We start from the raw sequence: 57,246 nt of genomic DNA on the forward strand, positions 1-57,246 counted from the left end.
CGACCGTGCCGGTGCTCACCGCGAAGGTGGTGTGCGGCGCGGCCAACAACCAGCTCGCGCACCCAGGCGTGGAGAAGGACCTGGCCGACCGGTCGGTTCTCTACGCCCCCGACTACGTGGTCAACGCCGGTGGCGTGATCCAGGTGGCCGACGAGCTGCACGGCTTCGACTTCGACCGGTGCAAGGCGAAGGCTACGAGGATCTTCGACACCACGCTGGAAATATTCGCACGTGCGAAGGCTGACGGGATTCCGCCGGCCGCGGCGGCCGACCGGCTCGCCGAGCAGCGCATGGCGGAGGCCCGGACCCGCTGACCGGGCGCGCGAGCGGCCCGCCGGGCGACGAGACAAGACTCACGTCGGTCGGCGGGTCGTACCTCCACAAGAGGTTAAAATCGCGTTTGACCAGCGAGGACAGGGCTCCTCGATGGCCCTGTGCCGGGTCCGGGACGCAAGCGGCGTACCGTATGGCCACGGAAGCAGGTACCGTTAAAGCCCTACGGGCACGGTCTCTCTCCGGAGAGTCCGTCCTGAAACATGAACGCGTGTCAAGACTCTGGGGCCGTCGAGCCCCGTCACCGAGGGGGTCGAGCCATGGGGCGCGGCCGGGCAAAGGCCAAGCAGACCAAGGTCGCCCGCCAGCTGAAGTACAGCAGCGGCGGGACTGACCTGTCGCGTCTGGCCAATGAGCTGGGCGCATCGCCTTCGAGTCAGCCACCGAACGCAGAGCCGTTCGAGGACGACGACGAGGAAGATGACCCGTACGCACAGTACGCGGATCGCTACAACCAGGACGATGACGACGATCAGGACGGTCCTTCCGGCCCGTCGTCGTCACAGCGCCGCGGCGCTTGACCTCGCGCTGACACATCAACCCGGTCCGGGCCTGCCCCGGGCCGGGTTCTGTGTGTCCCGGTCCGGTCGGCCCCGCGCCGCCGGTCCGGCCTCGGCGGTGCGGGGTGCGCCGGGTGGACCACCCGGCGCTCCCTCGCGTACGGCCGCCGCTCAGCGCGCGTAGTCGCCGGTCAGCTCGGCGCCCGTGGCGTGGTCGCCGCGGGCGGTGATCTCGCCGGCGACCCAGGAGTCGACCCCGCGGTCGGCCAGCGTCGTCAGCGCGACGTCCACCGAGTCGGCCGGGACGATCGCGATCATGCCGACGCCCATGTTGAGCGTCTTCTCCAGCTCCAGGCGCTCCACGTTCCCGGCCTTGCCGACCAGGTCGAAGACCGCGCCGGGCGTCCAGGTGGAGCGGTCCACGGTGGCGTGCAGGCCGTCCGGGATCACCCGGGCCAGGTTGTTCGCCAGGCCGCCGCCGGTGACGTGGCTGAAGCCGTGCACGTCGGTCGTCCGGGTGAGCGCCAGGCAGTCCAGGGAGTAGATCCTGGTCGGCTCCAGCAGCTCCTCGCCCAGCGTGCGGCCGAACTCCTCGACCTCGCGGTCCAGGGACCAGCCGGCCCGGTCGAAGAACACGTGGCGGACGAGCGAGTACCCGTTGGAGTGAAGACCCGAGGACGCCATGGCGATCACCGCGTCGCCCTCGCGGATGCGGTCGGGGCCGAGCAGGCGGTCGGCCTCGACCACGCCCGTACCGGCCCCGGCGACGTCGAAGTCGTCCGGGCCCAGCAGGCCGGGGTGCTCGGCCGTCTCGCCGCCGACCAGGGCGCAGCCGGCCAGGACGCAGCCCTCGGCGATGCCCTTGACGATGGCGGCGACCCGCTCGGGGTGCACCTTGCCGACGCAGATGTAGTCGGTCATGAACAGCGGCTCGGCGCCGCAGACGACGAGGTCGTCCACGACCATGCCGACGAGGTCGTGGCCGATGGTGTCGTACACGCCCATCCGGCGGGCCAGGTCCACCTTGGTGCCCACGCCGTCGGTGGCGGAGGCCAGCAGCGGGCGCTCGTAGCGCTTCAGCGCGGAGGCGTCGAAGAGGCCGGCGAAGCCGCCCAGGCCGCCGAGGCCCGCGACCTCGGGGCGCTGGGTCTTCTTCACCCACTCCTTCATCAGCTCGACGGCGCGGTCGCCGGCTTCGATGTCGACGCCGGCCGCCGCGTAGGAGGCACCTGTTGTCTCAGACATGGCCTGGGATCTTTCGTGTGGAGATACGGGGCTGGTGGGGGACGCGGCGGCGCGTCCGGGTCACGGACGACGCAGCGCGTCGGCCGCCGCGGTCGCCGCGGGGCCCGCCGCCAGCTCGGTCTCCAGCAGCTGCTTGCCGAGCAGCTCCGGGTCGGGCAGCTCCATCGGGTACTCACCGTCGAAGCAGGCGCGGCAGAGGTTCGGCTTGTCGATCGTCGTCGCCTCGATCATGGAGTCGATCGAGATGTACGCGAGCGAGTCGGCGCCCATGGAGGTGCAGATCTCGTCGACGGTCATGCCGTTGGCGATCAGCTCGGCGCGGGTGGCGAAGTCGATCCCGAAGAAGCAGGGCCACTTCACCGGCGGCGAGGAGATCCGGATGTGGATCTCGGCGGCGCCGGCCTCGCGGAGCATCCGGACCAGGGCGCGCTGGGTGTTGCCGCGGACGATCGAGTCGTCGACGACCACCAGGCGCTTGCCCTTGATGACTTCCTTGAGCGGGTTCAGCTTGAGCCGGATGCCGAGCTGGCGGATGGTCTGCGAAGGCTGGATGAAGGTCCGGCCGACGTAGGCGTTCTTCACGAGGCCGGCCCCGAACGGGATGCCGCTGGCCTCCGCGTACCCGATCGCGGCGGGGGTGCCGGATTCCGGGGTCGCTATGACGAGGTCCGCCTCGACGGGGGCCTCGGCGGCCAGCTTGCGGCCCATCTCCACCCGGGAGAGGTAGACGTTCCGGCCGGCGATGTCGGTGTCGGGCCGGGCCAGGTAGACGTACTCGAAGACGCAGCCCTTGGGCTTCGCTTCCGCGAATCGCGAGGTGCGCAGACCGTTCTCGTCGATGGCGACGAGCTCGCCCGGCTCGATCTCGCGTACGTAGCTGGCGCCGCAGATGTCGAGCGCCGCGGACTCCGAGGCGACGACCCAGCCGCGCTCCAGGCGGCCGAGGACCAGCGGGCGGATGCCCTGCGGGTCGCGGGCGGCGTAGAGGGTGTGCTCGTCCATGAAGACGAGCGAGAACGCGCCCTTCACGTCGGGGAGCACCTTGGCGGCGGCTTCCTCGATGGTGAGCGGCTTGTCGTCCTCGTCGCGCTGCCCGGCGAGCAGCGCGGTCACCAGGTCGGTGTCGTTGGTCGCGGCGACCTGGGTGGCGCGGCCGTCCTTGCGCGGGAGGTCGGCGACCATCTCCGCGAGCTGGGCGGTGTTGACCAGGTTCCCGTTGTGGCCGAGGGCGATCGAGCCGTGCGCGGTGGCACGGAACGTCGGCTGCGCGTTCTCCCACACCGAGGCGCCGGTGGTGGAGTAGCGGGCATGTCCGACCGCGATATGGCCCTGGAGGGAACCCAGAGACGTTTCGTCGAAGACCTGCGAGACCAGTCCCATGTCCTTGAAGACCAGGATCTGGGACCCGTTGCTCACTGCGATGCCCGCGGATTCCTGTCCGCGGTGCTGCAGGGCATACAGTCCGAAATAGGTGAGCTTGGCGACCTCTTCACCCGGAGCCCAGACACCGAAGACGCCACAAGCGTCCTGGGGGCCTTTCTCTCCGGGGAGCAGGTCGTGGTTGAGTCGTCCATCACCACGGGGCACGGCACCGAGTGTAGGGGAGATCGACCACTGGTCCGAATTGAGGACCGGTGGGCAAACGCGCGAGGGCCCGCGCGGGGCGGGCCCGGCCGCCGCCCGGCGCGGGGGTTTCGCGGGACTTCGCGCGGTGACCCTGCGTGACGGCCGAACCGGTGGCGTCGTCGGCGCGAGGCGGCTGCGGCGCTTTCCTGCGGGCCGGACGGCTGGTTACCGAACGGTAGATCGCGGCGGGGGAGAACGGGCGTCCGTGGCGCTCGGTGAAGCCGCCCGGACTCCGCAGCGGCCGCTGGCCGAACGCTCGTTTCGTGGCGAGCCTCACACCTCCGGGCTCCGGGCGGCCGGGCGTCGAGCGCCGGGCGGCCGGGCTCCGGGCTTCGGGCTTCGTGCGCGGGGCGGGTCGCGCGTCCGGGTCCGGGCTTTGTGCGCGGGGCGGGTCGTGCGTCCGGGCTTCATGCGTCCGGGCTTCATGCGTCCGGGCTTCATGCGTCGAGGGTGTGTGCGGCCGGGGTGCGTGACGCCGGGATGCGTGCGGCCGGGGTGCGTCCGCTTGCGTGCGGCCGGGTTGCGTCCGCGTGCGTGCGGCCGGGGTGCGTCCGCTTGCGTGCCTCGGGTTGCGTGCGGCCTCGCTCCGGGCTTCGCGCTCGGGGCGGACGGCGCGGGTCGCGGGCCGCCTCGGGGCCGCTGTCCGTACTTCGAGCAGACCGTTGACAGGCCCATGCCCTGTTGGCAGGCTCCTCCCCCATGCAGCCCCTCGGTGATCTCTCGATCACGCTCGTGGAGCGCCGGCACGTCGATCTGGGACGTGTAGCGAGCGCCATCTGTCGCCACGCCTGAGGCAGCCGCACCCCCGAAATCCCCGCAGGGCCTCCGCCCCGGGCTTCGGCCTGCGCGCACGCTTTCCTCCCTCTCTTTCTTCGCCCCCGGCGGGCGGGTGCGCCCGTTCCCGGGCCGCCGCCCGCCGGGACGCCGCGCGCCCACCGCCTCGTGCCCCGCCGTCCTGTGACCGGCGCCCGAGGCCCTCCCAGGAGCCCCCATGACCTCTCACGACGCCCACGCACGTCCGGACGTACACACCGGTACGCCGCTGAGCCGGCGCGCCTTCACCACCGCTGTCGGCGCGACCGCGGCCGCCGCTACCGGGCTGGCGGCAGCCGCCCCGGCAGCCGCGGCCGGGTCCGCCGCCGACGACATCCCGCGGGAACGCCCGTTCCGTGCCGCCCGCGGCCGGCACGCGCGCCGGCCCAACATCCTCTTCATCCTCGGCGACGACCTCGGCTGGGCGGACCTCTCCTCCTACGGGTCCCCGCACATCCGCACCCCCCACCTGGACGGGCTGGCGCGGCAGGGGGTGCGCTTCACCGACGCGTACGCGGGGTCGGCGACCTGCTCCCCGACCCGGTTCAGCCTCTACACGGGGCGCTACCCGGGACGGACGAAGGGCGGGCTCGCCGAGCCGATCGCCGACCGGTCGGTGGGGCTGGAGCCCACCCATCCGACGCTGGCCTCGCTGCTGCGCGGCGCCGGCTACGCGACCGCGCTGATCGGCAAGTGGCACTGCGGATACCTGCCGGACTACAGCCCGACGAAGTCGGGGTACGACGAGTTCTTCGGCAACTTCGGCGGGGCCCTGGAGTACTACTCCAAGCTCGGTCTGGCGGGCGAGTACGACCTGTACGAGGGCGACGCGACGTACAAGGACCTGCGCTACTACACCCGGATCCTCACGGAACGCGCGAGCGAGTACGTACGGCGCGACCACGGCGACAGGCCGTGGCTGCTCAATCTGAACTTCACCACCCCGCACTGGCCCTGGATCGCCGACGGCGACACCGGGGCGAGTGCCGAGATCGTCCGCCGGATCAAGGCCGGCGACCGGTCCGCCCTCTGGCACGCCGACGGCGGCTCGGTCGAGAAGTACACGGAGATGGTCGAGGACCTGGACCGCTCGGTCGGCGAGGTGCTCAAGGCGCTGAAGCGGTCGGGGCAGGAGAAGGACACCCTGGTCTTCTTCGCCAGCGACAACGGCGGAGAGCGGTTCTCCTACAACTGGCCGCTCGCCGGCAGCAAGGGCTCCCTCCAGGAGGGCGGCATCCGCGTCCCCTCGGTGCTGCGCTGGCCCGCGCGCATCGACGGGCGGCAGGTCAGCGACCTGCCGGTGTTCTCCCCCGACTGGACGGCCACCCTGCTGGAGCTGGGCGGGGCGCGGCCGGACCCCGCCCATCCGCTGGACGGCGTCAGCCTCGCGGGGTACCTGCTGCGGGGCGAGACGCCGAGAGAACGCGACCTGTTCTGGCGGGTGCGCGGCGAACGGGCCCTGCGGCGCGGCGACTGGAAGTACTACCGGGGCAGGAGCGGGACCGACCAGCTGTTCAACCTGGCCGAGGACCGGCGCGAGCAGGCCGACCGCGCGAAGGCCGACCCGGGGCGGCTCGCCGAGTTGCGGGCGTCGTGGGAGCGGACGGACTCCGGCCTGCTCCCCTACCCGACGGGTTCCTGACCCGCCGCCCGGCGGGCTCCCGCCCCGGGTCCCGGTCGCTTCGTCCGGGTCACCCGTGCTGGGAGGCGGACTCGGGGGCCTCGGCGGTGGCGCCGAGGCCCTTGCCGTCCTTGGCGGTGAGGGTGAGCGTGCTGCCCTTGATCGTGTACGTCGCCGGGCCGTCGAGGGCCGCGAGCACGGCGCGCTCCACCTCCATCTCGGCCTCCGGACACATCTTCTTGGTGCCCGCGATCGCGCCGAAGTCGATCGTGGAGCCCTTCACGGTGGCCTGGCCGCTGAAGGAGTTGCAGCCGGAGTTGCCCCGTACGGTGCCGTCGTCGGCGAAGGTCAGGTAGGGCGTCCACTCCTTCGGCAGGTCCGCCGGGACGGTGGTGGCCGTCTCGCCGGCGAGCAGCGTGTTCACCGTCCACCGGGTGCCGACCAGGTCGGCCGCCTTCTCCTCGCTGAGCTCCATGGTCGTGCCGCCTTCCTTGGTCAGGGTCAGCTTCTTCCCGGAGAGTTCGGCGGTCAGCTCGCCGCCCATGGCCTCGATGGCGGCCTTCTCGAACTTCTCGATGTCCTCGTCGCAGACCATCTGCGTGGTGACGGGCTTGCCGAGGGTGACCCGGTCGCCCTTCACCCGGGCGTCGACGCCGATGTGGTTGCAGCCGAAGTCGGCCGTGGCGCGGCCCTTCGGGTCGATCTGCATGCGGGCCCCCTCCGGGGCCTCGGTCTTCTTCCCGTCGACGGTCACGGAGTCGACGCTCCACGCGACCCCGGTGACGGGGACGTCGCTCTGCACGGTGTCGCCGCCGCCGGAGCCGGAACCCGACTCCGTACCGCAGGCGGCGAGGGTGAGGAGGGCCAGGACACTGACGCTGAGGGTCATCCGTTGTGTGCGCATGGCGATGTGACGGAACGGGACCCCGATCCGGTTCCGTACGCTCCGCTTCCAGTCGCGCGGACGGTCAGGGGGACGTTCAGGGCGACGTTCGGGGGGGACGTTCGGGGGGCGGGCCGGCGGGCGGGGCTGATGATGGGCGAGCAGGCGGGCGCGCGGGCGGCGCGCAAGGGGCTCACTTCAGCAGGGGCAGCAGCGCGGCCAGGTCGGCCCGCTCCCCACTGGCGCTGACCTCGGCGTCCGCCAGGGCCCGCGCCCACTCCGTACGCCCGGTGGCAAGCCGGATCCAGGTCAGCGGGGCGGTCTCCACGACGTTGGGCGGGGTGCCCCGGGTGTGCTTGGGGCCGCCGATGCACTGGACCACCGCGAACGGCGGGACGCGCACCTCGACCGAGCCGCCCGGCGCCCGGTCCGCGAGCGTGTCCGCCAGCAGCCGGGTGCAGGCGGCCAGCGCCTGCCGGTCGTACGGGATCTCCAGCCCGAGCGCCGCGTTCAGGTCGTCGGTGTGGACGGCCAGCTCGACGGTCCGGGTGACCAGGTAGTCCGTCAGCCGCATGGAGCCGACGCGGGTGGGCAGCAGCCGCTCCCCCGTGCCGGAGGCGGGGACGTCGGCGAGGAAGGCCGCCTCCACCTCGCCGTACAGCGCGAGGAGGTCGGGGTGGGCGGCCCCCGGGGCCGGGGCATCGGGGTCCCGGACGGCCGCCGCGACGGCGGGCGGCCACTCCAGGAGGGCGGTCGCGGGCTTGGGGCCGGGCGGCTCCGGCAGGGCCAGGTCCCGGCTGACCGAGCCGAGCCCCAGCGCGATGTGCGCGACCAGATCGCGCACCGTCCAGGCGCCCAGCCGGGTCGGCGCGGCGAGCTGCTCGGGCGTCAACGCGCCTACGGCGTCGCGCACATGGCCGAACTGGGCGAGGACCGCCGTACGGGTCCTGGTGTGGTCGTAGACGCGCGGGCGCTTCTTGGCCGGGGGCATGGGGCCGAGCGTAACCGGCCCCACCGACAACGCCGGTCAGCTCCCCGCCGCCCGCCCCTCGACCGGCCGCCCGGCCTGCTGCTCAGTCGGCCGCCCTGCCTGCTTCTCGGCCCGCTCCTCTGTCGGCTGCCCGCCCCGCTCCTCCGGCTCCACGACCGTGAACGTCTCGCCGTTGGCGGGGACCCCGACGCCCCGCCAGGTGAAGGGGACGCCCCGGGCGGCGTCGGGGTCCGGGCCGTCCATCAGGTGGAAGTGGAGGTGCGGTTCGGTGGTGTTGCCGGAGTTGCCCACGCGCCCGATCCCCTGCCCGGCGCGGACCCGGTCCCCGGCCCTCACCCGGAGCGAGCCGCGCCGGAGGTGGGCGTACACGGCGTACGTGCCGCCGCCGAGGTCCAGGATCACGTGGTTGCCGATGATCCGGTGCGCGCCGACGATCGAGCGGACGGGGGCCTCCGCGAGCATCAGATAAGCGAGGGCCGGCAGCGAGTTCCGGCTCAGGTGGTCGCGCTGGCCGTCGCTCGCCACGACGACCGTCGCGTCGGCCACCGCGAGCAGCGGGGCGCCGAAGGCCGGGAAGGCGCGGTTGCGGCGGACGACCGGCCAGAACAGGCGGAACGCCGGGCGGGCCACCGGGCCGACCTCCGGACGGGTCGCCGGGCCGGCCGCCGGGCGGGCCACCGGGCGGGTCGCCGGGTCAGCCGCCGGACGGGGCGCCGGGGCGGCCCCCGGGCGACCGGGCGCCTCGCCCTCCGCCGTCTCCGGCTGGGCCACGATGTCGATCGCGTACGTCTGCCCGTACGCGTGCGTCCCATGGCTCGGCACCTTGTCCGCCGGGCTGTTGAGGGCCTTCCAGCGGCCGGTCACCGGCGGCGCGACCTCCACCGGGGGCCCCGGCTCGCCCCGGGGCGCGGCGGTCCTGGCCTGGAGCGACATCGTCGCCACCATGAGGGCGAGGACGACCAGGGCGGGCAGGAGCGTGGTGGCCCACCAGGGACCGGGCAGATCGGTGACGAACTCACCGATCGCCAGCGCGATCAGGACCAGCCAGGACAGCCTCATGGCGATCGGGACGACTCTGCGGACGGACATGAACGTCTCCCCCTGTTGTCTGCGTTGTCTGCGTTCGGTCCGCGGTTGCCGGGGAGCGTTCGACGCCCCCTTACGGCCGCGCCGCCGTCAGCACCACCAGCAGCGGTACGACCCGGGCGGGCGGGACCTCGTAGCGGCCCCGTCCCGCGGCCTGGAGCCAGCCGGTACCGGTCAGTTGGCGCAGGTGGTGGTAGATCTGGCCGGTGGTGCCCGCCCCGTCGAGCGCGGCCAGTTCGGCGGCCGTGCTCAGGCCGCCGAGGATTTCGCGGAGCAGGCGCAGCCGGACCGGGTGGCCCAGCGCGGCGAACGAGTCGGCGGCGTCCGCCCAGTCCCCGTCGAGCAGAGCCTCGGTGAGGGCGCCGTACTGCCATCCGTACTGCTCGCCGGTGGGCAGCCGTACCGAGCCCGCGTAGAGCACTCCCCCGTCCGCCCCGGCCTCCCCGACGTCGGTGAGCTGCTGTCTCAGCCCCTCCAACGCCCAGAAGTCGCCGTCGCCCAGCCGTGGGGAGGCGGAGTCGGAGTCCCGCCCCTCCAGCGCCGTGAGCCGCCGCTCCAGCTCGGCGACCCGCTGCTCCAGATCCAGCTCCATGAATCCATCCTTACGTAATTACGTAATTTCTACAAGAGGGGGTGCGGGAAGGCAGAAGCCCCCGCCCGGACAGTCCGGGCGGGGGCTTCGGGGAACGCCGGTCGGCGCGCGGCTCAGGCGAGCAGCGCCGGGATCGTCGCCTCGTGCGCCGTGCGCAGTTCGCTCAGCGGGATGGAGAACTCGCCCTGGACCTCGATCTCCTCGCCGTCCACGACACCGATGCGGGTGACGGGCAGACCGCGCGCCCCGCACATGTCGGTGAAGCGGAGCTCCTCGCTGCGCGGGACCGCGACGACCGCGCGCCCCGCCGACTCGGAGAAGAGGAACGTGAACGCGTCCAGGCCGTCCGGCACGACCAGCCGGGCGCCGTTCCCGCCGCGCAGGCAGGACTCGGTGACGGCCTGGACCAGGCCGCCGTCGCTCAGGTCGTGCGCGGCGTCGATCATGCCGTCGCGCGAGCCCGAGATGAGGATCTCGGCGAGCAGCTTCTCGCGGGCCAGGTCCACCTTGGGCGGCAGGCCGCCGAGGTGCTGGTGGACGACCTCGGACCAGGCCGAGCCGCCGAACTCCTCGGCCGTGTCGCCCAGCAGGTAGAGGAGCTGGCCCTCTTCCGCGAAGGCGACGGGCGTACGCCGGTTCACGTCGTCGATCACACCGAGCACGGCCACGACCGGCGTCGGGTGGATCGCCGTCTCACCGGTCTGGTTGTACAGCGAGACGTTGCCGCCGGTGACCGGGGTGCCCAGCTCCAGGCAGCCGTCCGCGAGACCGCGGGTGGCCTCGGCGAACTGCCACATGACGTCCGGGTCCTCGGGCGAACCGAAGTTCAGGCAGTCCGAGATCGCCAGCGGCTTGGCGCCGGAGGCGGCCACGTTGCGGTACGACTCCGCCAGCGCGAGCTGCGCGCCGGTGTACGGGTCGAGCTTGGCGTACCGGCCGTTGCCGTCGGTCGCCAGCGCCACGCCCAGGTTCGACTCGGCGTCGATGCGGACCATGCCCGCGTCCTCGGGCATCGCCAGGACGGTGTTGCCCTGCACGAAACGGTCGTACTGGTCGGTGATCCACGCCTTGGACGCCTGGTTCGGGGAGGCGACCAGCTTGAGGACCTGCTCGCGCAGCTCGGCCGCGTTCGCCGGGCGGGCCAGCTTGCCGGCGTCGTCCGCCTGGAGCGCGTCCTGCCAGGACGGGCGGGCGTACGGGCGCTGGTAGACCGGTCCGTCGTGGGCGACCGAGCGCGGCGGAACGTCCACGATCTGCTCGCCGTGCCAGAAGATCTCCAGCTGGGAGCCGTCGGTCACCTCACCGATGACGGTGGCGATGACGTCCCACTTCTCGCAGATCTCCAGGAAGCGGTCGACGTGCCGCGGCTCGACGATCGCGCACATGCGTTCCTGCGACTCGCTCATGAGGATCTCCTCGGGCGAGAGCGAGGAGTCGCGCAGCGGCACGGTGTCCAGCTCGACGCGCATGCCGCCGGAGCCGGCCGAGGCCAGCTCGCTGGTGGCGCAGGAGAGCCCGGCGCCGCCGAGGTCCTGGATGCCCGCGACGAGCTTCTCCCGGAAGATCTCCAGGGTGCACTCGATGAGGAGCTTCTCCTGGAACGGGTCGCCGACCTGGACCGCGGGACGCTTGGCGGGCCCCGTCGACTCGAAGGTCTCGCTCGCCAGCACGGAGACGCCGCCGATGCCGTCGCCGCCGGTGCGGGCGCCGTACAGGATGACCTTGTTGCCGGGGCCGGACGCCTGCGCGAGGTGGATGTCCTCGTGCTTCATCACGCCGATGCAGCCGGCGTTGACCAGCGGGTTGCCCTGGTAGCAGGCGTCGAAGACGACCTCGCCGCCGATGTTGGGCAGGCCCAGGCAGTTGCCGTAGCCGCCGATGCCCGCGACGACGCCCGGCAGGACGCGCTTGGTGTCGGGGTGGTCGGCGGCGCCGAAGCGCAGCGGGTCCACGACCGCGACCGGGCGGGCGCCCATCGCGAGGATGTCGCGGACGATGCCGCCGATGCCGGTGGCCGCGCCCTGGTAGGGCTCGATGTACGAGGGGTGGTTGTGCGACTCGACCTTGAAGGTGACCGCGTACCCCTGGCCGACGTCGACGACGCCCGCGTTCTCACCGATGCCGACGAGCATCGCGTCGTTGGCGGGGACCTTCTCGCCGAACTGCTTGAGGTGGACCTTGCTGCTCTTGTACGAGCAGTGCTCCGACCACATCACCGAGTACATGGCGAGCTCGGCGCCGGTGGGACGGCGGCCCAGGATCTCGCGGATCCGGGCGTACTCGTCCTCCTTGAGGCCCAGTTCCTTCCAGGGCTGCTCGGCGTCCGGGGTCTCGGCCGCGTGCTTGACCGTATCCAGGCTCATGCGTTGACCAGCTTCTTGATGATCGAGGTGAAGAAACCGAGGCCGTCGGTGCGGCCGGTGCCGATGAGCGGCTCCACGGCGTGCTCCGGGTGCGGCATCAGGCCGACGATGTTGCCCGCGGCGTTGGTGATGCCCGCGATGTCGCGGAGCGAGCCGTTGGGGTTGCCGTCCAGGTAGCGGAAGGCGACCCGGCCCTCGGCCTCCAGCTCGTCGAGCGTGCGCTCGTCGGCGGTGTACCGGCCGTCCATGTTCTTGAGCGGGACCCTGATCTCCTGGCCGGCGCTGTAGTCCGAGGTCCAGGCGGTCTCCGCGTTCTCCACCCGCAGCGTCTGGTCGCGGCAGATGAAGTGGAGGTGGTTGTTGCGCAGCATCGCGCCGGGCAGCAGGTGCGCCTCGGTCAGGATCTGGAAGCCGTTGCAGATGCCGAGGACCGGCATACCGGCCTTCGCCTGCTCGATCAGGGTTTCCATGACCGGCGAGAAGCGGGAAATCGCTCCGGCGCGGAGGTAGTCCCCGTACGAGAATCCGCCGGCCAGCACGACCGCGTCGACCTGGTGGAGATCCTTGTCGCGGTGCCACAGGGATACGGGTTCGGCGCCCGCGATCCGGACGGCGCGCAGGGCGTCCTGATCATCGAGGGTGCCGGGAAAAGTGACGACGCCGATACGGGTGGTCACTTCTCCTCCTCCACCTTCACGACGAAGTCCTCGATGACGGTGTTGGCGAGGAACGTCTCGGCCAGCTCGTTAATGCGGGCGAGGGCGGCGTCGTCCACCGGCCCCTCGACCTCCAGCTCGAAACGCTTTCCCTGACGGACGTCCGCGATTCCCTCGAAGCCGAGACGGGGCAGTGCGCGCTGCACCGCCTGTCCCTGCGGGTCGAGGATCTCGGGCTTGAGCATGACGTCGACTACGACGCGTGCCACTGGCACTCCCGGTGTGGTGGTGTGGTGCGGCTGTCTCTCCAGGGGGGTCCCCCATGACCCCCGCGGGTCCACTCAGCGTACCTGCCCAAAATTTCTACGCGGGTAGATATCGGACAGAGCGGTCCCGGCGGACACCTTCCGCGGATCACGTCCGGATATCGTCCGCGACACCGCAGGGAAAAGGTATGGGAAAAACTCGCGCGGTTTGTCCACTGATTGCACACGGACACGCGGACGTAATTGGACGGGCTTCACCGTGCGCCGTCCGGCGCTGTACAAATGATTACGGGGAATGCAGCATTGCCCCCGGAACAAACAACGGAACAACGGGAACAACGGCCCGGTCGACATCGCGTCGATCCGCATCCGCCCGCCTGGCAGCCGGAAGGCCGGCACCCGCGCACGCGACACGCGCCGGTGCCGTAGGAAAGGACCGAAATCCGTGGCTCAGCGCGTAGTGGTGACGCTCTCCGACGACATCGACGGGGGCGAGGCGGCGGAAACGGTGATCTTCGCCCTGGACGGCAAGACGTACGAGATCGACCTCAATCCCGCCAACGCCAGGAAACTGCGGAAGACCCTGGCGCCGTACGTGGCCGCGGGCCGAAAGCAGTCGAACGCCGCCAGGCACGGCCGCAAGCCCGCGTCCTACCAGCACACCTCCCTCGCCCCGGACCCGGCGGCGGTCCGCGCCTGGGCCCGCTCGCACCGGATGGAGGTGCCGGCCCGGGGCCGCATCCCGAAGAAGGTCTATGAGGCGTTCGACGCGGCGAGCTGAGGCGGCGGGCGGTACGGGGCGGACCGCACGGGTCGACAGGGCGGACCGCCCGGGTCGCCGGGCCGGCGGTGCACGCCGCACGGGTCGGCCGCACGGGCAGGCGGGCCGGCGGTGCGGGCCCCGGGGCGGGTGGTCGTCGCTCCCGTCGGCGGGTCCCCGTCGCCCACGCCTCCGCGCCGGACTCCCCGTCAGGCGGCCCCGGACGCCCGGCGGGACGGGTACGCGCCCCCTCGCCCGGCCCCCTGCCCGACCCCTCCCGGGCCCTTCCGGAGGTCCGCTCCGCGAGCCCCGCAGGGAGCCGACTTGCGCGACACCCCCGCAGGTCGGATAGAGTCTGGAACACGCCGAGGGGCGAGGCCGCAAAGCCGAATCCCACGCAGCGTGCGGGTGTAGTTCAGTAGTAGAACATCCCCCTTCCAGGGGGAAGGCGCAGTGTGCAATTCCTGTCACCCGCTCTGCACGACTCTTCGGACCGACCACCGCGTCGGATCAGGTAGAGTAGTGCTCGCTCCACCGGTGAAAGCCGAGTGGTCGCATGCGGACGTAGCTCAGTTGGTAGAGCGCAACCTTGCCAAGGTTGAGGTCGCCAGTTCGAACCTGGTCGTCCGCTCAGCAGCAAAGGCCCTGATCTTCTGATCAGGGCCTTTGTCGTGCTCACCGGCCTGCCATGACGTTTGTCATGAGCAGTGATGACAGCACGCACTGCTCCCGGGCCCGGCCCGGCGGAAACCTTGAAGCATGACCAGCGACGACATGTTCAGCGACCGACCGCACGCGACCGGTGGCACGACCGACGCGGGGACGGGGCCCTCGGGACCGGTCACCGCAGGACAGGTGGCCTCGGGACCGGTGACCTCGGGGACGACGGCCGGGGAGACGGTGATCGCGGCGGACGGGGTGCGCCGCAGCTACAAGGACGGCTTCGAGGCCGTGTCCGGGATCTCCTTCTCCGTGGCCCGCGGCGAACTGTTCGCCCTGCTCGGGACGAACGGCGCGGGCAAGACCTCGACCGTGGAACTCCTGGAGGGGCTGGCGGCCCCGACGTCCGGCACCATCCGCGTCCTTGGCCACGACCCGTACCGCGAGCGCGCCGCCGTCCGCCCCCGGACCGGGGTGATGCTCCAGGAGGGCGGCTTCCCCTCCGACCTCACCGTCCTGGAGACCGCGCGGATGTGGTCCGCGTGCACCACCGGCGCACGCCCCGCCGCCGAGGCCCTGGAGATGGTCGGCCTCACGAGCCGTACCGGGGTGCGGGTCAAGCAGTTGTCCGGCGGGGAGAAGCGCCGTCTGGACCTGGCGCTGGCCCTGACCTCGCGGCCCGAGGTGCTCTTCCTGGACGAGCCGACGACCGGGCTCGACGCGGAGGGCCGCCGGGACACCTGGGGCCTGATCCGGGCGCTCCGGGACAGCGGCACCACCGTCCTGCTGACCACCCACTACCTGGAGGAGGCGGAGGCGCTCGCGGACCGGCTGGCGATCATGCACCAGGGACAGATCGTGACGGCCGGGACGACCGCCGAGGTCACCGCGTCGCAGCCCGCGCGCATCCGGTTCACGCTCCCCGACGACGTACCGGCAGGGCGTCTCCCGCTCGCGCTGCGGGCGGGCGCGGAGGGGCAGCGCATCGAGATCCGCACCACCGAGCTCCAGGAAGCGCTGCACGAACTGCTCGGCTGGGCGCGGGAGTCGGGCGTGCGGCTGCTCGGACTCGACGCCCGCTCGGCCTCCCTGGAGGAGGCGTTCCTCCAGATCGCCAACACCCAGCTGCGCTCCCGCGCCGACGATCCGCGACGGGCCGGGGCCCGGCACGCCGCCTCCGGCGGACGCGCGGAGGACACCCGTAACGACACGAAGAAGGTGACGGCATGACCACGCCCACCGCCCTCGCGGAGGACCGCACGGCCCCCGGCCGCTCCCCCGCGCCGCCCTCGAAGCTCTCCGCCTCCCTGCGCCGGCTGACCGCGCTCTCCCGCGCCGAACTGGTGCTGCTGGTCCGCAACCGGTCGGCGATCTTCCTGGCCCTGGTGCTGCCGGTCGTCATGATCTTCTCGATCCGGGCGTCGCTCCAGCAGATCGACCTGGCCGGCACCGGCCTCTCCATCGCGGGCGCGGCCCTCACCGGCGGCATCGGCATCGTGCTCGTCCAGGTCGTCTACATGAACCTGGTCACCGGGTACGTCACCCGGCGCGAGGAACTCGTCCTCAAGCGGCTGCGCACGGGCGAGATCACCGACCGCGAGATCCTGACCGCGACCGCCGTGCCCTCCATCGCGCTGGCGCTCCTGCAGTGCGTGCTGCTGGTCGTCGCGGGCGCGATCGCCTTCGACCTGTCGGCCCCGAAGCGGCCCGAACTCTTCCTGGTGGGCCTGGTGGTGGGGCTGGTGATGATGTCCGCGCTGGCCGCCGCGACCTCCGCGCTGACCCGGACGGTCCAGACCTCGCAGCTCACCACGCTGCCGCTGTTCTTCGTCTCGCTCTTCGGCTCCGGCATCTTCGTCCCGCTGGACGTCTTCCCGGACGGGCTGGCCTCGGTCCTCGAACTGCTGCCGCTGACCGGTGTGATGACCCTCGTCCGGCACGGCTGGCTCGGCGGCGTGGACGGCGGCGACCTGCTGACAGCCGCCGTGGCGGCGCTGGCCTGGACCGCGTTCGCGGTGTTTGCTGTGCAGCGGTGGTTCCGCTGGGACCCGCGCGGCTGACGTGAAGGGGCTGAAGGGTGTGATCGGTCGGGTACGGAGCTGGCGGCGCGGCTGGCACGAACGCAGCAAGCTCCAGCGCATCGACCTCTACACCCGGATCACCCTCTGCTCGATCACCTGGTTCTTCGCGGTCTCCTGGGGCCTGCTGCCGCTCGGCACGGCCCTGGGCGAGGGACCGGTGGCGATCTCCCTGGCCGGGGCGTTCCTCGTCGCCAACGTCGCCCAGTCCGTGCTGAGCAACCGCGACCTGACGGCCGCCTTCGCCCACTACCGGGGCGGCGAGCCGTTCCCCCGGGGCCGGCTGCGGCTCCCGGCCGCGATCCAGGTCGTGATGACCGGCCTGCTGGTGGGGCTCGCGGCGGTGGGCGGGGTCAAGGAGCAGGGGCTGGCGCTGCTGGTCCTGGACCTGCCGGTGGCGTTCGCCATCCCGTACGTCCTGCTGATCCCGGTCCGCCGGTTCCTGCTCCACTGCGCCGCGTACGCCGCGGTCGTCGTGGCCCTCCTGGCCGCCGTGGGGGTGCCGGGCAGGCTGCTGTTCGCGGCCGCGGTCTCGCTGCTCGTCGTCTCCCTGCTGGTGCTCGTATCGGCCCGGCCGAGCGTGTGGAGCCTGACCGCGATGTGGCAGGCGGAGGAGGCCCGGGACATGCAGGCGCGCCTCGCGGTGGCGGAGGAGCGGCTGCGGTTCGGCCGCGACATGCACGACGTGCTGGGCCGGAACCTGTCGGTGATCGCTCTGAAGAGTGAGCTGGCCGTAGAGCTGGCCCAGCGCGGGAACCCGGCGGCGGTGGACCAGATGGTCGAGGTGCAGCGGATCGCCCGCGCCTCCCAGCAGGAGGTCCGGGATGTCGTCCGCGGTTACCGGGAGGCCGATCTGCCGACCGAACTCATGGGCGCGCGGGGCGTGTTGGAGGCGGCCGGGATCTCCGTGAGCGTCGAGGGCGCGGACGGGCCGGCCGGGATCGGCGCTCCGGCGGCCGTGCAGGCCGCGCTCGGCTGGGTGGTCCGCGAGACGGCCACCAACGTCCTGCGCCACGGCGACCCGCGCCACTGCCGGATCCGGCTCGCGCGCACCCGGGACGCGGTGGTCCTGGAGGTCGAGAACGACGGGGCCGGCCCCACGGGTTCGCTCGGCGACGGAGGCTCGGGGACCGGCGGCGGTTCGGGCCTGGCCGGGCTGCGCGAGCGGCTCGCGGCGCTCGGCGGCACGCTCGACGCCGGAGGAGCCGGGGACGGCCTGTTCCGGGTGACGGCGACGGTGCCGCTCGCGCCCGCCCGCGCGGAGCCGGCCGGACGCCCCTCCCTCTCCCCCTCTTCCGATGCCCCTTCCGCCCTCCCGGAGGAACGATGACCACCGACCGGCCCCTGCGGGTCCTGCTGGCCGACGACGAACACCTCATCCGGGGCGCCCTGGCCGCGCTGCTCGCCCTGGAGGAGGACCTCGTCGTGGTGGCGGAGGCGGCGAGCGGGCCCGAGGCACTGGCGATGGCGAGGGCGCACCGGCCCGACGTGGCCGTCCTGGACCTCCAGATGCCGGGCGCGGACGGTGTGAAGGTCGCCACAGCGCTCCGGGCCGAACTGCCGGACTGCCGGACCATGATCGTGACCAGCCACGGCCGCCCCGGGCACCTCAAGCGGGCCCTGGCCGCCGGCGTACGCGGGTTCGTGCCGAAGACCGTCAGCGCGCGCCGGCTGGCCGAGATCATCCGTACCGTCCACGCGGGAAACCGTTACGTGGATCCGGAGTTGGCGGCCGACGCGATCTCCGCCGGGGACTCCCCGTTGACCGCCCGGGAGGCCGAGGTGCTCGAACTGGCGGCGGACGGGGCCCCGGTCGCGGAGATCGCCGAGCGGGCCTCCCTCTCCCAGGGCACCGTGCGCAACTACCTCTCCTCGGCCGCCTCCAAGATCGGCGCGGAGAACCGGCACACGGCCGTGCGTCTCGCACGCGAGCGGGGTTGGGTATAGTGAGCATCGCGCTTCGGCGCACTGCGGACGTAGCTCAGTTGGTAGAGCGCAACCTTGCCAAGGTTGAGGTCGCCAGTTCGAACCTGGTCGTCCGCTCCACGCAGAGAAGGCCCCGGACCTTTCGGTCCGGGGCCTTCCTCGTATCCGCTTCGCCGCTGGGGGTGTCCGGCGGATCCGGCGCGGAGGGGTGAGTCCGCCGGACAGAGCGCGGAAGGTGCGTCCGGCGGACCGGGCGCGGAGGGGGTGCGTCCGGCGGACCGGGCGGGGATCCGGTCACGATCCGCCGGACACCGCCTACGCCCAGCTGGTGCCGGTCAGCACCTCGAACGCCTCGATGTACTTGGCGCGGGTCGCGTCCACGATCTCCTGCGGCAGCGCCGGGGGCGGGGTCTCGCTCGCGCGGTCCCAGCCGGAGGCCGGCGAGGTCAGCCAGTCGCGGACGAACTGCTTGTCGTAGCTGGGCTGCGCGCGGCCGGGCTCCCAGGTGGCGGCGGGCCAGAAGCGGGAGGAGTCCGGGGTCAGCACCTCGTCGGCGATGATCAGCCGCTCGGTCCCGTCCTCGGCGGTCTCGAAGCCGAACTCGAACTTGGTGTCGGCCAGGATGATCCCGCGCTGGTGCGCGATGTCCCGGGCCCGGCGGTAGACGTCGAGGGTGGTCTGCCGCAGCAGGGCGGCGGTCTCCACGCCGACCTCGCGGGCCACGTCCTCGTAGCTGACGTTCTCGTCGTGCTCGCCGACGGCCGCCTTGGTGGCCGGGGTGAAGATCGCGCCGGGCAGCTCGGAGCCGTTGACCAGGCCCTCGGGGAGGCCGATGCCGCAGACCGTGCGGGTGGCCTCGTACTCGACGAGCCCGGAGCCGGTCAGATAGCCGCGGGCCACGCACTCGACCTCGACCATGCGCAGCGACGTGCAGATGAGGGTGCGGCCCTCCCAGTCGGCCGGGGCGCCCGGGGGCAGTTCGGTGGACAGGACGTGGTTGGGCACCAGGTCGGCGAGCTGGTCGAACCACCACAGCGAGAGCCGGGTCAGGACGCGGCCCTTGTCGGGGATCTCGGTCGGCAGCACCCAGTCGAACGCGGAGATGCGGTCGCTGGCCACCATCACGAGGTCGCCCGCCTCGTTCCGGTACAGGTCACGGACCTTGCCGGTGTGCAGGTGGGTGAGGCCCGGCACCTGTACGGGTTCAGGCTTTTCTACAAAACCGGACACGGTTCCTCCGCGTAGCTTGATCCAGGAGCGGTTCCGATTGTCCCGCACGGGGGGCGTACGACGCGCGGCGGGGCGTGCCTGCGGGCGGGGGCGGGCAGCGGGACTGTGGGGCTGGGGCGTGCCTGCGGGCGGGGGCAGGCCGCCGGGCCGGGGCGTACCTGAGGGGCCCCAGGCCTCCTCGGTGGGCGGCCCGGTCCGCCTGCGGGCTCAGTCGCGCTTGCAGATCCGGTCCAGGAGGTTGGCCGTGGCCTGCTGGATGCGGCGGTCGACGTGGCCCGGGCGGTCCAGGGCCGGGGACCAGGCGAAGGTGCCGGAGGCGAAGACGAGGGCGCCGGAGGGGGCCTGGTAGAGCGAGGTCTCCTGGTGGCGGAGGGCGCCCTCGGAGTCCTCGTACGGGGAGTGGGCGAGCAGGATGCGACTGTCGTGCTCGGGCAGGCTGGTACGCGGGAAGTAGCGGTCGGCCTCGCCGGCGACCAGTCCCGGGATCTCGTCGCCCTCGGACGCTCCCGTGGCCTCCCAGAGCCAGTGCTCGGCGTTGCGCACGACCAGCGGGCGGGGATCGGGCACCCGGCCCGCGTACTGGATGCCCAGGAGCTGCTGCTCGGGCCGGTCCACCTCGCGCCACAGCGCGGACTTGCCCGGGCCCCGGCGCTTGCGGCAGGTCAGCAGCCGGTCCGGTTCGCCGGAGGCGGAGGGGGCGAGGGTCACCTGCCAGTACATGGTGTTGGCGGAGAGGAAGACGAGCGAGGTGCCGGAGTCCCGGGCGCGCTCGGCGGCCCGGCGCATCGGCAGCGACCAGTACTCGTCGTGGCCGGGGAAGACCAGGCCCCGGTAGCGGCTGGTGTCGACGCGGCCCGCGTGGAGGTCGCGGGCGTCGGCGTAGGCGAGATCGTAGCCGTACCGCTCGGCCCAGCGGATGAAGTCGTACGCGTGGCCCACGTGCAGCGGCAGGCCGGCCCCGGCGTACGGGCGGTCGAAGGAGATCGTGACGGCGGCCTCCTCCTCGCCGAGCAGCCGCCCCCGCTCGTCCCACGCGTGGTAGAGGCTGGCGCCCGTCCGGCCGTCCTCCGGGTAGAGGTTGTACGCCTGCCAGGTGATGTCGGGCAGCAGGAGCAGCAGGTCGGCCGGATGGTCGTCGCGCACGGTGAAGGGGACGTGCGAGCGGTAACCGTCGGCGGTGGTCAGCACGGCCACGTACGCGCCGACCGACCAGTAGCTCGGGATCTGGAGCCGCCAGGACATCCACCAGTGATGGCAGGAGACGGTCCGGTCGGCGGCGAGCGGAGGCGGCTGGACGATGCCGGAGAGCCGGGGGCTGGTGGTGATCTTGGACGCGCCGTCGCCGCCGTAGTGGCCGATCCGGTAGACGTCCACGGAGAACTGCTGGGGCGGGTCCACCGTGATGTGGAAGTCGATGGACTCCCCGGGGGCGGCCGCGCCGGGCGAGACGAAGCCCTTGATCTGCCGGCGCACGTCATCGGCGGTACGGGTGCCGCCGCCGCTGGAGCGGGCGAGGTCGGCGTACCAGGGGACCATCTGGCCGGTGCCGTCGAAGTAGTTCTCGCTGCCGCGCAGCCACGGCAGCGGCCCCTGTCCGAAGGGGTCGCTCACCGCGTGCGCGAGGGCACCCGACTCCCACCGGCGAATCTGCTCCGCCCCCATGCCGCGCCCCTCCCTCGGACCCCCGGAATGGACAGCACAGGGGGGTCCCCGGACAACTCTGGTGCGCCGAATGTCAGCGCCGGTCCCAGCACATCACATAACGCACGCGGCTCGTCACCCTTCGTCGCGAATTGGCGGGAACGGAACCGTTTCTTCCGGTCCGTTCCCGCATATCTGTCCGGCGTACGCGGTGGTGCCCGGGGTTCGCGTGCGCCGTCGGCCCGGCATATGCGCCCGTCTGTTCGTACGGCTGCTACGGCGTACGCGTTCACACGGCGGTACGGCTTACGCGTGGCGCACCGGGCCCGCAGGGGCGGCGGCGGGACGGCTTACGCGCGGGCTTGAGCGTTGCGCGCGGCGGTGTGTCCTACGGGTTGCGCACGGCGGTGCGGCTTGTGCGTCGGCTTACTCGTTGCGCACGGCGGTACGGCTTACGCGTCGGCCTACGGGGTGCGCAGGCGGGACGGCTTACGGGTTGCGCAGGCGGGACGGCTTTCGCGTCGGCTTATCGGCTCACGCGTTCACACCAGGCGGACGGGTTTGTCCGCGCGGACGCCGACCTCGGCCAGCCAGGCCAGCAGCGGGTCCGGGTCGCCGTCCTCGACCAGGCTGAGGACCGGGTCCGCGAGGTCCGCCCGGCGCTCCCCGCCGACGAGCAGCGCGGGGCCGTCCAGCCAGTCCAGGCCGGGGGCCGCGCCCGCCGTGTCCACGGCCGCGCAGCAGACCATGGCCTGGACGTGGTCGGCGAGCAGATCGGCGTCCGTGCGCGGGGGCTGGAGCGGGAAGAGGGGCAGCGGGCCGGGGCCCCAGAGGTCGAGGGGGTCGTCGGCGCCGTCGCTCTGGCCGGGTCCCGCCCGGCCCGTGCGGCTCTCGCCGCCGGGGGTCCGGTCCCCGCTCCCGGCGCCGGCCCGGTCCGGGGAGCCGGCCTCCTCGCGGGCGACCTCGGCGCCGATGCCCGCCGCCAGTTCCTCGCCCGGACCGCCGGGAGCGCCGGGGCCGGACAGGTGCTCCACGACCCGGGCCAGGGTCGGGACGGACGGGTCGGCGGCGGAGGCGCGGGGGACGCCCAGGGTGTCCAGGACCCGGTGCAGCCGGGCCGCCTCACTACGCCACTTCCGGTCGACGACCTCGTCGGGATACTGCTGCCAGTCCACCGGCGCCCAGTCCGGGCCGCTCTCGGCGGGGCCGCCGTGGAAGAGCCGGGCGGCGAGCAGGGACGCGGCCTCGTCGGCCGTCCCGGGCTCCTCCAGCAGATCGCACGCGGGCCGCTCGCCGAGGCGCAGGGCGAATCCGTCGGCCAGCCGGTCGCGGCGGGACAGCTCGGTGAGCGCGGAGACCACCCCGGCGTCCAGCCGGGAGGGCCAGCGACCCATCCGCCAGGCGGGCAGCGCGACCCGGGTCAGCAGCCGGTCCCAGCCCGCGTAGGCGAGGCCGACCTGTTCCTGGGCGGTGACGCGCAGCCCCTGGTCGACCGTCTGCGCCCGCATGGACGCGGCGGCGGCCACACAGCGCTCCATCTCGGCGGCGTGCTCCCGGCAGGCCCGCAGCAGCAGCCGGGAGACCCAGCCGGTGAAGGCGAGCGGTGCCGCGTGCAGCGCGCTGCGGCCGGGGGCGGCGGCGTCCGCGATCGCGGCGTCCAGGCCGCGGACGAACCGGCGGGCGGCGGCTATGTCGGGGTCGGCGGACGGGCCGGTGCCCGCCACCACGGGGGCGAGGACCGCGCGCAGTTCGGCGACCCGCATCCACCACAGGAACGGCGAGCCGATGACGAGCACGGGGGCGGTGTCCCCGCCCTCCGCCGCGCCGCCGGGCCCTCTGCGGAGCGCCCGGTGGGTGCGGTCCTCCAGCCAGCTGTCGCAGTCCGGGGTGAGCGCTATGGCCGAGGGGGCGGGCACGTCGAGCCGGTCGGCCAGCTCCCGGACCAGGCGGTAGAGGTCGGGGGCCCCCGCCTCGGTCACGGGGACGGTCGGGCTCACGGCGGGTCGCGCGCGGGCCACGGAGACGGCGACCAGGACGGTCACCAGCAGGACGAGGACCGCGACGGCGAGGACCGTCCACCGCACGGCGTCCCAGGCCGGTCCGGCCAGGTGCCCCTGCGCGTCCGCGGCGAACAGCACGACGGCGACGGCCGCGGGCAGGATCGCCACGCCCAGCGCCCTGCCGCGGATACGCAGCAGGGCGAGCGCCCGGGCTCGCGCGGCCCGCGCGCCCAGCTCCTCACCCGCATCGATACCGGACATGGCCGGATGTCACCCCCTCTGCCCCGCGACGGTGTTGTCCACTCCCCCACTGTGGCACCCGTCACCGACATCGCAATGCCGGTGGGCCAAGTGCCGGAACGCTTGCGCCGCACCCTAGTTGGGGCTCCGGCGGGCGTCATCCGGATGGCGCAGCCGTCACCCGATGGAATGGCTTTGGGTAAAGCTGCTGACGTGTCCGCGCCGATGGGTGTTGTCCGGTTCCAGGGCGTTCCGGTACGAGGAGGTTCCGGTACGAGGAGGTCCGGTACGAGGGCGTTCCGGTACGCGTCAGCCCCTCGCGCCCACCGCGTACGCCGGTGGCGTACGGAGGGGGCGGGCGGAGGGGCTGCGGGCGTGCGGGGGTCAGGACCGGGAGGCCTCGAGGGCGATGTCCGTACGGTGCTGGGAACCGTCGAGGCGGATGCGGCCGAGCGCGGTGTAGGCGCGTTCGCGGGCCGCCGTGAGGTCCTTGCCGGTCGCGGTCACCGAGAGCACCCGGCCGCCCGCGCTGACCACCGTGTCACCCTCGGCGCGGGTCCCGGCGTGCAGGACGTACGCGTCGGGGCCGTCCTGCGCCGCGACGTCCGCGAGCCCGTCGATGGGGTCGCCGGTGCGCGGGGTGTCCGGGTAGTTGTGCGAGGCGATGACCACGGTGACGGCGGCGTCGTCGCGCCAGTTCAGCGGCGGAAGGGTGTCGAGGGTGCCGTTGGCTGAGGCGAGCAGCACGCCGGCCAGCGGGGTCTTCAGCCGGGCCAGGACGACCTGGGTTTCCGGGTCGCCGAAGCGGGCGTTGAACTCGATGACCCGCACACCGCGCGAGGTGATCGCGAGGCCCGCGTAGAGCAGTCCGGAGAACGGCGTGCCCCGGCGGCGCAGTTCGTCGACGGTGGGCTGGAGAACCGTTTCGAGGACCTCGTCGACCAGCTTGGGGTCGGCCCACGGGAGCGGGGAGTAGGCGCCCATGCCGCCGGTGTTCGGGCCCGCGTCGCCGTCCAGGGCGCGCTTGAAGTCCTGGGCGGGCTGGAGCGGCAGCACGGTGGTGCCGTCGGTGATGGCGAAGAGGCTGACCTCGGGGCCGTCGAGGAACTCCTCGATGACCACGCGGCCGCAGGAGAGCGCGTGGGCGCGGGCCACGTCCACGTCCTCGGTGACGACGACGCCCTTGCCGGCCGCGAGACCGTCGTCCTTGACGACGTACGGGGCGCCGAACGCGTCGAGCGCCTCGTCGATCTCGGCGGGGGTGGTGCAGACGTAGCTGCGGGCGGTCGGGACACCGGCGCCGGCCATGACGTCCTTGGCGAACGCCTTGGAGCCTTCCAGCCGCGCGGCTTCGCCGGACGGGCCGAAGCACGGGATGCCGGCCGCGCGCACGGCGTCGGCGACCCCGGCGACGAGCGGCGCCTCCGGGCCGACGACCACCAGCCCGGCGCCCAGCTCGGTCGCGAGGCGCGCGACGGCGTCACCGTCGAGCGCGTCGACCGGACGCAGTTCGGCCACCTCTGCGATGCCGGCGTTGCCGGGGGCGCAGTACAGAGCGGTGACGTCGGGGTCGAGGGACAGAGAGCGGCACAGGGCGTGTTCGCGGGCGCCGCCGCCGATGACGAGGACCTTCACGGGGTGCAGCCTAGCCGCCGGGCGGAAGGAGCCCCGACGGCCGCCGGTGGGTGGACGGGCTCCCCCGGTTCCCCACGGCCGTCGGCGTCTCGTTCGTAGGCCGGGCGGCCTCTCGTCCGTACGGCGGGCGGCGCCTCGTTCGTACGCCGGGCGACGCCTCGTTACTAAGGCTGGCGGCCGGTGAACGGAATCCCTCGTTCCTACGGCTGCCGCGTCACTGCTCGTTGGGGAACTCGTCGACCACGGTGGCGCCCAGCTCGCGGACGATCAGGTCGTGGCCGGAGAGGGCGGAGTCGACGAGGTCCGGGTCGTCGGCCTCCGGGATGTCGTCCTCGATGGACACGGACCTCGGCGGCTCCGCCCCGTACGCACCGGAGGAAGGCTCGGCGGGCGGAGCGCCCCGGTCCCGCTGCGGGGCGGAGGGCGACGGCTGCGGGGGCCCGGAGGGCGCGTGCTGCCCCTGCTGCGGTGCGGGGGGCTGCTGGGGCGGGGGCGCGTGCTGGGGCCGGGGCTCGTACGCGACGGGGGCGGGGGCAGCGGGAGCGGGCTGGTACTGCGGGGCGGGGCGCCCGCCGCCTCCGCCGGGGCCGGGGGCGCCGCCGCCGGTGGGGTCGATGACGGCCTCGATGCGCCACTGGGCGTTGAAGCGCTCGGCGAGGGTCTGCTTGAGGACCTCCTCGCTGCCGCTGCTCGCGAAGTTGTCGCGGGCGCCGGCGTTGGGGAAGCCGAGTTGCAGGGTCGTCCCGTCGAACCCGGCGACCTGGGCGTTCTGGCTGAGCAGGATCCAGGTGAAGCGGCGGCGGTTCTTGACCGCCTCCAGGATGTCGGGCCACATGTTCCGCACCTGGACGGCGCCCTGGGCCATGCTCTGGCCGCCGTCGGGCGCGGCCTGGCCGCCCGGCCCGCCCTGCGGTGCGGCGGCGCTCTGCGGGGCGGCCGGGGCGGTGGCGGGCGGCGGGGTGGCGACGCGGACGGGGCCGCTGCCGGGGGCGGAGGCGGTGGGCCAGCCGCCCGGCCGACGGGCCTGGTCAGCGGCTCCGGGCCCGGGTCCGGCTGCTCCGGCTCCGGGGGCTCCGGCTCCGGTGGGCCAGGAGCCGGGGCGCTGGGCGGATGCGGCCGCGGGGTCCTGCGCCGGGGCCTGGGGAGCGGGCGGGGCGTAGGCGTCGGGGGCCGGGGGCTGCTGGGCAGGCGGGGCGTAGGCGGCCGGGGCGGGCGCGGGAGGCGCTTCGCCCCGTGCGGCGGCGCGGGCGGCGTCCGGACCGGCGAGGCCCATGGGGGCGGCCTGGGCCGGTGCGTGGGCGTCGGGGCCCGGTACGTACCCCATCGGGGCAGCGGCGGCGGGCGGGGCGGCGAACGCGGAGGCAGCGGCGGCCGAGGCCCCGCGCTCCAGCCGGTCGAGCCGGGCCTGCAGCGACCGCTCGTCGTCGTAGGCGGCGGGCAGCAGGACCCGGGCGCAGATCAGCTCGACCTGGAGGCGCGGCGAGGTGGCCCCGCGCATCTCGGTGAGCCCCTCGTTGACCAGGTCGGCGGCGCGGCTCAGCTCGGCGGCGCCGAAGACGGACGCCTGGGCCTGCATGCGCTCGACGACGTCGGCGGGGGCGTCGATGAGGCCCTTCTCGCCCGCGTCCGGCACGGCGGCGAGGATCACCAGGTCGCGCAGCCGCTCCAGGAGGTCCGCCACGAAGCGGCGGGGGTCGTTGCCGCCCTCGATGACCCGGTCCACGACCTCGAAGGCGGCGGCCCCGTCACCGGCGGCGAAGGCGTCGACGATGGAGTCGAGGAGGGAACCGTCGGTGTATCCGAGGAGCGAGGTGGCCATGGCGTACGTCACACCGTCGTCGCCCGCGCCGGCCAGCAGCTGGTCCATGACGGACATCGAGTCACGCACGGACCCGGCCCCGGCCCGCACGACGAGCGGCAGGACGCCGTCCTCGACGGGGCTGTTCTCCCGGCCGCACACATCGGCGAGGTAGTTGCGCAGGGTGCCCGGGGGGACGAGCCGGAACGGATAGTGGTGCGTACGCGACCGGATCGTCCCGATGACCTTCTCGGGCTCGGTCGTCGCGAAGATGAACTTGAGGTGCTCCGGCGGCTCCTCGACCACCTTCAGCAGGGCGTTGAAGCCCGCCGGGGTGACCATGTGCGCCTCGTCGATGATGTAGATCTTGTAACGGCTGGAGGCGGGCCCGAAGAACGCCTTCTCGCGCAGATCACGGGCGTCGTCCACGCCACCGTGCGAAGCCGCGTCGATCTCGATCACGTCGATGGACCCCGGCCCGTTGCGCGCGAGGTCCTGGCAGGACTGGCACTCCCCGCACGGGGTGGGAGTGGGACCCTGCTCACAGTTCAGGCAGCGGGCGAGGATGCGCGCGCTGGTCGTCTTTCCGCAGCCGCGCGGCCCGCTGAACAGGTACGCGTGATTGACCCGGTTGTTCCGCAGGGCCTGCTGGAGCGGGTCAGTGACATGCTCCTGACCGATGACCTCGGCGAACGACTCGGGGCGGTAGCGGCGGTACAGCGCAAGGGACGACACACCTACGAGGTTATCGGGGCCGACTGACAACCGGCCCCACCCCGCTCACACCCGGCCCGCAGGCCACAGGGACCCGTGGGGCGGCCCGGGCGGAATCACCGCGCACGTTCGCCCGTCCGCCCGGACTCACGGCGCGGACCGGGCACCGAGCACCGGGCACACGACCTGCCGCCCGCATCGCGGCCGCATCGGCTGCGCGTCAACGCCCCCGAAACGGAACCGGAACGCAAAGGACCCCCCACGCACCCGCCAGAGCCAACCTACCCTTGCTGCCTTCCGGCCCTGGGGGAGTTCAGTCAGATAGCGCCACGTGAGGGGCTGACGCCCACCTTAGCGGATCCCCACCCCCTCCGGTCCACCCGCCCTCACCACCACCCGGCCCCGCACGATCACCGCGCACCCCCGGCCACCCCCTCGGGACAATCTTCCGACCCGTCTCCGGACGATCTCCGGGGATCGTGTTCGCGAGCACCCTCAAACGTCTTGTATTGTTTGCGGCGGAGGATTCGCCTAGTGGCCTAGGGCGCACGCTTGGAAAGCGTGTTGGGGGCAACCCCTCACGAGTTCGAATCTCGTATCCTCCGCCATTGCTCTCACCGGGCAATACGTCGAAGGGCCCCACCGCTCGCGGTGGGGCCCTTCGACGTTGACCCGGAGCTTGTTGTTCCGGTCTCTGTCCATCGGGGCGATACCCGGCTTGGCCCGGATCACGACAGCAGAGCCTCATCGAGATAGTCCCGCACCGGCTCGAACAGCCCGTAGGGCACGCAGTACGGGATCTCGCCGTGCGCGACCCAAGCCGGATCGGCCACCTCGTCCGGACTCACGATGCCCGCTTCGCCGCCAGAGCGTCTGCACGCGATGGAGCGGATCTCCCAGCCGGTCATGGGGTGAACCCGTTGCCCGAGCACGAGCTGAGGAGTCACCAGCAGCCCGGTCTCATCCCGGGCCTCGCGCGCCGCCGCCTCCCCCGCACTCTCGCCGGATTCGATCCTCCCTGCCGGGAACCGCCACGAAAGCGCACCCTCCGACACACGCCGCCGCACGAACAGCACCCGCCCGCCCTGCACGACAACGGCGGCTGCCACCGCCGGATTGACCTCAGCGGTCATGGACATCCCTTCCCGAGTGCGTAGGTCGTCGCGCGTATCCCACCGCTGTGGTCTGAGCCCTTGGTGGGCACGTCCCTGGCCGCGTAGTAGGCGTGCAGTGCGGCCTCGCTGCCTGACCCCAGGGCGGTCATGATCCGTTGGAAGCGGGCGGAGCGGAGGTCGCCGGCCACGATGACGCGGGGGTGCTGGTCGGTCGGCGGGCAGTATCCGTCCGGGCCCCGGGTCAGATCGCCGGGCGGCGCGGTCGGGGCGTTGCCGATGCTGAGGTGGACGGAATCCGCTGTGATCGTCCGCCGCGTGCCGTCCTGGCCCATTGCTTCCGCCGACACCGGGGTGCCCTCTGCGGCCTTCAACGTCAGGTGATCGACGGGGACGAGGGTAACCCGGGGATCGTCCCGGATTTCCTCGATCTTGTACGCGTCGGCTGCCGGGTACGCCACGAGCAGGCGGGTGTCTGTGGTCGGGTGGGCGCGCAGGAACGTGCCGATCGGGCGGTCGCCGCCCAGGACGAGGAGGGTGCGCCCCTGAGCGTCGTCGGCTTTGGCCTCCCAGAGCGGGGGCAGGGAGAGGGAGCCGGGGGCGGTGATCCAGGTGACGTCGTGGGGCTGGAGGGGGCCGACGCCGGTGGCGACGACGGCGTACGGGGCCGTGAGACGCGCACCGGTGTCGACCGTGACGGTCACCTGGTCGTCGTCGGCGCGGAGTTCAGTGACGCGTCTGCCGAGTTCGAGGCGGCACAGCTCGGTGCCCTTCAGTTCCGCCACGATGGCGTCGGCCAGGTCGGGACCGTTGGTGTGGCCGCCGAGGACGTTGTTCAGGGCCGGGATCCGGTAGAGATTGCGGCACAGTCGGTCCGGCTCGACCAGGATCGAGCGCATGCCGACGCCCGCGGCCATGCGGGCGGCGGCGCAGCCGGCCGGTCCTCCGCCGATGATGATCAGGTCGGTGTCCAGCGGTGTGTCGGCCATGGGGCTATTCCAGCACCGGGTCGGCCACACGCGTATCGAGTTGGCCCATCACATGCTCGACGTCCACGAGTTGGCCTGTTCCGATCAGGCGCCGGGCGACGAGCAGACCGGCGTCGTGGACGTCCGGGCCGGCGTCGCTGGCACAGGCGTCCGTGACGATCCAGGGTGCGTATCCGTGCTCGAAGGCGTCTGCGGCGGACTTCAGAACGCAGCTCTCGGTGGCGATTCCGCAGAAGGCGAGGTCGGTCCAGCCGGCCCGTCGCATCAGCTCGGCGGCCTCGGGTGTGAAGAGCGTGTATCCGGTCTTGTCGACGCTTGCGTGCGCGTGGCCCGCCGCCTCGGCAAGCTCGGGAACGATGTCGGTCTCGGGTGGCTGCTGGAGTCGGCGCCATTGGAAGAAGCGCTCGTAGGGGCTGTCGGGATAGTTGAAGTACCGGGTGAAGACGACAGGGCACCCGGCGGCGGACCATCTGGCGACGAGGTCGGCGACTACGGGTACGACGTGGCGACTGTGGTGGTTCACAAAGCCGTTCTGCATGTCGATCACGACCAGTGCGGCGCTACTGACGTCCATCGGCCCTCACTCCTGCCCGTTCTCGCTCCGTACCCGCTATGAGCGACGCGCCGATCTCCACCAAGGCCTGCTCGAACTGGCCTGCAGCCTAATATGCCTGCACCGCCTAAGAACCTCGTCCTCAAGCGATCAGCTGGCGACACTGAACCATCCCGGTCGCACCTCGAACAGAAGCGGTTGAAGGGATCACACGGCGGTCCGCAGGTCCTGATCCGCGACGTCAAGAGGCTCAAGCAGGCTCAGCCCGTACCAGCGCAGCCGCCAGAGGTCGAAGATCTCGCTCCCGTCAGATGCGAAGTCGACATCGACCTCGATGCCGTTGTCGCTCACAAAGCGGCACCCGGCCCCATGAATCGAGTAGGAGTAGGTGCCGACCTGCCAACTCCGGTTGATGATCCGGTGCGAACGGACCAGGACGAGGACATCTGCGAGCCGCTCAAGCGATGGGATCACCGCCCTCATCGCCGCGTCAACCGTGTTCAGAGCGTCGACGTAACCAAGCACGAGCCCCCGTGCATCCCCAACCCGTTGCATACGTCGCCATTGCCCCTAGCCCGTAATTGAAGGGGATTGCCCCATGGGTCGCAAGTGCTCCGCCGGGCGGCATTCTGAAACGATCAGCAGCAGGGTGATTGCAGCCCCGAATTATTGAGTTCTCTGCATTGTCACGTGATATCAGGATCAAACGCGGTATCAGCTGTAGAACTTCGAATGGGTGCGCTGCAGCCGGCGATTCATCAACGTATGGCGCGCATCACTCAAGGCGGTCATCGTCTGCGCGTCAAGCGCCGGGATAAGTCGAGTGAGCGCATCGTCCGTGGCTTCGATCAGGACCTCCGGGTCATCAGAAGCGCGGGAGATCTTGTCGAGCCTTGCTAGACCGGAAGCAGCGCCGGGGACGATGGGGACCTGCAGCGCATTGACCTCGCTGGGCACGAGCTCGAGAACACCGCCGCCGAAACTTCGCCCCTCGACTTCTGCAGAGAGCATCGTGAGCGAATTATGGAACGCTGCGGTGAAGTCATCTGCCGTGATCGGCGAACCCGCGAGAATCTGCCCTTTGTAGATGGTGTCGGTCGTCACGACCTTCGCATGGTTGGAGATTACGCGTGGGTAGCGGTTAGACCGCTTGGACAGCAGCAGGTCGCCGGGGGGGACGACCGGGACCCTGTACCAAGGCGCGCGCACGCGGCATTTGAAACGTTGGTCGATCTCCAGGCCAACGCCGTCTTCGAGGTACTGCTGCGCCAGCTCGTGAGCCTCCGGCGAGGACTTGGTCGCTGCGAAGCTCAGGAGCCAGGCAGGCTGGCTGGCGTCGGCCAAAGCTTGCTGCTCCACGCTGGTATAGACCAAACCTTCCGCATGGCGTGACCGCGGCAGCAGCGGGATTGCCCACTCCTCAAGGCCGTACGCCTTGACCTTCGTGGAATCGACACAGAAGTAGCCATTCGCGCCCGTCACGGTCGAGACGCTGAATCGTGCGACGCTGCTGAGCGACTTGACTGAGGAGATCGACTTGACGGCAGCCAGAGCGTCGTTTTGCTCAGGCAACAGCAGGTAGTTGGTCCAGGTGCCCGAAGCCGCCGTAACCATATGCGACCAGGAACGGGTGCCGCTGTTGTGGTCGCGAAATTGGATTTCCGAAGGAGCGGTGGCCCCCTTCGAGGCACGACCACTGAGAATCAGAACCTCCTGCAGGACTGAGGGGAATGAGCCCGGCTCAAAGAGATCGATGGTGAGGTCGGTCGTGTTAGCTAGGAGCCAGTTGCGGACGGCGTTCGCCGAGACGCCAGTCAGAAACTCGGTCGGGAGGATGACAGAGAAAACACCGCCGTCACGTAGCTTCGAGAGAGACAAGAGGAAGACAGGAATCCAGAGGTTCGACACGGAAGTCCCCGCTACGCCAAGCCCGGCGCTAATCTCCTTGGCGCGCTGCTTGTCCTCGTCCGAAATGAACTGGAATCGCACGTAGGGCGGATTGGCAAGCACCCAGTCGAAGTCGGAGCCTCGCCCCTGCGACCACTGGAGCACGTTCTGGTTGACCACTCGCCCCTGCATACCTGCCGAATTCAACGCGTCGGCCGCCTTGGTGGCCTCCCCGGCGAAGATCTCAACGGCTTCGACTGCCTGAATGCGGCCAGCCATGTCGCTGCGCCCGACCCCCCGGAGGAAGGCACCGTCTCCAGCGGACGGCTCGAGCACTCGGAGATCCGATCGACCGCCGAGCAGTTCGGCGGACCGGCGGATGCAGAGCTCGACCAAGACGTCGGGCGAGTAGAACCCGCCGCGTAGCTTGTCATCGCTCACTTCGTGGCGTGTCCGCATCGACTCCTCTTTCGCTTCAGCTACTGAAGTGATGACCATACCTTACCGTTTCCATCCCGCGTAGCACCCTTATGAAATCCTCAGCGGCATGAAACTTCGCTTCGTCGGCCAGCCCTTCGCCGATCACCCAAACTTGGTCGACTTCATCGAGCACGCGAGGGATGACGGTTTCAACGAACTCAAGATCGCGGTGGCCTGGGCCAAGCGGTCCGGCCTCGGGCGCGTCTGGGACGCGCTCGAGGAGTTCCGGTCCCAGGGTGGCAGGGTGCTATTGATCCTGGGAGTCAGCGAGGGCGGCGCCACCAGGGAGGGGCTGGAGCTCGCCCTCCAGGTCGCCGACGAGGGCTACGTCTTCCACGACCCGCGACGAACCTTCCACCCCAAGGTCTACTTCGCTTGCTCGTCTGGCCAGCGGTCGCTACTCGTCGGCTCGAGCAACCTGACAGCTGGAGGACTCAGCTGGAACTACGAGGCTTCAACGTGGGTGGACTGGGACGCCGGCGAAGGCGAGGACGTGACGGATAAGGTGTCGGCGTGGTTCGACGGGCTCATCGCCAAGACGGAGTCGTGCAGTCTCCTGACGGCGGAGCTCATCGCGAACCTGGAGAAGAGCGGGGACATCGCCATCGGTTCCGAGTCTCGAGCACGACGCGTACAGAAGAAGAAGTCGGACACCCCGGAAGACAACGACAGCGCGATCGTCGCGACCATCAACGGCCTGTTCAAGCCAGTGCTGGCTGGCTTGCGGAAACTGCCGGGCCTGAGCTCCAAGATCGCCCCGCTCCCATCCGCTCCCGGCGCTGCAGCCGCCAAGAAGCCCGCGACCAAGGCGACGGGGGCGTCCGGGACGCCCCTGATGGTGAAAAAGCCAGCACTGGCAGGGCCCGCCCCCTTCCCGACCGCAAATGTTCAGCGGCGTTGGCACAAGCGTCTCGACAACACCGCGGCGCAGCAGGTGAAGTCCGCAGCAAGCAATCCGACTGGGAATCTGCGCCTGAGCCAGGAGGACGCTCCCATCGACCACAAGCATTACTTCCGCGATGACTTCTTCGGTGGCCTGCCATGGACGCCGACCGAGGGCAAAGAAACGGAGCAGGAAGTCGTCGTCGGGTTCCGCACATGGATCGATGGCGCGGACCACGGAATCCAAGAGATCAGGCTCAGCCACGACCCTAAGAGGATCTCCGGGCAGGGAAACGTGCCCACGGTGCTCCATTGGGGCGCACTTGCGCCGACAATGCGGGAGACCAACTACGTCGGGCTCTACATAAGCCTCGAACGCACAACCGGCGACCAGTACAACCTGGTGATCTCGCAAAAGCTTAGGGGGGACCACCAGGTCTAATCAGCCCGGAAATCTAGGCCAGGGAACGTCGGTGCATCGAAAAATTCTTTCGACGCACCGAGGTGTTGCACCTGTTACCCGAAAAACTGTGCGCTGCCTGGCGCAAGGGATGATCAGAGACCGAAATCCCGTGTATGCATCCTTGGTTGTATTCTTCCCCGCCCGGGCCCGCCTGGACGGGGACACACTGGAGAATCTGCTGCAGGTCAGGGCGCCTACTCCCCCTCCGAACAGTTAGAAAGCATGTTGGGGGGCAACCCCTCAAGAGTTCGAATCTCGTATCCTCCGCCATTGCTCTCACCGGGCAATACGTTGAAGGTCCCCACCCGCTTGCGGTGGGGACCTTCAACGTTGGCTCAGAGCTTGTTGTGCCGGTCTCTGTCCGTCGGGGTGGTGGCGGCTTGCACGTGTCTCGTCTGTGCGGTTAGGCGGCAGTGCATAAGGCTTTCGAGGCGGGGCGGAGGCACGGGACGCAGGTGGCGTCTTCGGGGGGGCCGGATGCGTGGTGCTGGTCGGGGCGGTGGTGTGGCTTCTGTGGACCGGTGAATCGTGGGTCGAGTCGTTCCAGTTCGGTGGGGTTCTGGCCCTGTGCTGGGCCGTGCAGCTCGCGGTGGTTCGGGTTGTCCAGCGAAGGGCAGGGCGGTGAGGTCTCTCAGGCGCCGGGCTCAATGGGGGGCGTCGGGAGCGGGCTGACGCCCGGTTCGAAATGGGTCCTGAGATAGATGCGGGTGCGTTGCGGTGTGTACGCGTGGGCGTACAGGCGCACGCACTGGTCGGCGGACGGGTCGTAGCCGTCCTCCAGGTCGTACGGCGCGTCCGGGGCGCCGGAGGGTTCCAGGGTCCCGGGGGCCTCGGGGGTGCCGGGACAGACGTAGCCGTAGCGGATGTCCTTCTCGAAGGTCTCCGGTTTCGGGAGTCCCCGGTGGGTGAAGTCGTCGGCCGGTACGCCGGTCCGGGCCTTCGCGGGTTCCAGCCACGGGAACGGCGACGGTGCCGACGAGGGCCGGCGCTTCGGCGGCGACCGGTGCGAGGATCCGGCGGCGCCGGGCCGGACCGCCGCTGCCTCCGGGCTCCGGACGCCGGCGGCCGCACTGGCGGGCGCCGTTGCCGGATCGCCGCTGGTCTCGTCCACCGGCAGACGGCGCTTTTCGGACAACCGTGGGTCATTCGGGGGACGGGAGACAACCCGGAGCGCGTCCGGCCGCCTCTCACAGAACGGACACAGCGTTGTCACAGGCGAGTTGGGGGCCGTGCCGGCGTCCAAGGTCCGTAAACGCACCCCGGAAAGCCGGAAGTACGAGGAATGATGACCAGATTCCCGCAGGGCCGTACCAACCGTCTCACCCGCCCCTCCATCGCCGTCGCCGCGGCCGTCGCCGTGACCGCGGGCGTCGTCGCCGCCGCGCCCGACGCGAAGACGACGGAGCCCGCGCCCAAGCTGCGTCTGATCGCGGCCTCCACCTCGGTGACGCTCGACTCGTGGAAGGAGGACCCGGGGGTCTATTTGGACCTGGGGACCTACCTGACCTCGGAGAACGGCGCCTTCGAGCTCAAGGTGACCCGGAAGTCGTACAAGGACCCCGTCACCGTCTCGCAGGTCTTCCGCAACGGGAAGAAGACCACGACCAAGGCGCTGCCCGCCGAGATCGTCAAGGACTTCTCCGGGCTGCCCGACTTCGCGCAGATCCAGCTCACCGACGCGGCCGGCAAGACCGTGCTCAAGCAGACCGAGGCGTTCTGCCCGAACAACGCCTCCGGGCGGGTCCGGCCGGACGCCCCCGCCAACTCGAAGTATCCGCAGAGCTGCCCGATCAACCCGTTCACCCTCGGCTCGGTGTGGGGCGTGGAGAACGGCTGGGCGTCCAACACCTATGCCGGGTACTACTCCAAGCCGGTCCAGCTCGCCGCCGGTACGTACACCGCCAAGATCGACGTGACCAAGAAGTACCGCGACCTCTTCGGCATCGCCAGCAAGCCGCAGACCGTCAAGGTCGTCGTCCGCGAGCGCAGTTGGGAGGAGCCGGCCGGCGCCGGGCGCAGCGCCGCCGCCACCCGGCAGGGACACCAGGGCCACGGAGCGCACCAGGGCCACGAGGCGCACGGTCAGCAGGCCGCCCCCTCGCACGGCGCCCATGCCGCGCACGGCGCTCCCGCCCGTACCGAGGCGCCCGCCGCGCGGACCACCGGGGCCGGGGCCACGTTCAACGTCGGTCACGGGCCCTACCCGCCCGCGCCGCCCGCCCTGCCGTGGGCGCTGAAGAAGGACTCGCTCCAGCGGCAGTCCTTCGCCGCCGCCACCGTCGGCGACCGGGCCGGGCAGACCGACGGCTCGCGTCAGGCGCCGGCCGTGCAGCCCAACGCCAAGCGCCCCACCGGCAAGGCCACCGTCCCCGACGTGCCCAAGCCGGACCTGCGCTCGCTGCCCGCGTACGGCATCACCGTCAGCGAGGGGTACGAGGAGGCGCCCGGCCGGGACTACCTCGCCTTCAGCGCCAACGTGTGGAACGCCGGCCCCGCCAAGCTCGTCGTGGACGGCTTCCGCTCGCCGGGCAAGGAGCTGATGGACGCGTACCAGTACTTCTACGACGCGAACGGCAAGCAGGTCGGCTACACCCCGACCGGCACCATGGAGTGGGACCCGCGCCCCGGCCACGAGCACTGGCACTTCACGGACTTCGCCAGCTACCGGCTGCTGAAGGCCGACAAGAAGGAGACCGTGCGCAGCGGCAAGGAGGCGTTCTGCCTGGCCAACACCGACGCCGTCGACTACACGGTGAAGAACGCCAACTGGCACCCGGACAACACCGATCTCTCCACCGCGTGCGGCCAGGAGAACTCGATCTCCGTCCGTGAGGTGCTCGACGTGGGCTCCGGGGACACCTACACCCAGGACCTGCCCGGCCAGTCCTTCGACATCACGGGCCTGCCGAACGGCACGTACTACATCCAGGTGCTCGCCAACCCGGAGAACCGGCTCAAGGAGACCAACCACAAGAACAACAGCGCGCTGCGCAAGGTCGTCCTCGGCGGCAAGAAGGGCGCCCGCACCGTGAAGGTCCCCGCCCATGAGCTGGTGAACGCCAACTAGTTCTCTTCGTACGCCTGTTGGCGTACCGGTCTCAGCGTTTCACACCGGCCCCGGAACCTCTTCCGGGGCCGGTGGCACGTCCGGGGCGAAACCACAGTTTTCGCCAAGGTGCACGTTCACCCGTAACCCCGGGACCGCCTTCTCGTACCACCGGCGTGTACCGGAGTGCGCCCGGTTGATTCCGCCGGTCAGGGTCGGTGCACCCAAGTGGCTTGCGTCGTAGGTGAGTTATCGGGGGCTTGCGGGAGGCGTGCGGTTCGGGCGAGCGCTCCCTCCGAGAGCCCCCGCACTCACCTGCGGATGCATCAGCTACCTGTGCGTAACGCAGGTGTGGCGCATTTCACTCGGCTCCAGGGGTGGCTCTGGAAACATCTACGCCAACGAGATCGGGCCATATACGCCGCGGGGGGTGGCCATGGGGCTGCTCGGGGATGAGCTGGCGTTCGGGCGGGCACTGACCGCCCCGGAGTACGAGAGCGTCATGGCCCTCGGGCGGCGCAAGGAGTATCCGGCCGACGCCCCCCTCCTGACCGAGGGCGACCGGACCGGCCACGTGGTGATCGTGCTGCGCGGCTGGGTGACCGTCTCCCTCACCACCGACCGGGGCGCCACCCGGCTGATACTCGGGCTGCGCGGCCCCGGCGAACTCCTGGGAGAGATGGCCGCGTTGGACAGCCACCCGCGCAGCGCCACCGTACGGGCGCTCGGCGCCGTCGAGGCGGCCGTCATCGGCGGCGACGCGTTCCGCCGGTTCCTCGCCACCCACCCGCGGGTCAGCGGGCTGGTGATCCGGCAGCTCACCTTCCGGCTGCGCAGCGCCGACCAGGAGCGTTCGGCCCTCGCCTCGCTCACCGTCCTCCAGCGCCTGGCCAGCCGGCTCACCGAACTCTCCCGGGTGGCCCCCTCGGGCCCCTACGCCCCGTCCGCGCCCGGCCCCGGCCGCACCAACGCGGTGGTCCACCTCGCGCAGGACGAACTCGCCGCCACCGTCGGGGCGACCCGCGAGGCCGTCGCCAAGGCCCTGCGGCTGCTGCGCACCCAGAACGTCGTGCGCACCGGCACCCGCATGGTGGAGATCCTCGATCCCGTGCTGCTGGCCCTCCTCGCGGAAGGGCACCGGGAGTAGGGCTCCCTCCCCGCCGTGTGTAAACGGCTACAGACGGCCTACGTTCCGGGCCGGAAGCTGTACGGGACGGCAAGCGGAGGAGAGCGGGGGTCACGGGGTGGAACACGACGCGTCGGATGCGGGCGAGGCACGCTACGAGCTGGTCATCAGCGTGGACGCCAGACGCTCCGGGCAGTACGGCGACGCCGAGAAGCCGCGGATGCGGGAGCGGATCTACCGGATCCTGGACACCGCGTTCGCCCAGGCCGGGGTGGACCGCCGGGCCCTGTACACGGGGGACCGCGGGGACGGCGTGCTGATGGCGGTCCCCGGGCGGATCGCGGTGACGCGGCTGCTCGGGCTGTGGATGGTGGAGGTCCACGAGAGCCTGCGCGAGGAGAACAGCTCCCTGCGGGTGCCGCTCGGGCTGCGGATCGCCATGCACGTCGGGCCCGTGCGCCACGACTCCAACGGCATCAACGGGCGGGCGGTCGACCTGGCCTGCCGGCTCGCGGACGCGGACGTCGGGCGTCGGCTGCTGGACGCCGAGGGCGCCGATCTGGTCCTCGTCGTCTCCGGCTCCCTCTACCACGACGTGGTCTCCGCCGGGGGGAAGTTCATCCTGCCCGAGCGGTTCGCTCCCGCCGAACTCGACCTGAAAGAAGGCGAGTTCACCGGCTGGTTCCATCTTCCCGGGCGGGCGCGACCGGACTTCTCCCGGCTCGCCCCCCAAGGGCCGGCCGAGGGCGGCGAGGACTCCGGGAGCAGCGGGGACGGCCCGCTCCCCGAAGGCTCCGGGGGCAAGGGGGGCGGCCAGCGTCCCGTGGACGCCGAGGGCCGCGACGACGGCCCGCTCGACGAGGGGGGCCCGGCCGCAGCCGACGAGGGCCGCGACGACGGCCCCGCCCGGTACGTGGCGGGCGGCGACCTGTCGGTCAACCGCGACAACGTCTACCACCAGCCCGTCCACATCGGCCGCACCGTCGACTCCGACCGCCGGAAGGGCTGACCATGACCGACGAAGCAGTGGCCGACCGCCCGGCCGACGTCCCCCCGCGGCGCGGCGGAGGCCGGGCCGCGGACGGGTCGGGCCCGGGGGGCGGGCGCGGACCCGCCGGCGCGGCCGACGCACCGGGCGCGGGCGGATCCGAAGACGCCGGCGGCTCCGGCGGCCCCGCCGACGACGAGGCCGCCGAGCGGGAGAAGGAACGCGAGCGCGCCGCGGACCGGTTCAAGGACCTGACCCGCGACCCGCTCGCCCAGGAAGAGGGCGAGGAGGAGCCGACCGACCTCGCCGCCGCCACCCGCGCCCGGCGGTCCGGGCAGAGTCTCTTCAGCGGCCGGGACCTGACCAGTTTCGACCGCTCCCACATCGGCCACGCCCACATCGGCGACCTCAACATCTCGCTGGACGCCCGGCGTTCGGGCCCCCTGCGCGGCGGCCCGGTCCCCCGGGAGGAGCTGCGGCGGCTGCGCCGGACCCACATCGAGCCGGAGGGGTACGTACGGCTGCGCCGGGCGCTGGCCGCACGCCGGCTGCTGGTCCTCGGCGGGGCCCCCGGCACCGGCCGCACCTGCACCGCGCTGGCCCTCCTGGAGGAGGTCACCCGCGACGGCGAGGGCGCGGGCGACGCGGAGCGGGTCCGCCGCGTCGCCCCGGAGGAGGGCGTGGGCGAGCTGGCCCGCGAGGTGGTCGGCGGGGAGGGCGGCCACCGGCGCGGCACCGGATACCTGCTGAAGCCCGCCCCGGGCCGGCCCGGGGAGCTGCCGCCCGACGGCATGGACCTGGACCAGCTGGCGTCGGCGCTCGCCGAGCAGGGCTCGTACGCGGTGCTCGTCGTCAGCGTCGGCTCGGCGGCCAACCCGCTGCTGGCCGGGCGCTACGGGCAGCTCTGCCCGCCCGCCCCCACCCGTGAACTGGTCGACGTCCGGCTGCGCGAGCGGCTGGAGGAGGAACACGGCGACCAGGACGCGGACGGGGCCGGCGGGCCGCTCGCCGGGCTGCTGGAGCGGGCGGCGCGGCTCCGCGCGGACCCCGAGGTGACGGAGGCGGTGGGGCTCGACGACCTGCGCCCCGCCGAGGCCGAGCTGTTCGCCTCGCTGCTGGCCGGGCATCTGCTCGGCACGCTCGGCCGCGAGGAGCTGCTGGCCGGGTGCCGGGGGCTCGCGGCCGTGCAGGCGTACGCGTGGTTCGCCGGGGTGGACCGGGCGCTCGCCGCCCCGCCGCCCGGTGACGACCGGACGCCGGTGCGCTCCGGGACCGCCGCCCTGTTCCACCCGGTGGCGTTCCGGATCGCGCTCGCGGTGCTCGGCGGGGCGTCGTACGGCGCGGTCTCGGCCGCCGCCCACCTGCTGACCTGGGAGCTGTCCGTACAGAGCGATCCGGACAGCACGCCGGCGCGGCCCCTGTTCTGCGACGACCCGGAGGCCGATCTGGCGCTCTCGCGGGCCCGGTCGGCGACGGGCGCGGTGGACGTGGCGGGCGTCGAGGTGACCGGGCGGCTGGTCTTCTACCGGGGCGGCGCGCTGCCCGCCGCCGTGCTGGCGGAGCTGTGGGACCGGCACTTCCCGGTCCGCGCCCCGGTCGTGCGCTGGCTGCGGCTCCTCGCCGACGACCCCCGGCCGCAGGTGTCGATGCGGGCCGCGGTGGCCGCCGGGGAGCTGTCCGTACGGGACTTCGAGCACGGGTACGCGGAGCTGGTCCGGCCGCTGGCCGACGCGCCCACGCCCCGCCGCCGGATGTTCGCCGCGGCCGCCCTGGACCAGGCGGCCGGGCACGCCTCGCACCGGAAGGCGGTACGCAAGGTGGTCGACGACTGGTCCAGGTTCGGTACGCCGTCCCTGCGCTGGACGGCCGCCATGGCGCTCGGCTACGGGAGGTCCGCCGACTCGATGGACGACACCCTGGACGCGCTGGCCCGGATCGGGATCCACGACGACGGGAAGCAGGCCGCCGTGGCCTCGCAGAACGTGGTGCGGCTGCTGACGCACCCCGAGAGCGCCGCGGTGCTGCGCCGGCTGGCCGAGTGGACGGCGCACCGCGCCGAGGAGTACCAGGACCTCGCCCTGGTGACCATCGTCCGGCTGGCCCTGACCGATGTGGACGAGGTCCTGGACGACGAGCCGGGCACCCCGCTGGGCGACCGGGGGGACTGGCCGCTGCTGGTCGCGCTGGCCGCGACCCGGCCCGAACTGACCGGGCGGCTCGCCGACCTGTTCTGGACCGCGCTCAACACCACCCGTTCCCGGGACGTGGCGTTCGACGCCCTGGAGACCCTGCTGCGGTCCGCCTTCCGCAAGGACGGCCGCCCGTGGACGCGGGAGGGGCTGGCGGCGCTGCTGCCGGCCCTGGTCGCCGAGGAGCACGACCGGCGGCGGCTGGACTGGCTGCTGCGCCGAATGATGAGGGATCAGGACCGGCCGCTCCCCGAGGAGCAGGCCCGCGCCCTGTGGAGGCTCGCCGTGCCCGCGGGGCAGCGGCGGTCCGACGAGGAGGAGAACCATGGCTGAGGACAACGGCGCGGAGGGGAACGGGATGTCGGCGCCCGCCGGCCCGTTCCTTCGGGAGTACGAGCCGACCGGTCCGGTCCGCCGGAGCGGTGCGCGCACCACCTCGGTGCTGTTCTACCGGCGGGGCTACAGCGTGGCCGGGGTCACCGGCGTCGAGCACTACGGCAAACCGCCCATGGCCCGTCCGCACACCGTCTGCGAGATCGCCACCGGCACCTTCGTCACCACCCTGCGGATGGAGCTGCCCGCCGCCGGCGGGGCGACCTTCTTCAAGGCCGAGGTGGACATCCAATGGACCGTGGAGGACCCCCACCGGGTCGCGGTCGAGGTGGTCACCGACATCGCCCAGCGGCTCACCGCGCCGACGCTGGAGCGGCTGCGGCAGATCTCCGCCCAGTTCCCGGTCCACCAGGCCGAGGAGGCCAACTCCGCCATCACGCAGCAGTGTTCGTGGGGCCGGTGGGACGACCTCGGCACCGATCTGGGGCTGCGGGTGCGGCTGTACGTACGGCTGCGGGTGGACGACCACACGATCACCCACACGACCAGCGTCAGGCTCCACCAGGGAGCCTCCGAGCTCACCCGGATGCGCCAGGAGGAGTACCTGCGGATGCTCCGCGGCGGGGACCTGGAGCAGCTCAGCCACATGCTGGCGGCGAACCCCGGCGCGGCCAACGCCTTCCTGGAGAAGATCCGCCAGGAGGGCCGGCAGGACGAGAAGGAGCGCGTCGACCGGATGTTCTCCATGGTGGCCGACGGCCGGATCCACTCCGACGACGCGGAGGCTCAGGCGCTCGCCTACCTCAACAAGCAGCACCTCAGCATCCAGGGCCCCCTCGGCACCCGCACCGCCCACCGCGCCCCGCGGGAGCTGGAGCCCGCCCGCCAGGAGCCGTTCGAGCCCGACTGGATGGCGGACGAGCCCCCGGTACGCGGGCCCCGGACGCCCGAGCGGGATCGCGGCCCCGAGCAGGATCGCGGCCCCGAGCGCGATCGCGGCCCCCGGCGGGATCAGGGGCTCGGCCGCGACCACGCCGCCGACCGGGACGACGGGCCCGGCCGGAACTACGGGCCCGGCCAGGACTTCGAGCCCGAGCGGGACTACGGGTCCGATCAGGACTTCGAGCCCGAGCGGGACTACGGGTCCGATCGGGACCGTGCCGCCGGCCGCGGTTACGGGTCCGAGCGGGGCGCCCGCCCCGAGCCGCCCGCGCCGCGCTCCCGGGCGCGGGACGACGGGTGGGGCTGGGCGGAGGACGACGGATGAGCGCCGACAGCGGCACACGGACTTCCCCCGCCCCGACCGCGCCGGTGCCGGACGGGGGTCAGCACGGGCCGGACAGGGCGGGGGAACGCATCGCGGAACGGCTCCTGGTCACGGTCCGGGAGGATCTGGGCCGGGCCGACTCCAAGGCCGCCGTCCTGCTCTCGGGAGCGCTCGCGCTGCCCGCGTTCCTCATCGGGCGGCACGGCTCCCCCGACTGGCGGGGCCCCGGCGATCTGGCGCTCGTCGCCGCGGGACTGCTGTGGGTGGTCGCGGTGACCGCCCTGGTCCGGGCGCTCCTGCCGCGTACGGACACGGTCCGCGACCGGGAAGGGGTCACCTACTTCGGGGACCTGCTGGCCCCGTTCGACCACGACGTGCTGACCGCCCGCGTCCACGAGGCCGGGCGCGATCCGGTCGGCTGGCTCCTCGTCCAGGCGGTGGACGTCAGCGCCATCCTCTCCGCCAAGTACCGGGCGATCCGCTGGGCGGTCGCCACCCTCGCCCCGTCGGCCGCGCTGGCGCTCGCCTGGAGCCTCGCCGGCTGACCCTCCCGCCCGGGTGCGCCCCGTCCAGAGACGCACCACCGATGACTACGCACAGTGATCATCTCAGTACGCCACGGCACCACGCAGACATGGAAACGACAGTAAAAGGGGACGGTCGTGCGAAATGACCGAACAAGAGGCCCGGCCGGCGCCGGCCGGGCAGGGCGGGCGGCACTGACCGTCCTGGCCGGTGCGGCCGTGCTCATCTCCCTGACGGCTCCGGCCGCCCCCGATCCCGAACCGGCCGCGGCCGCCGCGCCCGCCCACACCTCCGTCAACTACGCGGTGGCCGTCGACCAGTCCACCAGCCTCTCGGCCGAGGACATCGCCGCCGAGAAGGCCGCCGCCGCCCGCATCGCGCTCGGCGACGTCTCGGCCACCTCCCACATCAGCGTCTTCGGCTTCGCCGCCGCCGAGTCGGACGACCAGCGGGCGGTGGACCCCGTCTGCCCCCGCACCCGGCTGGACGCGGCGGGACGGGAGTCGGTCGGCGTCTGCGTGGAGAAGCTGCGCGGCCGCAAGGACGGCGAGGGCACCGGCACGGACTTCCCGAGCGCGATACGCCAGGGCGTGCACGAGCTCACCTCGGGCACCGACCCCGCGGTCCCCCGCGTGCTGTTCCTGCTCACCGACGGGTTCATGGACGTCACCGGCAGCCCGCAGTACGGAGGGAAGACGCACCGGAAGGCCGAAGGGGAGCGGCAGTTGGCGGCCGAGCTGAAGAAGGCCGCCGCCGCGAACGTACAGATCTGGCCGCTCGGCTTCGGGGACGCCCCGGACAAGGAGCAGCTCGACGCGATGGCCGCCGGCGGCTACCAGAAGGGCTGCGTCGACCTGCCGTCCGCCCGCCCCACCGCCACCAAGGTGTCCGGGGCGAAGGACTTCAAGCCGGTGCTGGAGCGTATCTTCGCCGCCGCGCACTGCCTGCGCTACCAGCCGGGGCCCAGCAAGCGGCCGCCCGCCACCCTGCCCGTCACCATCTCGCCCCTGGCGACCGTGGGCTCCATCGTCGTCGACAAGGGCACCCCCGAGGTCACCGTCACCTACACCGACCCGCTCGGCAACAAGGTGCCCACCACCGGCTCCTTCGAGGACTCCACGTTCGAACTCGCCGGCGGCGAGGGCACGGTGGAGGCGCTGAAGATCACCGATCCGGTGCCGGGGACGTGGAAGGTCGCCGTGAAGGCCCCCGAGGGGCACCGCTCGCTGCCGGTCGGGGTGAGCGTCCTGTGGCAGGGCGAGCTGCAGGGCTCCATCACCATGGACCCGCCGTCCCCGCAGGCCGGACAGAAGACGACCGTCACCATGCGGCTCCAGACCCGTGAGGGCTACCAGATCAAGGACCCGGCCGACTACGCCGGGCTCAAGGTCCGCAGCCGTCTCACCGGCGACGGGTTCACCCCGCTGCCGCTGCGGCTCACCGACGACGGGAAGGGGCCCGACCCCACCGCGAGCGACGGCTCGTTCAGCGGCACGGTCACCGTCCCGAAGGACGCCGACGGCGCGCTCAAGGTCATCGGCACCCTCACCGCCTCCGGGCTCAGCGCCGACACCCGCAGCGACGGCGGCCAGGTCTCCCCCGGGGCCCTGCCCGTCACCACCGCGCTCGGCCCGGTCCGCGGCGCCGGCCACCCCGGCGACACCGTCACCGCGAACCTCTCCGTCACCAACACCACGAACGCCCCGCACACCCTGCGGCTCTCGCTCGCCGACGTACGGCCGGGACTGCTCACCGTCCAGCCCGCCGAGATCACCGTGAAGCCCGGCGAGTCCACCACCCGCGAGGTCCGGATCGGCATCGGCGACGAGAAGGCGTTCGAGGGGCGGCTCGACGGCACGCTCGGCGTCGGCGGCGTCGTCACCGTCCAGGACGCCACCGACGGCGACCGCCCCCTCGTGCGCGCCCCGCTCTCCATCCAGGTCAGCCCGGCGCCCAGCGTCCTCGACCGGTACTGGTGGGCGCTGGTCGGCGCGGTCGCCCTGGTCGTCGTCGCCGTCCTGGCGGTGCTGGCCTGGCTGCGGCAGCGCCGCCGCCGCCGCGATCCGCACGGGCTGACGCTCCACCTGCTCTCCGAGGACGGCGAGGTGCTCTCCGTCCACCGGGCCGGCCACGGCCGGAAGCAGTGGTACGCGTTCGACATCGCCGAGGCGCACAGCAACCCGCGCATCGAGCGGCGCACCAGCGGCCGGTTCGCCGTGCAGCGCAGCCCCGAGGGCGGCGCGGTGCTGCGCGTCAACGGCCGCGGCCGGACCCGGCTCACCCCCACCGGGCAGGCCGAACTGACGGACCGGCTGCGCCTCGCCCTCGGCGAGGACTCCGTACGGCCCGACCCCGACCCCGACAGCACGACCGACGACGGCGACGGCGAGCACCTGTGAGGCCCGCGCCGCCCGCGACCCGGCGGGCGGCGCGGCAGCCCCCGCGGCCCCCCGGGCCGCGGATCCGTACGGCACCACCCATGGACCAACCGGCCGCACCCGGCCGGAAGCGGGAGGGAAACCCATGAAGATCTTCCAGCCGATGCTCTTCGTCGGCCTGGGCGGGACCGGCGGCCTCGTCGGCGCCGAGCTGGAACGCAGGCTGCGCGTGGACCTGTGCGGGCCCGACGGCACCGCCCTCCAGCACATCGGCGGCCTCGCCCCCTACCAACTGCCCGACTGCCTGCAGTTCGTGTACGCGGACTTCAGCGAGTCCGACCTCCAGCGGCTGCCCCAGTTCAACGTGGACCCCGCGCTGCGCGCCGCCTACGCCCGCACCTCGCGGGCCACCCACAACCTCCTGCCGAACTTCGACAGTTCGCCCGAGGTGACGCAGATGCTGCGGGCCAGCCTGCGCGACGAGGTCGCGAGCTGGCTGCCGCCCCGCGACGACGAACCGCGCGTCACCCCGCTCCACAACGGCGCGGGCCAGCTCCCCACCGTCGGCCGCGCCGCGCTCTTCGCGACCCTGCGCCACTCCCTCCAGCCGGTCCTGGAACCCCTCGTCCAGGCGATCGACGCGATCGCCAAGTCCGCGGGCGAGCTGAGCGAGCTGGGCGGCGGCCGGGTCACCGGCTGCGACGTCTTCGTCGCGTTCTCCGTCGCCGGGGGCACCGGCGCCGGGATCTTCCTGGACTACCTCCACCTGATCAACCAGGCTTTCAAGATGCGCCGCTTCAACGGCGTGAAGATCTACCCGCTGGTCGTCATGCCGTCCTCGTTCTCCGCCTCCACCGGCGGCGGACGCGAGGCCGAACTCAACGCCGCCCGCTCCCTGGTGGACCTCTTCCGGCTGGTCGACGGCCAGAACGCGCCGACCGCCGGCGCGGAGATCGGCGACCTCGACCAGGAGACCGGACTCGGCATCCGCTACCCGGGCGCCGTCCCGATCCGGCTGCGCACCGGCATCCTGCCGACCGCGTTCCTCTTCAGCCCGACCGCCGGCATCCGCCAGGACGACCTGCGGCGCTCGATCGTCTCGCTGGTGATGTCGCTGATCGGCACCGAGCTGGGGGACAGCCGGGCCCAGGGCCGGGCGATGGCGGGCGACGACGACTTCCAGACCTTCGCCGCGAGCTTCATCAACCGGGGCGTGCACCGCAGCGCCCTCTCCCCCACCGGCATCGGCCGCCAGGGCGTCTCCACCAGCCTGGTCGCCTCGATGACCGCGCCCATGGACGAGCTCGCCGACCTGGTGGCCGGCCGGCTGCTCCGGGTCGCCGTCAACGACCTGGTGGAACGGCCGCGCCTGCCGGCCAAGGACGAGAGGGTGGCGCTGATCCGCCGCCTGTTCGCCGACTCCCACCTCGAAGAGCTGTGGGAGCGCAAGCAGTTGCCCGTCGAGGACCCGCAGCCGCTGCCGCGCGGCGGCAAGGCGATCGAGGAGGCCCTCAACCAGCGGCTCGGGGACATGCGGCGGCTGCTCTCCGACCTCCAGGCGACCGCGCACCGCCAGGCCGCCGCGATGGCGGGCCGCTTCGCCCCGCGCCCGGCGATCGACAAGCTGCTCCGGACCACCGACCCGTTCCTCGCGGAACGGCTCGTGCGGGGCGTGGCCGACAGCGACGACGAGCTGACCCGCCTCGGCTTCCTCGGCATGCTGACCGCCCGCTCCCGCTCCCCGAAGCGGCCGGCGGGCGTCACGGACCAGCCGCCGAAGACGCCCCGCATCAAAGGCCGCATCGCCGGCATGTCCCCGGCCCGGTGGGGCGACGAGGACGTCCGGGCCGTGCTCCGCGCCCAGGACAACTGGTACCGCTGGCGCAGCCGTGCCGTGTGGCACGAGGCGTGGCGGGAGCAGCAGCAGCGCTGGCAGGCGCAGGCCGAACAGGCCGGCACGGACCTGGTCCGCCTGGTCGACGCCTTCCGGCAGCAGGCCGACCGGGAGGTCAAGTCCGCCCAGCAGAAGGGGCTGGAGCTGTACGCGGACCGCACCGGCATCTCCTACCTGCTGCCGCCGCAGCGCAGCCTCAACCACTTCTACGAGGACGTCGTCACCCGGCTGCTGCGGCGCGAGGAGCTGCGCGAGGGCGACGACGAGACGTCGCTGCTGCTGAAGCTGATCGACGGCGACACCTGGCAGCAGGTGCACGCGCGCAGCCACCGCAACCCCGACGGGGCGGTCGGCATGGTCAAGGCCCGGCTGGAGGGCCGCGTCACCCGGCTCTTCGCGGAGCGCGGAGCGCTGGTGGAGGAGCGGCGCCTGCTGCCCTCAATGAGCACCCTGCTGGCGGCCGCCGCCGGGGACGCCGAGGCCAGGGCCGAGGTCAGCAAGGAGGCGCTCGACCTGTTCAGCCGCAAGCTCACGGGGCTGCTGCCGGTCGGGTTCACCCCGGAGGGCACCGGGCCGCTGCGGGTCCTGGTCACCCACCCGAGGGTGCACGCGGCCGACGAGGTGCAGGAGTTCCTCGCCAAGGCGCTGCGCCTGCCGTCCGACGCGAAGAACTCCGTCGAGTACCGGGGGGTGGAGAGCGACTCGATCACCGTGGTCCTCTTCCGCAGCGAGATGAGCCTCACCCAGGTGCCCGAGGCCCGCAAGGTGCTGCGCCAGTGGGCCAGGGCCAAGGACGAGGAGCAGGCCCACGACGTCCTGCGCTGGCGCCAGCGCCTCGGCTTCGAGGACGACTGGATGGTCAGCAGCGCCGAGGACCGGCGCACGATCCTGCACCGGCTGCTGTGCTGCCTGTGGAACGGCCAGGTGGACGTGCTGGACGGGCAGACCGACTCGCCCGTCCGCGTACGGCTGCGGCTGTTCCCGGAGAAGGGCGCGGGCGTCCCCGGGGTGCGGCTGCGGCTCGGCGACTTCCCGGGCGGCATCTCGAGCTGGTCGGAGCTGCTGCGCTCCTACGAGCGGTGGACGGTCCTGGACGACGAGCGGACCGTGGAGGACTACTGCCGCAAGCTCATGGGGGCCCAGCCGCTGGGCCTGGCACGGGCCGGCAGCACCCCGGACCCGCTCTTCGTCGAGCTGGTCGAACGCATCGCCCCGCGCCAGCTGAAGCTGCTGGAGAAGCGCCGGAAGGAGGGCGGCCCCCGGGTGGACGGCTGGATCAGGCCGCTGTGGGAGTTCTGGGCGCAGACCCTCCCCGCCGCCCTGGACACGGAGTTCGGCGACAAGCAGGCGAGCCAGCCCACGCTGCGCACCCTGCTGGAGCACGCCCGGGGCGGCACTCCGGGGCCGCGCCCCGACCGCACCGGTCCGGAGCGGCGGCGTCCCGCGGCGGACGAGGAGGACTGGGGCACCTCGGCCCCGCCCGGCGACGACCGCCTCCGCGACGACACCGTGCCCGGCCCCCGCCCGGCATCGCACACGGCTCCGTACGAGCCGGCGGAGCGGTACGGCGGCGAGCCGCGCGCGGAGGGCCGGTACGGGGAACAGCCGCGTGCGCGGGACCCGTACGGGGAGCCGCAGCGCCCGGAAGTCCGGTACGGGGAGTCCGGGGGCGACGGCTCCCCCGACGACGGCCGGCGGAACGGGAGCACGGCCGGCGAGCGGCGCAACGGCACCGGCCCGGCCACCGATCCGTACGGGTTCGGCAGCGAGGACCGTCCCACCGCGCGCCGTCGGGACGCGGACCGCGCGAGCGACCGGTACGGCGACGAGGACGGGAACGGGGCCGCCGACAGTGCCGGCGACGGCGGCCGTGCCGGTGAGAGCGACGGCTGGGACAGCGACGGCTGGAGCGTCGACGGCTGGGGCGACGCCGACGCGGACGGAAGGGGAAGCACCGCGGGCCGCAGCGCCCACCGCGACGACGACACCGCCGGACGCTCCGCCTATCACCGCGACGACACCAGGCGCTCCGCCTACCGCGACGACGACACCGGACGCTCTGCCTACCGCGACGAGGACGCCGCCGGGCGCTCCTCCTTCCGGGACGGGGGCGCGCAGTGACGTCTCCCGAGGACACCCCCGCCGTCATCCGCGTCGACCTGCGCTCCGGGGCCGAGGAGCTGACCTCCGCGCGGGCCCTGCGCGACCGGGTCGCCGAGCAGCTCGGCCGCTCCGGGCTGCCGGAGCCGGAGTACCCGCTGTTCCTGGTCGTCGACACGCCCGCCGGGCTGACCGGCCACCAGCTCGCCTACGAACTCCTCACCGGCTACCGGGCGGTGGGCGAGACCCGCGTCCTGGTGCTGCTGGTGGGCAGCTCCCCCGGTTCGCCGCCCGGCGAGGAGGAGGCGTACCTCCCCGACCGCCGGCTGGTGCGCCCCACGACCCTGCGGGCCTCCTCGACCGGTCTGCTGTGGGCCGGTGACCTGCGCTCCGCGCGTACCGCCCTGGACCGGCCGGAGCCGGACGATCCGGCGGCGCTGGCCGTCCTGGTGGACCTGCTGTCGGTCCCGGACGTCTTCCTGCGGGTCCTGGACGACCTGCGGAAGCTGCCCGATGCCGTGGCCGCGCCGGGGGTCCGGCTGCTGGAGCAGGATCTCCCGGCGGAGGTGAGGGACCGGGCCTGGCGGGACGCGCTGAGCCGGTTCGCGGGCGAGGACGGGGGGTCCGGCGGACCGGCCGACACCACCCCCGACGCCCGGCTGCCGGAACCGCTGCGGGTCCTCGTGGCGGGCTCCGCCGACCGGCGGCGCGGCCACCGGCTTCCGGACGGCGAGGCCCACCGCGCCCATCGGGCGTGCGCGGAGTCCCTGGAGCGGGCGGACGAGGACCTGGACGCGCTGCGCGCCTTCCCGGGGCTGCTGCACCAAAGCCGGCGCACGGCCGTGGAGGAGGATCTGCGCCAGGCCCGGGAGAGCCTGGACGCCTACCGCGACCTCGTGGAACGGGCGTTGCGCAGCGGCGGCGGCGCGACCGCGCCCACCGCCGAGGCCACCGCCCGGCTCGGCGCGCTCGGGCTGCGGGTGCCGCCGGCCGACAGCGCGGGAGAACGCGTCGGGGAGGGGCTGCGCGATCTGGCCGGCACTCTCCTCGGCGACGGGCTCGCCCTGCGGTCGGTGGCCCAGGAGTTCACCGCGCTGGCCGGGCGGGTGGAGCCGGTGCCGGGCACCGCGCTGCTGCACCGGCTCGCGGACCACTCCGAGGAGGCGGTGAACCGCCGCTCCGCGACCGAGTACGCGGCCCCCGCCCGCACCTCGGGCGCCACGCTGCTCCTCGCGGGCGCGGCGGGGCTGCTCGGCGGGCTGTGGCCGTGGCCCGCCCTGCTGACGGCCCTGCTCGTGCCGGTGCTGTTCGCGGCCGTCGCGATGCGGGGCGCACGCCGGCTGCGCTCCGGCCGGCGGACCGCCCGGTGGCCCCTCGGCCCCCGGGTCGCCGCCGTCGCCGGGGCGGTGGCCGGGGCTGCGGTCGGCTACGTCACCGCCCCGCCGCTCTGGCTCGGCGGGTCCGCGCTGCTGATCGGTCTCGGGCTCGCCGCCGAGGCGGTCCGCAGGCTCTGGCGGGACGCCGCCGACGCCTGGGCCGAGGGGCGCGGCACGCGCGCGCTGCGCACCGCCTTGGACGGGCTCGACGCGCTGCTGGCGGAGCTGGTCCAGGAACACTGGGCGGCCGAGGAGCGGCTGTACTGCGCCGACGCCGCCCGGTCGGTGGCCGGGATGCTGCGGGCCACCGCGAACGCCGCCGAGGCCCAGGCCGCCCCGGGGTCCGCCGGACCGGTCGGGCCGGTCGGCACGGCGGACCCGGCCTGCCCGGACCGACCGGGCGGACCGCGCGGCTCCGATGCGTACGCGGACGAGGACTGGCTCTCCGCGCCCCTCGCACCGGCGGACGCCGGGCCCGGCACGGCGGCCGGGGACGCGGACGACGGCGACTGGGCCGCCGCCTACGCCTGGGACGGCGACCGGGACGGGCCCTCGGGCGAGAGCCGGGACCGGTACGAGGAGCCGTACGGAACGGCGGACGACGACCTGGCGTACGGCGGGAGCGACCGCGACCGGGACGAGGACGAGCGGGTCGCGGAACGGTACGACGGACCGTACGGGAAGGAGCCGTACGGGGACGAGCCGTACGGGGACAGCTCCGCGCGCGGGAACGGCCGTACAGGCGAGGCGTACAGCCGTAGCGGCGAGGCGTACGGGGACGGGCCCGGCGACGACGGCTTCGGGGACCTGTACGACGCCCCGGCCCCCTCGCCCCGCGCCCCCGGCGACACCGCCTGGGAGAACGCCGGGTCCGGCCGCGCCCCGCGCTGGCTCGACCGGGAGATCGGCGAGGGCGGACCGGAGCTGGTCGCCACCCTCGCCGGGGACCTCCGCAGGACCGCGATGGCGGCCATGGCACCGTACTGGGGCGCCGTCGAACGCGGTCAGGCCGGGGCGCTCGCCGTCTCCCGGACCGAACAGCGGGTCCGCGAGCTGCTGTCGGCGGCCCGCCACCACCTGGCGCGGTACGGGGTGCTGGCCCCGCCGCCGTACCCGGCCGACCACCGGGCCCGCGCCACGGCCGCCGGTCTGCTGGGCACCGATTCGGCCCGGGTCGCCGAACTGGTGGCCCGGGAGGCGGACCGGGGGACCGTCGTCCAGCTGTCCTCGCCGGAGCAGGGGTCCCTCCTCAGCCGGAACCCGGGGGACGCCCGGTGGATCCGGTTCGCCCCGGCGACCCTGCGGCCCGAGATCGAGACGGCCTGGCGCAAGGGCGCATCGCCGCAGCCGGCGGAGGCGCTGTGGACCTCCTCCGGGCGGTACGCGGGGCTGATCCGGCTCGTTCCGCTGCGCGAGGGCGTCGTCGACACGGTGCTGCCCCGGCAGCCGGGCGACGGCGACGCACCCGCCCGCGCGCGGGTCGGCGGCCACGACGGCGCCGAACCCACCACCGTACGAGCCGAGTTCAGGGAGGACGACCGGTGGTGACCACCACACCGCCGGGCCGGCCGGAGTCGCCCGGGGCCCAGCACGCCCCGCTCGTCTTCACCGACCCCGGCGGACGGCAGCACAGCGCACCGGCCCGCTTCGGACCGCCCGCGCACCGCGACGCCGCCCTGCCGCTGCGCGCCCGCAGGGTCCTGCTGGGCCGGCGGGAGGTGCAGTGCGTCCAGGTCTTCCTGTCCCGGGCCGACGCCGCCCACCCGGCGGCCCGCGCCCTGCTGGACACCGAGGCGGGCACCGCGCTGCACCTCGCCCGCGCGCTGGAGGGCACCCCGTATCCGTACCTGTTCCCCTCCGTCCTCGGCTACGAGCTGGACGCCCCCGAGCCGTTCCTGCTGTACGCCGCCCCGCGCGGCGTCCCCGTGGGGCGCACCCAGGTGACCTCCGCGGCGGACCACCGGGTCTTCGCCCGGGACCTGGCGCTGGCCCTGTGCCTGCTGGACGGCGAGGGACTCGTACCGCGCGGGGTCTCTCCCGCGACGGTCCACTGGGACGGAACAGCTCTACAGCTGTGGGGGCTTGAGGGGACCGCCCGCGTCGGGCGGCCCCGGTCGCCCTGGGGCCGGGCCCCGTACTGCTCGCCCGAGCAGCGCCGGGGCGAGGGGCACGTGGACGCCCGGGACGCGGTGTGGAGCGCGGCCCAGGTGCTCTACCAGGTGGTGACCGGCCGTGCCGGGCCCGCCGACCGGGCCCCGGAGGACCTGGCCCGGCACCGGGCGCTCGCCGGGGCGCTGCCGCGCGCGTTCGCCCCGGCGGCGGCCGGACGGCCCACCCCCGCGGCCCTGTTGGAGCTGCTGGCCCCGGAGGACGCCCGGCGGCTGCTGCCCGTCGCGGCGGGGGCGGCCCGCACCCGCCACGAGGCGTTCGACCGGACGCTGGAGGCGAAACGACGCGCCTCCGCACCGCTCGCCGGGGACCCGGCGAGCGGTGCGGCCGGGGCGGCCGGGGCGGCCGGGGCCGAGGCGGCTCCCGGGGACGTGCTCTGCCCGTACTGCCTGGAGGAGATCCGGCTCGACCTGTCCCACCTGTATGTGACGGACGACCGGAACCAGTACCAGCCACTGGACCTCTCCGGCATCACCAACCCGGTACGGCGCGACGACGCCATGCGGGCGGCGGTGCAGCGGTGCGCGGCCGACCCGGACTTCCCCGACCACTACATCCCGGTGCCGTACCTCACCCACGGCCGTCCGCTGACGGTCGCGATGATCGGCCAGTCGAGCGCCGGGAAGAGCCATCTGCTGACCCAGATGATCGCCGAGATCACCGACGGCGGCCTCAGGCGTTACGGGGTGGACTGGCAGTCCGTCAATCCGGAACAGCACGCCCGGTTCGCACGGGAACGGGTCCAGCCGCTGCGCAGCGGCAAGGTGCTGGCCCACACGGGCAGCGTCCACGAATTCGCCCAGTTCGTCGAGTCGCTGCTGCTCACCGACGCGCACGGCCGGGTCCGCCCGGTCGCCTTCTTCGACCTCGGCGGCGAGGACCTCGTCCGCACGGACGAGGTGCTGCGGTTCCTGCTGGGCGTGGACGCCCTGGTCTTCGTCGTGGACCCGGTGCTCGCCCTGCCGCTGCCTCAACTCGATTCTCTTCGAGCCGACTTGGAGGTCGAGGTGGACCGGGACGGCGACACGGCGTTCGGCACGGTGCTCGACCGGCTGCCGCGCAAGGGCCCCTATCTGGAGACTCCGGCGGTCATGGTGCTCGGCAAGGCCGACCTGCTCCGCTTCCAGCCGCCCGTGGACCGGTGGCTGGAGGAGGGTCCGGCCGCCGCGATCGGCCCGGACCAGTTCCTGGCGGAGAGCGCGGACGTCCACGCGCTGCTGCACCGGCACGCGGGGCAGGCGTGGCTGCGCCCCTTCGACGCGTTCCGCCGGTGCACCCTGCACGTCGCGTCGGCCACCGGCGGGCGGGAGAGCGGGGGCCGCTATCCGGCGGGCGCACGACCGCGCCGGGTGCTGGAACCCCTGGTGTCGCTGCTGGCGATGCACGGGATCATCGAGGCGCCCGGGGGCGCCGCATCATTCGGCGTGGGAAGGGAAGCGCAGTGAACGACGCCCTCGACGGACACCCGGAGAGAGACCGGGGGGATGGAAGCGGCCGGACCGGCCGGGCCGAGTACGGGGACCTGGGCCGGCGCCGGGACCGGACGGACCGGGGCGAGCGGGACGAGCGCGGGAACCGGACGGAGCGGGACGGCCGGGACGAGCGCAGTGACCGAAGCCTGCACAGGGACTGGGACGAGCGCAGTGACCGAAGCATGCGCAGAGACCGGGACGAGCGCGGGGACCGGGCCGACCGGGATGACCAGGCGCGCCGGGGCGATCCGGTGTCCCGGTCCGCCCGCATGAACCGCGCGGACGGGGCCGGGCGGCTGGACCAGGTGGTCTTCCGCTGGGACGGCAACCGGGGCCGTGCCAGTTCGGGCATGGCGGCGGTCGCGTACTCCTGCTCGGCCGAGAGCGCGGACGCCCTCTGCCGTGAGCTGGGCCCGCTGCTCTGGGTGCCGGACTCCGGCGCGGCGCCCCGCCCGAGCAGCGTCCGCGTCGTCCCCCGGGGCGGAGCGGCCGTCCTCCTCCAGCGGTGGCCCACCCTGGACCGGGGCGGCCGGCCCAGCAGCGCCTGCCACGCGGTGATCGGCAACGCGGAACTGCTGACGCCCCGGCTGTGCCTGGGGCTCGGCGGCAGCGCCTGGAGCGACTCCGCCGTCACCGAGACCGCGACCGGGGAGCTGGCGCCGCCGGACGCGGACCGGCTGCGGGCGGCGTCGAAGGACCAGTTGGACACGATGACCGCCAGACTCGCCACGGTCCAAGAGCCGTTGACGGTGGCGGTGGCGGAGTTGCTCCGGAACCCCTCGCGGCGGCTCTCGCTCCTCGCGCGGGAGGACGAACTGCCCGGCTGGCCGCGCCGGAACAGCGCCCCCCTGCTCTATCTGGGGCTGCTCGCGGTGTTCGGCGACTGGATCGAGACGCCGTGGAGCTACGCCACGTACGACACGGTGGACACCCATCCGCTGCTGCTGACCTGCGTGCCCGAGTGGACGTCCCAGGCGGCGGGCGCCGGCTCGCCGGCCCGCGTCCGGCTGCGCCCGCCCACCGAGCGGGACGTCGAGTCGGCGGCGGCGGAGGAACTGGTCGCGTACGTGCTCGCCCGGCCGGGCGACACCCCGGGGGTGCCGCATCTGAGAGGAGAGCTGCGTTCCGGGGCCCGCATGCGCCCCGAGGAGCGGCGCGAGGCCCTGCGCCGCATGCTGCGGAACGCCCGGCAGGCCCCGCCCCCGCGCCCGGCCCTCACCAGGGGCCAGGAGCCGGACGGGCGGTACGGGCGCCGTGCGGAGGACCGGCCGGAGGGCGGCCGCCACGGACGCCGTGAGGACGACCGGCGTGTACCGCCCCCGCAGACGGACCGGCGGCCCTCGACGCCGTACGAGGACCGCCCGGCCCCGACCCCGTCACCGTACGCAGACCGCCAGACCCCGCCGACCCCGTACGAGGACCGGCGTACCCCGGCCCCGCACGAGGACCGCCAGACCCCGGCCCCGCCGACCCCGCACGCGGACCGGCGTACCCCGGCCCCGCACGCGGACCGGCGCGCCCCGGCACCGTACGAGGACCGGCGGCCCTCGTACTCCCCCGCGGACCGGGAGGAGGAGTACGCCCGCGAACGCCGCCGTCTACGGCAGGAGTTGCAGGTGCACCAGAGCATCGACACCACGCAGACCGATCGGCTGGCCGCACGGCTGAGGAACCTTCCCGACGCCCACCTGCTCCCCCTGCTGCGCACCGACGAGCTGCCCCGCGTCTCCCGCGACCTCGTCCTCGACGAGCTGGCCGATCCCGATCGGAGGCGGTCCCGGGACGGCGCGACCGCCCGCGCGCTCTGCACCGAAGTCCTGCGGCACAACCTCTACTTCAGGCCCGCGCGCCGTGAACCGGACGATCCGTCGACCGCCGAGATGCGGGAGCGGTCGGCCGCCCTCTTCTCGTGGGCCGTCGCCCCGCTCGTCAGGGACCCGGACGGGCCCCCCGACCTCGGGCCCCTGTTCAACATCTTCGTACGGGGCGACCGCGCGGGCGGTGTGGAGTGGGTGCGCCGCACCCTGGTGGCGCCTCCGGGCGGGGTGGCCCCCGACCTGCCCCCGCAACTGTGGCAGCAGATCGTACGAGAGCTGATCGACACCCCCGCACCGGCGCCGCCGCCCGCACCTGCCCCGGCCCCGGCGTCGCTCCCGTCCACGCCTGCCCCGACCCCGGCACCTCCGTCCACCGCCGCCCCGGCAGCGGCACCGGCGGCGGCGCCCCCGCCCGAGCAGCGCCCCGCCGCCCCGGCCCCGCCTCCTTCGTCCGCGGTCTCCCCGCCCTCGCTCCCGCCGGAGTACCCGGCAGCCCCGGCCCCGGCCACCCCGTACGCCCCGCCACCCCCAGGAGCCCCGCAG

General features: G+C 73.0%; 41 protein-coding genes, 4 tRNA genes, 1 other RNA gene and 1 pseudogene (1 of these 47 cut by a window edge). 26 read left to right on the plus strand and 21 right to left on the minus strand.

Annotated features, from left to right (window positions below):
• On the plus strand, window positions 1-314 hold the 3' portion of the coding sequence (locus tag IF19_RS0128625; RefSeq protein WP_030117281.1) for a Leu/Phe/Val dehydrogenase. 778 nt of this gene lie to the left of the window's left edge; the window shows 314 of its 1,092 coding nt (coding positions 779-1,092); the start codon falls outside the window, past its left edge; its stop codon occupies window positions 312-314.
• 279 nt (window positions 315-593) lie between these two features.
• Window positions 594-854 (plus strand): DUF3073 domain-containing protein, encoded by a 261-nt coding sequence (locus tag IF19_RS0128630; RefSeq protein ID WP_030117280.1) that lies wholly within the window; start codon window positions 594-596, stop codon window positions 852-854.
• Window positions 855-1,004: 150 nt separating this feature from the next.
• Here IF19_RS0128630 and purM read toward each other — a convergent pair whose 3' ends face one another.
• Window positions 1,005-2,078, minus strand: a complete 1,074-nt coding sequence (purM, locus tag IF19_RS0128635; protein WP_030117279.1) for a phosphoribosylformylglycinamidine cyclo-ligase — start codon at window positions 2,076-2,078, stop codon at window positions 1,005-1,007.
• Window positions 2,079-2,138: 60 nt separating this feature from the next.
• Window positions 2,139-3,665 (minus strand): amidophosphoribosyltransferase, encoded by a 1,527-nt coding sequence (purF, locus tag IF19_RS0128640; protein ID WP_030196019.1) that lies wholly within the window; start codon window positions 3,663-3,665, stop codon window positions 2,139-2,141.
• A 738-nt stretch (window positions 3,666-4,403) separates the two neighbouring features.
• Between purF and IF19_RS1000000138965 the strand changes: the two genes are divergently transcribed.
• Both IF19_RS1000000138965 and IF19_RS0128650 read left to right on the plus strand, forming a co-directional pair.
• Window positions 4,404-4,496: a putative leader peptide gene (locus IF19_RS1000000138965; RefSeq protein ID WP_350797605.1), complete on the plus strand. Its 93-nt coding sequence runs from the start codon at window positions 4,404-4,406 to the stop codon at window positions 4,494-4,496.
• A 199-nt stretch (window positions 4,497-4,695) separates the two neighbouring features.
• Window positions 4,696-6,159 carry a sulfatase-like hydrolase/transferase gene (locus tag IF19_RS0128650; RefSeq protein ID WP_030276635.1) on the plus strand — a complete coding sequence of 488 codons (1,464 nt, stop codon included), beginning with the start codon at window positions 4,696-4,698 and terminating at the stop codon, window positions 6,157-6,159.
• Between the two features lie 49 nt (window positions 6,160-6,208).
• On the opposite strand, the gene IF19_RS0128655 is transcribed toward IF19_RS0128650, so the two are convergent.
• From IF19_RS0128655 to purS, 7 genes are all read right to left on the minus strand, one after another.
• Entirely contained in the window at window positions 6,209-7,042 is an 834-nt protein-coding gene (locus IF19_RS0128655; protein ID WP_030117275.1) for an META domain-containing protein, read from the minus strand.
• A gap of 172 nt (window positions 7,043-7,214) precedes the next feature.
• Window positions 7,215-8,012 carry a maleylpyruvate isomerase family mycothiol-dependent enzyme gene (locus IF19_RS0128660; protein ID WP_030196022.1) on the minus strand — a complete coding sequence of 266 codons (798 nt, stop codon included), beginning with the start codon at window positions 8,010-8,012 and terminating at the stop codon, window positions 7,215-7,217.
• A 36-nt stretch (window positions 8,013-8,048) separates the two neighbouring features.
• Complete coding sequence (locus tag IF19_RS1000000136560) at window positions 8,049-9,101, minus strand: M23 family metallopeptidase (protein WP_050493985.1); 1,053 nt, start codon at window positions 9,099-9,101, stop codon at window positions 8,049-8,051.
• Window positions 9,102-9,171: 70 nt separating this feature from the next.
• Window positions 9,172-9,684 carry an ArsR/SmtB family transcription factor gene (locus tag IF19_RS0128675; RefSeq protein WP_030117272.1) on the minus strand — a complete coding sequence of 171 codons (513 nt, stop codon included), beginning with the start codon at window positions 9,682-9,684 and terminating at the stop codon, window positions 9,172-9,174.
• Window positions 9,685-9,803: 119 nt separating this feature from the next.
• The gene (gene purL, locus IF19_RS01000000135070) at window positions 9,804-12,053 is read right to left on the minus strand and encodes a phosphoribosylformylglycinamidine synthase subunit PurL (RefSeq protein ID WP_030725331.1); all 2,250 of its coding nucleotides are present in this window, start codon (window positions 12,051-12,053) and stop codon (window positions 9,804-9,806) included.
• Window positions 12,050-12,730, minus strand: a complete 681-nt coding sequence (gene purQ, locus IF19_RS0128685) for a phosphoribosylformylglycinamidine synthase subunit PurQ (protein ID WP_010056444.1) — start codon at window positions 12,728-12,730, stop codon at window positions 12,050-12,052. Before purQ ends, purL begins: the two co-directional genes overlap by 4 nt.
• Complete coding sequence (purS, locus tag IF19_RS0128690) at window positions 12,727-12,978, minus strand: phosphoribosylformylglycinamidine synthase subunit PurS (RefSeq protein ID WP_003968034.1); 252 nt, start codon at window positions 12,976-12,978, stop codon at window positions 12,727-12,729. Before purS ends, purQ begins: the two co-directional genes overlap by 4 nt.
• Before the next feature lie 442 nt (window positions 12,979-13,420).
• Here purS and IF19_RS0128695 point away from each other — a divergent pair, with 442 nt between their 5' ends.
• The 8 genes from IF19_RS0128695 to IF19_RS0128730 all read left to right on the plus strand — a co-directional run bounded on the left by IF19_RS0128695 (window position 13,421) and on the right by IF19_RS0128730 (window position 18,519).
• Window positions 13,421-13,756 carry a histone-like nucleoid-structuring protein Lsr2 gene (locus IF19_RS0128695; RefSeq protein WP_030117271.1) on the plus strand — a complete coding sequence of 112 codons (336 nt, stop codon included), beginning with the start codon at window positions 13,421-13,423 and terminating at the stop codon, window positions 13,754-13,756.
• A gap of 383 nt (window positions 13,757-14,139) precedes the next feature.
• Window positions 14,140-14,211 (plus strand) — tRNA-Gly (locus tag IF19_RS0128700).
• Between the two features lie 82 nt (window positions 14,212-14,293).
• Window positions 14,294-14,366 (plus strand) — tRNA-Gly (locus IF19_RS0128705).
• 128 nt (window positions 14,367-14,494) lie between these two features.
• The gene (locus IF19_RS0128710) at window positions 14,495-15,625 is read left to right on the plus strand and encodes an ABC transporter ATP-binding protein (protein ID WP_234310615.1); all 1,131 of its coding nucleotides are present in this window, start codon (window positions 14,495-14,497) and stop codon (window positions 15,623-15,625) included.
• On the plus strand, window positions 15,622-16,455 hold the full coding sequence (locus IF19_RS0128715) for an ABC transporter permease (RefSeq protein WP_030117268.1): 834 nt from the start codon (window positions 15,622-15,624) through the stop codon (window positions 16,453-16,455). Before IF19_RS0128710 ends, IF19_RS0128715 begins: the two co-directional genes overlap by 4 nt.
• 1 nt (window position 16,456) lies before the next feature.
• Complete coding sequence (locus tag IF19_RS0128720) at window positions 16,457-17,803, plus strand: sensor histidine kinase (RefSeq protein WP_030276636.1); 1,347 nt, start codon at window positions 16,457-16,459, stop codon at window positions 17,801-17,803.
• On the plus strand, window positions 17,800-18,420 hold the full coding sequence (locus tag IF19_RS0128725; protein ID WP_030117265.1) for a response regulator transcription factor: 621 nt from the start codon (window positions 17,800-17,802) through the stop codon (window positions 18,418-18,420). Before IF19_RS0128720 ends, IF19_RS0128725 begins: the two co-directional genes overlap by 4 nt.
• Window positions 18,421-18,443: 23 nt before the next feature.
• A tRNA-Gly gene (locus IF19_RS0128730) sits at window positions 18,444-18,519 on the plus strand.
• Between the two features lie 195 nt (window positions 18,520-18,714).
• On the opposite strand, the gene IF19_RS0128735 is transcribed toward IF19_RS0128730, so the two are convergent.
• The 6 genes from IF19_RS0128735 to ffs all read right to left on the minus strand — a co-directional run bounded on the left by IF19_RS0128735 (window position 18,715) and on the right by ffs (window position 28,001).
• Entirely contained in the window at window positions 18,715-19,629 is a 915-nt protein-coding gene (locus IF19_RS0128735; protein ID WP_030117264.1) for a phosphoribosylaminoimidazolesuccinocarboxamide synthase, read from the minus strand.
• A 207-nt stretch (window positions 19,630-19,836) separates the two neighbouring features.
• Window positions 19,837-21,291 carry a N,N-dimethylformamidase beta subunit family domain-containing protein gene (locus tag IF19_RS0128740; protein WP_030120344.1) on the minus strand — a complete coding sequence of 485 codons (1,455 nt, stop codon included), beginning with the start codon at window positions 21,289-21,291 and terminating at the stop codon, window positions 19,837-19,839.
• Window positions 21,292-21,812: 521 nt separating this feature from the next.
• Window positions 21,813-23,531, minus strand: coding sequence for a M48 family metalloprotease (locus tag IF19_RS0128745; protein WP_030276638.1), 1,719 nt, complete (start codon window positions 23,529-23,531; stop codon window positions 21,813-21,815).
• Window positions 23,532-23,894: 363 nt separating this feature from the next.
• Complete coding sequence (gene purD / locus IF19_RS0128750; protein ID WP_030117260.1) at window positions 23,895-25,145, minus strand: phosphoribosylamine--glycine ligase; 1,251 nt, start codon at window positions 25,143-25,145, stop codon at window positions 23,895-23,897.
• 214 nt (window positions 25,146-25,359) lie between these two features.
• A complete protein-coding gene (locus tag IF19_RS0128755; RefSeq protein ID WP_030276640.1) occupies window positions 25,360-27,678 on the minus strand; it encodes a DNA polymerase III subunit gamma and tau in 2,319 nt (772 codons plus the stop codon).
• Window positions 27,679-27,904: 226 nt separating this feature from the next.
• An RNA gene (gene ffs / locus IF19_RS1000000135730) (signal recognition particle sRNA small type) lies at window positions 27,905-28,001 on the minus strand.
• Between the two features lie 176 nt (window positions 28,002-28,177).
• Between ffs and IF19_RS0128760 the strand changes: the two genes are divergently transcribed.
• A tRNA-Ser gene (locus IF19_RS0128760) sits at window positions 28,178-28,265 on the plus strand.
• Window positions 28,266-28,385: 120 nt separating this feature from the next.
• Here the strand turns inward: IF19_RS0128760 and IF19_RS0128765 are convergent.
• The 3 genes from IF19_RS0128765 to IF19_RS0128775 are packed head-to-tail and all read right to left on the minus strand — an operon-like array spanning window position 28,386 to window position 30,332.
• On the minus strand, window positions 28,386-28,790 hold the full coding sequence (locus tag IF19_RS0128765; protein WP_030117257.1) for an NUDIX hydrolase: 405 nt from the start codon (window positions 28,788-28,790) through the stop codon (window positions 28,386-28,388).
• A complete protein-coding gene (locus IF19_RS0128770) occupies window positions 28,787-29,758 on the minus strand; it encodes an FAD-dependent oxidoreductase (RefSeq protein ID WP_050493986.1) in 972 nt (323 codons plus the stop codon). Before IF19_RS0128770 ends, IF19_RS0128765 begins: the two co-directional genes overlap by 4 nt.
• A 4-nt stretch (window positions 29,759-29,762) precedes the next feature.
• Window positions 29,763-30,332 carry a cysteine hydrolase family protein gene (locus tag IF19_RS0128775; protein ID WP_030117255.1) on the minus strand — a complete coding sequence of 190 codons (570 nt, stop codon included), beginning with the start codon at window positions 30,330-30,332 and terminating at the stop codon, window positions 29,763-29,765.
• A 25-nt stretch (window positions 30,333-30,357) separates the two neighbouring features.
• On the opposite strand from IF19_RS0128775, the pseudogene IF19_RS1000000136565 reads away from it, so the two are divergent.
• A pseudogene (locus IF19_RS1000000136565) lies at window positions 30,358-30,447 on the plus strand (IS5/IS1182 family transposase); the annotation flags it as partial.
• A gap of 71 nt (window positions 30,448-30,518) precedes the next feature.
• Here IF19_RS1000000136565 and IF19_RS01000000135075 read toward each other — a convergent pair.
• Both IF19_RS01000000135075 and IF19_RS0128785 read right to left on the minus strand, forming a co-directional pair.
• Window positions 30,519-30,866: a DUF6896 domain-containing protein gene (locus IF19_RS01000000135075; RefSeq protein WP_050493987.1), complete on the minus strand. Its 348-nt coding sequence runs from the start codon at window positions 30,864-30,866 to the stop codon at window positions 30,519-30,521.
• 159 nt (window positions 30,867-31,025) lie between these two features.
• A complete protein-coding gene (locus tag IF19_RS0128785; protein WP_234313267.1) occupies window positions 31,026-32,696 on the minus strand; it encodes an Eco57I restriction-modification methylase domain-containing protein in 1,671 nt (556 codons plus the stop codon).
• A gap of 49 nt (window positions 32,697-32,745) precedes the next feature.
• Between IF19_RS0128785 and IF19_RS1000000135545 the strand changes: the two genes are divergently transcribed.
• Window positions 32,746-34,002 carry a phospholipase D-like domain-containing protein gene (locus tag IF19_RS1000000135545; RefSeq protein ID WP_050493988.1) on the plus strand — a complete coding sequence of 419 codons (1,257 nt, stop codon included), beginning with the start codon at window positions 32,746-32,748 and terminating at the stop codon, window positions 34,000-34,002.
• Between the two features lie 652 nt (window positions 34,003-34,654).
• Here IF19_RS1000000135545 and IF19_RS1000000137985 read toward each other — a convergent pair.
• Window positions 34,655-35,158: a hypothetical protein gene (locus IF19_RS1000000137985; RefSeq protein ID WP_199807295.1), complete on the minus strand. Its 504-nt coding sequence runs from the start codon at window positions 35,156-35,158 to the stop codon at window positions 34,655-34,657.
• 147 nt (window positions 35,159-35,305) lie between these two features.
• Here IF19_RS1000000137985 and IF19_RS0128805 point away from each other — a divergent pair, with 147 nt between their 5' ends.
• The 11 genes from IF19_RS0128805 to IF19_RS1000000137475 form a co-directional block, all read left to right on the plus strand.
• Window positions 35,306-37,090, plus strand: a complete 1,785-nt coding sequence (locus tag IF19_RS0128805) for a lysyl oxidase family protein (RefSeq protein ID WP_030117251.1) — start codon at window positions 35,306-35,308, stop codon at window positions 37,088-37,090.
• Window positions 37,091-37,505: 415 nt separating this feature from the next.
• Window positions 37,506-38,216 (plus strand): Crp/Fnr family transcriptional regulator, encoded by a 711-nt coding sequence (locus IF19_RS0128810; protein WP_030117250.1) that lies wholly within the window; start codon window positions 37,506-37,508, stop codon window positions 38,214-38,216.
• Window positions 38,217-38,313: 97 nt separating this feature from the next.
• On the plus strand, window positions 38,314-39,204 hold the full coding sequence (locus IF19_RS0128815) for a hypothetical protein (protein WP_030117249.1): 891 nt from the start codon (window positions 38,314-38,316) through the stop codon (window positions 39,202-39,204).
• Window positions 39,205-39,206: 2 nt separating this feature from the next.
• The gene (locus tag IF19_RS0128820; protein WP_030276642.1) at window positions 39,207-41,705 is read left to right on the plus strand and encodes a hypothetical protein; all 2,499 of its coding nucleotides are present in this window, start codon (window positions 39,207-39,209) and stop codon (window positions 41,703-41,705) included.
• Window positions 41,698-42,972: a hypothetical protein gene (locus tag IF19_RS0128825; protein WP_030276644.1), complete on the plus strand. Its 1,275-nt coding sequence runs from the start codon at window positions 41,698-41,700 to the stop codon at window positions 42,970-42,972. The genes IF19_RS0128820 and IF19_RS0128825 overlap by 8 nt, the downstream gene beginning before the upstream one ends.
• Window positions 42,969-43,517: a Pycsar system effector family protein gene (locus tag IF19_RS0128830; RefSeq protein WP_030117245.1), complete on the plus strand. Its 549-nt coding sequence runs from the start codon at window positions 42,969-42,971 to the stop codon at window positions 43,515-43,517. Before IF19_RS0128825 ends, IF19_RS0128830 begins: the two co-directional genes overlap by 4 nt.
• 117 nt (window positions 43,518-43,634) lie before the next feature.
• Complete coding sequence (locus IF19_RS0128835; RefSeq protein WP_030117244.1) at window positions 43,635-45,896, plus strand: choice-of-anchor X domain-containing protein; 2,262 nt, start codon at window positions 43,635-43,637, stop codon at window positions 45,894-45,896.
• A 124-nt stretch (window positions 45,897-46,020) separates the two neighbouring features.
• A complete protein-coding gene (locus IF19_RS0128840) occupies window positions 46,021-49,890 on the plus strand; it encodes a tubulin-like doman-containing protein (protein WP_078580722.1) in 3,870 nt (1,289 codons plus the stop codon).
• Window positions 49,887-52,793 (plus strand): hypothetical protein, encoded by a 2,907-nt coding sequence (locus IF19_RS0128845; RefSeq protein ID WP_030276646.1) that lies wholly within the window; start codon window positions 49,887-49,889, stop codon window positions 52,791-52,793. Before IF19_RS0128840 ends, IF19_RS0128845 begins: the two co-directional genes overlap by 4 nt.
• Entirely contained in the window at window positions 52,790-54,859 is a 2,070-nt protein-coding gene (locus IF19_RS0128850) for a hypothetical protein (protein ID WP_234313269.1), read from the plus strand. The genes IF19_RS0128845 and IF19_RS0128850 overlap by 4 nt, the downstream gene beginning before the upstream one ends.
• A gap of 209 nt (window positions 54,860-55,068) precedes the next feature.
• Window positions 55,069-57,246, plus strand: a 2,178-nt coding sequence (locus IF19_RS1000000137475; protein ID WP_136975155.1) for a chromosomal replication initiator protein DnaA, incomplete at its 3' end; no start/stop codon positions are given.

This window comes from Streptomyces californicus, from assembly GCF_000717645.1.
In the GTDB taxonomy this organism is placed as follows: Bacteria; Actinomycetota; Actinomycetes; order Streptomycetales; family Streptomycetaceae; genus Streptomyces; species Streptomyces californicus.

Excerpts from the sequence above, each read along its gene's own strand:
- IF19_RS0128630 (WP_030117280.1), top strand. The coding sequence starts at position 594 with ATGGGGCGCGGCCGGGCAAAGGCCAAGCAGACCAAGGTCGCCCGCCAG.
- purM (WP_030117279.1), bottom strand. The coding sequence starts at position 2,078 with ATGTCTGAGACAACAGGTGCCTCCTACGCGGCGGCCGGCGTCGACATC.
- IF19_RS1000000138965 (WP_350797605.1), top strand. The coding sequence starts at position 4,404 with ATGCAGCCCCTCGGTGATCTCTCGATCACGCTCGTGGAGCGCCGGCAC.
- IF19_RS0128650 (WP_030276635.1), top strand. The coding sequence starts at position 4,696 with ATGACCTCTCACGACGCCCACGCACGTCCGGACGTACACACCGGTACG.
- IF19_RS0128655 (WP_030117275.1), bottom strand. The coding sequence starts at position 7,042 with ATGCGCACACAACGGATGACCCTCAGCGTCAGTGTCCTGGCCCTCCTC.
- IF19_RS0128660 (WP_030196022.1), bottom strand. The coding sequence starts at position 8,012 with ATGCCCCCGGCCAAGAAGCGCCCGCGCGTCTACGACCACACCAGGACC.
- IF19_RS1000000136560 (WP_050493985.1), bottom strand. The coding sequence starts at position 9,101 with ATGTCCGTCCGCAGAGTCGTCCCGATCGCCATGAGGCTGTCCTGGCTG.
- purL (WP_030725331.1), bottom strand. The coding sequence starts at position 12,053 with ATGAGCCTGGATACGGTCAAGCACGCGGCCGAGACCCCGGACGCCGAG.
- IF19_RS0128710 (WP_234310615.1), top strand. The coding sequence starts at position 14,495 with ATGACCAGCGACGACATGTTCAGCGACCGACCGCACGCGACCGGTGGC.
- IF19_RS0128715 (WP_030117268.1), top strand. The coding sequence starts at position 15,622 with ATGACCACGCCCACCGCCCTCGCGGAGGACCGCACGGCCCCCGGCCGC.
- IF19_RS0128725 (WP_030117265.1), top strand. The coding sequence starts at position 17,800 with ATGACCACCGACCGGCCCCTGCGGGTCCTGCTGGCCGACGACGAACAC.
- IF19_RS0128740 (WP_030120344.1), bottom strand. The coding sequence starts at position 21,291 with ATGGGGGCGGAGCAGATTCGCCGGTGGGAGTCGGGTGCCCTCGCGCAC.
- IF19_RS0128745 (WP_030276638.1), bottom strand. The coding sequence starts at position 23,531 with ATGTCCGGTATCGATGCGGGTGAGGAGCTGGGCGCGCGGGCCGCGCGA.
- IF19_RS0128765 (WP_030117257.1), bottom strand. The coding sequence starts at position 28,790 with ATGACCGCTGAGGTCAATCCGGCGGTGGCAGCCGCCGTTGTCGTGCAG.
- IF19_RS0128770 (WP_050493986.1), bottom strand. The coding sequence starts at position 29,758 with ATGGCCGACACACCGCTGGACACCGACCTGATCATCATCGGCGGAGGA.
- IF19_RS0128775 (WP_030117255.1), bottom strand. The coding sequence starts at position 30,332 with ATGGACGTCAGTAGCGCCGCACTGGTCGTGATCGACATGCAGAACGGC.
- IF19_RS01000000135075 (WP_050493987.1), bottom strand. The coding sequence starts at position 30,866 with ATGCAACGGGTTGGGGATGCACGGGGGCTCGTGCTTGGTTACGTCGAC.
- IF19_RS0128785 (WP_234313267.1), bottom strand. The coding sequence starts at position 32,696 with ATGGTCATCACTTCAGTAGCTGAAGCGAAAGAGGAGTCGATGCGGACA.
- IF19_RS1000000135545 (WP_050493988.1), top strand. The coding sequence starts at position 32,746 with ATGAAACTTCGCTTCGTCGGCCAGCCCTTCGCCGATCACCCAAACTTG.
- IF19_RS0128805 (WP_030117251.1), top strand. The coding sequence starts at position 35,306 with ATGATGACCAGATTCCCGCAGGGCCGTACCAACCGTCTCACCCGCCCC.
- IF19_RS0128810 (WP_030117250.1), top strand. The coding sequence starts at position 37,506 with ATGGGGCTGCTCGGGGATGAGCTGGCGTTCGGGCGGGCACTGACCGCC.
- IF19_RS0128820 (WP_030276642.1), top strand. The coding sequence starts at position 39,207 with ATGACCGACGAAGCAGTGGCCGACCGCCCGGCCGACGTCCCCCCGCGG.
- IF19_RS0128825 (WP_030276644.1), top strand. The coding sequence starts at position 41,698 with ATGGCTGAGGACAACGGCGCGGAGGGGAACGGGATGTCGGCGCCCGCC.
- IF19_RS0128830 (WP_030117245.1), top strand. The coding sequence starts at position 42,969 with ATGAGCGCCGACAGCGGCACACGGACTTCCCCCGCCCCGACCGCGCCG.
- IF19_RS0128840 (WP_078580722.1), top strand. The coding sequence starts at position 46,021 with ATGAAGATCTTCCAGCCGATGCTCTTCGTCGGCCTGGGCGGGACCGGC.